This is a genomic window from Dawidia cretensis, assembly GCF_018598175.1.
GTDB lineage: Bacteria > Bacteroidota > Bacteroidia > Cytophagales > Cyclobacteriaceae > Ohtaekwangia > Ohtaekwangia cretensis.
Map to the genome: position 1 here is coordinate 1 of NZ_JAHESE010000038.1, position 57,671 is coordinate 57,671.

At 50.9% G+C, this 57,671-nt stretch carries 50 protein-coding genes and 1 tRNA gene (1 of these 51 running past the window's edge); 24 read left to right on the plus strand and 27 right to left on the minus strand.

Going from position 1 to position 57,671, the window contains the following annotated elements:
- The 4 genes from KK062_RS25535 to KK062_RS25550 all read right to left on the minus strand — a co-directional run.
- Nucleotides 1–655 (minus strand): hypothetical protein (locus KK062_RS25535; RefSeq protein ID WP_254087212.1); only part of this gene is annotated, 655 nt, incomplete at its 3' end.
- A 1-nt stretch (nt 656) separates the two neighbouring features.
- The gene (locus KK062_RS25540; protein WP_254087213.1) at nt 657–2,270 is read right to left on the minus strand and encodes a tetratricopeptide repeat protein; all 1,614 of its coding nucleotides are present in this window, start codon (nt 2,268–2,270) and stop codon (nt 657–659) included.
- Nucleotides 2,271–2,276: 6 nt separating this feature from the next.
- A complete protein-coding gene (locus KK062_RS25545; RefSeq protein WP_254087214.1) occupies nt 2,277–3,203 on the minus strand; it encodes a PorP/SprF family type IX secretion system membrane protein in 927 nt (308 codons plus the stop codon).
- A gap of 1 nt (nt 3,204) precedes the next feature.
- Nucleotides 3,205–4,716: an HYR domain-containing protein gene (locus KK062_RS25550; protein ID WP_254087215.1), complete on the minus strand. Its 1,512-nt coding sequence runs from the start codon at nt 4,714–4,716 to the stop codon at nt 3,205–3,207.
- A 502-nt stretch (nt 4,717–5,218) separates the two neighbouring features.
- On the opposite strand from KK062_RS25550, the gene KK062_RS25555 reads away from it, so the two are divergent.
- Nucleotides 5,219–5,845: a hypothetical protein gene (locus KK062_RS25555; protein WP_254087216.1), complete on the plus strand. Its 627-nt coding sequence runs from the start codon at nt 5,219–5,221 to the stop codon at nt 5,843–5,845.
- A 15-nt stretch (nt 5,846–5,860) separates the two neighbouring features.
- Here KK062_RS25555 and KK062_RS25560 read toward each other — a convergent pair whose 3' ends face one another.
- Entirely contained in the window at nt 5,861–6,697 is an 837-nt protein-coding gene (locus tag KK062_RS25560) for a sigma-70 family RNA polymerase sigma factor (protein WP_254087217.1), read from the minus strand.
- A 56-nt stretch (nt 6,698–6,753) separates the two neighbouring features.
- Nucleotides 6,754–7,656: a helix-turn-helix domain-containing protein gene (locus KK062_RS25565; RefSeq protein ID WP_254087218.1), complete on the minus strand. Its 903-nt coding sequence runs from the start codon at nt 7,654–7,656 to the stop codon at nt 6,754–6,756.
- Nucleotides 7,657–7,830: 174 nt separating this feature from the next.
- On the opposite strand from KK062_RS25565, the gene KK062_RS25570 reads away from it, so the two are divergent.
- Together KK062_RS25570 and KK062_RS25575 are read left to right on the plus strand one after the other, a co-directional pair.
- Entirely contained in the window at nt 7,831–8,559 is a 729-nt protein-coding gene (locus KK062_RS25570) for a 2OG-Fe(II) oxygenase (RefSeq protein ID WP_254087219.1), read from the plus strand.
- Between the two features lie 14 nt (nt 8,560–8,573).
- Nucleotides 8,574–9,182, plus strand: a complete 609-nt coding sequence (locus KK062_RS25575; protein WP_254087220.1) for an alpha-ketoglutarate-dependent dioxygenase AlkB family protein — start codon at nt 8,574–8,576, stop codon at nt 9,180–9,182.
- On the opposite strand, the gene KK062_RS25580 is transcribed toward KK062_RS25575, so the two are convergent.
- From KK062_RS25580 to KK062_RS25600, 5 genes are all read right to left on the minus strand, one after another.
- Nucleotides 9,183–11,597 carry an ABC transporter permease gene (locus KK062_RS25580; RefSeq protein WP_254087221.1) on the minus strand — a complete coding sequence of 805 codons (2,415 nt, stop codon included), beginning with the start codon at nt 11,595–11,597 and terminating at the stop codon, nt 9,183–9,185.
- Nucleotides 11,598–11,738: 141 nt separating this feature from the next.
- Nucleotides 11,739–12,212 (minus strand): hypothetical protein, encoded by a 474-nt coding sequence (locus KK062_RS25585; RefSeq protein WP_254087222.1) that lies wholly within the window; start codon nt 12,210–12,212, stop codon nt 11,739–11,741.
- A gap of 254 nt (nt 12,213–12,466) precedes the next feature.
- On the minus strand, nt 12,467–13,084 hold the full coding sequence (locus tag KK062_RS25590) for a TetR/AcrR family transcriptional regulator (RefSeq protein WP_254087223.1): 618 nt from the start codon (nt 13,082–13,084) through the stop codon (nt 12,467–12,469).
- 114 nt (nt 13,085–13,198) lie between these two features.
- Nucleotides 13,199–13,690 carry a MarR family winged helix-turn-helix transcriptional regulator gene (locus tag KK062_RS25595; RefSeq protein WP_254087224.1) on the minus strand — a complete coding sequence of 164 codons (492 nt, stop codon included), beginning with the start codon at nt 13,688–13,690 and terminating at the stop codon, nt 13,199–13,201.
- Nucleotides 13,687–14,190 carry a GNAT family N-acetyltransferase gene (locus KK062_RS25600; protein ID WP_254087225.1) on the minus strand — a complete coding sequence of 168 codons (504 nt, stop codon included), beginning with the start codon at nt 14,188–14,190 and terminating at the stop codon, nt 13,687–13,689. The genes KK062_RS25595 and KK062_RS25600 overlap by 4 nt, the downstream gene beginning before the upstream one ends.
- 195 nt (nt 14,191–14,385) lie before the next feature.
- Between KK062_RS25600 and KK062_RS25605 the strand changes: the two genes are divergently transcribed.
- The 11 genes from KK062_RS25605 (at nt 14,386) to KK062_RS25655 (ending at nt 31,367) form a co-directional block, all read left to right on the plus strand.
- Nucleotides 14,386–15,171, plus strand: coding sequence for a DUF2589 domain-containing protein (locus KK062_RS25605; RefSeq protein ID WP_254087226.1), 786 nt, complete (start codon nt 14,386–14,388; stop codon nt 15,169–15,171).
- Between the two features lie 50 nt (nt 15,172–15,221).
- Nucleotides 15,222–15,803, plus strand: a complete 582-nt coding sequence (locus KK062_RS25610; protein ID WP_254087227.1) for a DUF2589 domain-containing protein — start codon at nt 15,222–15,224, stop codon at nt 15,801–15,803.
- 79 nt (nt 15,804–15,882) lie between these two features.
- The gene (locus tag KK062_RS25615; RefSeq protein ID WP_254087228.1) at nt 15,883–16,317 is read left to right on the plus strand and encodes a hypothetical protein; all 435 of its coding nucleotides are present in this window, start codon (nt 15,883–15,885) and stop codon (nt 16,315–16,317) included.
- Complete coding sequence (locus tag KK062_RS25620; protein ID WP_254087229.1) at nt 16,314–17,126, plus strand: hypothetical protein; 813 nt, start codon at nt 16,314–16,316, stop codon at nt 17,124–17,126. The genes KK062_RS25615 and KK062_RS25620 overlap by 4 nt, the downstream gene beginning before the upstream one ends.
- Nucleotides 17,127–17,547: 421 nt before the next feature.
- Nucleotides 17,548–21,420: a carbohydrate-binding protein gene (locus KK062_RS25625; protein ID WP_254087230.1), complete on the plus strand. Its 3,873-nt coding sequence runs from the start codon at nt 17,548–17,550 to the stop codon at nt 21,418–21,420.
- A gap of 377 nt (nt 21,421–21,797) precedes the next feature.
- A complete protein-coding gene (locus tag KK062_RS25630; RefSeq protein WP_254087231.1) occupies nt 21,798–22,217 on the plus strand; it encodes a hypothetical protein in 420 nt (139 codons plus the stop codon).
- 1 nt (nt 22,218) lies between these two features.
- Nucleotides 22,219–24,450, plus strand: coding sequence for an SGNH/GDSL hydrolase family protein (locus KK062_RS25635; protein WP_254087232.1), 2,232 nt, complete (start codon nt 22,219–22,221; stop codon nt 24,448–24,450).
- Between the two features lie 208 nt (nt 24,451–24,658).
- Entirely contained in the window at nt 24,659–24,997 is a 339-nt protein-coding gene (locus tag KK062_RS25640; protein ID WP_254087233.1) for a PadR family transcriptional regulator, read from the plus strand.
- Nucleotides 24,994–27,597: an ABC transporter permease gene (locus tag KK062_RS25645; RefSeq protein ID WP_254087234.1), complete on the plus strand. Its 2,604-nt coding sequence runs from the start codon at nt 24,994–24,996 to the stop codon at nt 27,595–27,597. Before KK062_RS25640 ends, KK062_RS25645 begins: the two co-directional genes overlap by 4 nt.
- 156 nt (nt 27,598–27,753) lie before the next feature.
- Nucleotides 27,754–30,150, plus strand: a complete 2,397-nt coding sequence (locus KK062_RS25650) for a TonB-dependent receptor (protein WP_254087235.1) — start codon at nt 27,754–27,756, stop codon at nt 30,148–30,150.
- Nucleotides 30,151–30,359: 209 nt separating this feature from the next.
- On the plus strand, nt 30,360–31,367 hold the full coding sequence (locus tag KK062_RS25655; protein WP_254087236.1) for an SDR family oxidoreductase: 1,008 nt from the start codon (nt 30,360–30,362) through the stop codon (nt 31,365–31,367).
- A gap of 102 nt (nt 31,368–31,469) precedes the next feature.
- On the opposite strand, the gene KK062_RS25660 is transcribed toward KK062_RS25655, so the two are convergent.
- From KK062_RS25660 to KK062_RS25685, 6 genes are all read right to left on the minus strand, one after another.
- Nucleotides 31,470–33,074, minus strand: a complete 1,605-nt coding sequence (locus KK062_RS25660) for a RagB/SusD family nutrient uptake outer membrane protein (RefSeq protein WP_254087237.1) — start codon at nt 33,072–33,074, stop codon at nt 31,470–31,472.
- A gap of 21 nt (nt 33,075–33,095) precedes the next feature.
- Nucleotides 33,096–36,518: a SusC/RagA family TonB-linked outer membrane protein gene (locus KK062_RS25665; protein ID WP_254087238.1), complete on the minus strand. Its 3,423-nt coding sequence runs from the start codon at nt 36,516–36,518 to the stop codon at nt 33,096–33,098.
- A gap of 126 nt (nt 36,519–36,644) precedes the next feature.
- Complete coding sequence (locus KK062_RS25670) at nt 36,645–37,697, minus strand: FecR family protein (protein WP_254087239.1); 1,053 nt, start codon at nt 37,695–37,697, stop codon at nt 36,645–36,647.
- 159 nt (nt 37,698–37,856) lie between these two features.
- Nucleotides 37,857–38,438, minus strand: a complete 582-nt coding sequence (locus tag KK062_RS25675) for an RNA polymerase sigma factor (protein ID WP_254087240.1) — start codon at nt 38,436–38,438, stop codon at nt 37,857–37,859.
- 149 nt (nt 38,439–38,587) lie between these two features.
- Entirely contained in the window at nt 38,588–39,691 is a 1,104-nt protein-coding gene (locus tag KK062_RS25680) for an acyltransferase family protein (RefSeq protein ID WP_254087241.1), read from the minus strand.
- Nucleotides 39,692–40,008: 317 nt separating this feature from the next.
- Nucleotides 40,009–40,581: a GNAT family N-acetyltransferase gene (locus tag KK062_RS25685; RefSeq protein ID WP_254087242.1), complete on the minus strand. Its 573-nt coding sequence runs from the start codon at nt 40,579–40,581 to the stop codon at nt 40,009–40,011.
- A 277-nt stretch (nt 40,582–40,858) separates the two neighbouring features.
- Between KK062_RS25685 and KK062_RS25690 the strand changes: the two genes are divergently transcribed.
- Both KK062_RS25690 and KK062_RS25695 read left to right on the plus strand, forming a co-directional pair.
- Nucleotides 40,859–41,476 (plus strand): DinB family protein, encoded by a 618-nt coding sequence (locus KK062_RS25690; RefSeq protein WP_254087243.1) that lies wholly within the window; start codon nt 40,859–40,861, stop codon nt 41,474–41,476.
- A 112-nt stretch (nt 41,477–41,588) separates the two neighbouring features.
- A complete protein-coding gene (locus KK062_RS25695; protein ID WP_254087244.1) occupies nt 41,589–43,139 on the plus strand; it encodes an MFS transporter in 1,551 nt (516 codons plus the stop codon).
- A gap of 53 nt (nt 43,140–43,192) precedes the next feature.
- Here KK062_RS25695 and KK062_RS25700 read toward each other — a convergent pair whose 3' ends face one another.
- The 3 genes from KK062_RS25700 to KK062_RS25710 all read right to left on the minus strand — a co-directional run bounded on the left by KK062_RS25700 (nt 43,193) and on the right by KK062_RS25710 (nt 45,959).
- Nucleotides 43,193–43,618, minus strand: coding sequence for a hypothetical protein (locus tag KK062_RS25700; RefSeq protein ID WP_254087245.1), 426 nt, complete (start codon nt 43,616–43,618; stop codon nt 43,193–43,195).
- A gap of 223 nt (nt 43,619–43,841) precedes the next feature.
- Nucleotides 43,842–44,321: an NYN domain-containing protein gene (locus KK062_RS25705; RefSeq protein WP_254087246.1), complete on the minus strand. Its 480-nt coding sequence runs from the start codon at nt 44,319–44,321 to the stop codon at nt 43,842–43,844.
- A gap of 207 nt (nt 44,322–44,528) precedes the next feature.
- Complete coding sequence (locus KK062_RS25710) at nt 44,529–45,959, minus strand: hypothetical protein (RefSeq protein ID WP_254087247.1); 1,431 nt, start codon at nt 45,957–45,959, stop codon at nt 44,529–44,531.
- Nucleotides 45,960–46,365: 406 nt separating this feature from the next.
- On the opposite strand from KK062_RS25710, the gene KK062_RS25715 reads away from it, so the two are divergent.
- Together KK062_RS25715 and KK062_RS25720 are read left to right on the plus strand one after the other, a co-directional pair.
- Nucleotides 46,366–46,593 carry an SDR family NAD(P)-dependent oxidoreductase gene (locus KK062_RS25715; RefSeq protein ID WP_254087248.1) on the plus strand — a complete coding sequence of 76 codons (228 nt, stop codon included), beginning with the start codon at nt 46,366–46,368 and terminating at the stop codon, nt 46,591–46,593.
- 190 nt (nt 46,594–46,783) lie between these two features.
- On the plus strand, nt 46,784–47,371 hold the full coding sequence (locus KK062_RS25720) for an AMP-binding protein (protein WP_254087249.1): 588 nt from the start codon (nt 46,784–46,786) through the stop codon (nt 47,369–47,371).
- Nucleotides 47,372–47,752: 381 nt separating this feature from the next.
- On the opposite strand, the gene KK062_RS25725 is transcribed toward KK062_RS25720, so the two are convergent.
- Nucleotides 47,753–47,914: a hypothetical protein gene (locus KK062_RS25725; RefSeq protein ID WP_254087250.1), complete on the minus strand. Its 162-nt coding sequence runs from the start codon at nt 47,912–47,914 to the stop codon at nt 47,753–47,755.
- A 261-nt stretch (nt 47,915–48,175) separates the two neighbouring features.
- Between KK062_RS25725 and KK062_RS25730 the strand changes: the two genes are divergently transcribed.
- Nucleotides 48,176–48,517 carry a HopJ type III effector protein gene (locus KK062_RS25730; protein ID WP_254087251.1) on the plus strand — a complete coding sequence of 114 codons (342 nt, stop codon included), beginning with the start codon at nt 48,176–48,178 and terminating at the stop codon, nt 48,515–48,517.
- A gap of 46 nt (nt 48,518–48,563) precedes the next feature.
- Here the strand turns inward: KK062_RS25730 and KK062_RS25735 are convergent, their stop codons facing one another.
- On the minus strand, nt 48,564–48,800 hold the full coding sequence (locus KK062_RS25735; protein ID WP_254087252.1) for a VF530 family protein: 237 nt from the start codon (nt 48,798–48,800) through the stop codon (nt 48,564–48,566).
- Between the two features lie 278 nt (nt 48,801–49,078).
- Between KK062_RS25735 and KK062_RS25740 the strand changes: the two genes are divergently transcribed.
- Together KK062_RS25740 and KK062_RS25745 are read left to right on the plus strand one after the other, a co-directional pair.
- The gene (locus KK062_RS25740; RefSeq protein WP_254087253.1) at nt 49,079–49,333 is read left to right on the plus strand and encodes a two-component regulator propeller domain-containing protein; all 255 of its coding nucleotides are present in this window, start codon (nt 49,079–49,081) and stop codon (nt 49,331–49,333) included.
- Nucleotides 49,334–49,623: 290 nt separating this feature from the next.
- The gene (locus tag KK062_RS25745; protein WP_254087254.1) at nt 49,624–50,124 is read left to right on the plus strand and encodes a DUF1440 domain-containing protein; all 501 of its coding nucleotides are present in this window, start codon (nt 49,624–49,626) and stop codon (nt 50,122–50,124) included.
- A 173-nt stretch (nt 50,125–50,297) separates the two neighbouring features.
- On the opposite strand, the gene KK062_RS25750 is transcribed toward KK062_RS25745, so the two are convergent.
- Both KK062_RS25750 and KK062_RS25755 read right to left on the minus strand, forming a co-directional pair.
- The gene (locus KK062_RS25750) at nt 50,298–50,636 is read right to left on the minus strand and encodes an ABC transporter permease (protein WP_254087255.1); all 339 of its coding nucleotides are present in this window, start codon (nt 50,634–50,636) and stop codon (nt 50,298–50,300) included.
- Between the two features lie 1,132 nt (nt 50,637–51,768).
- Nucleotides 51,769–52,236 (minus strand): pentapeptide repeat-containing protein, encoded by a 468-nt coding sequence (locus tag KK062_RS25755; protein WP_254087256.1) that lies wholly within the window; start codon nt 52,234–52,236, stop codon nt 51,769–51,771.
- 424 nt (nt 52,237–52,660) lie between these two features.
- Here KK062_RS25755 and KK062_RS25760 point away from each other — a divergent pair, with 424 nt between their 5' ends.
- The gene (locus KK062_RS25760) at nt 52,661–53,158 is read left to right on the plus strand and encodes a hypothetical protein (RefSeq protein WP_254087257.1); all 498 of its coding nucleotides are present in this window, start codon (nt 52,661–52,663) and stop codon (nt 53,156–53,158) included.
- Between the two features lie 341 nt (nt 53,159–53,499).
- On the opposite strand, the gene KK062_RS25765 is transcribed toward KK062_RS25760, so the two are convergent.
- The 3 genes from KK062_RS25765 to KK062_RS25775 all read right to left on the minus strand — a co-directional run bounded on the left by KK062_RS25765 (nt 53,500) and on the right by KK062_RS25775 (nt 55,622).
- Nucleotides 53,500–54,357, minus strand: coding sequence for a hypothetical protein (locus KK062_RS25765; protein WP_254087258.1), 858 nt, complete (start codon nt 54,355–54,357; stop codon nt 53,500–53,502).
- Nucleotides 54,354–55,073 carry a hypothetical protein gene (locus tag KK062_RS25770; RefSeq protein WP_254087259.1) on the minus strand — a complete coding sequence of 240 codons (720 nt, stop codon included), beginning with the start codon at nt 55,071–55,073 and terminating at the stop codon, nt 54,354–54,356. The genes KK062_RS25765 and KK062_RS25770 overlap by 4 nt, the downstream gene beginning before the upstream one ends.
- 475 nt (nt 55,074–55,548) lie before the next feature.
- Nucleotides 55,549–55,622 (minus strand) — tRNA-Pro (locus KK062_RS25775).
- A gap of 253 nt (nt 55,623–55,875) precedes the next feature.
- On the opposite strand from KK062_RS25775, the gene KK062_RS25780 reads away from it, so the two are divergent.
- Complete coding sequence (locus KK062_RS25780; RefSeq protein ID WP_254087260.1) at nt 55,876–57,123, plus strand: sensor histidine kinase; 1,248 nt, start codon at nt 55,876–55,878, stop codon at nt 57,121–57,123.
- A gap of 235 nt (nt 57,124–57,358) precedes the next feature.
- Nucleotides 57,359–57,671 carry part of the coding region annotated (locus tag KK062_RS25785; protein WP_254087261.1) for a hypothetical protein on the plus strand (this coding region is incomplete at its 3' end). Its footprint extends 650 nt past the window's final position, so 313 of the 963 annotated nt are shown.

Below are 57,671 nucleotides of genomic sequence, written 5' to 3' on the forward strand. Positions count from 1 at the left end.
TGGATATATTCTTGAACACCGCATAGAACACGGTCAGCGACTGAATGGAATCCAGACGCGAAAGGTCAAAGTCGATGATCTGGTCGCGTGTCGTTTTTGTAGGGGCCTTGGCACGTTCGGCCACCAACACATTTTCCGACAGGTTGATGCGCAACACTTTCATGTCTTGTACCTGGAACTGATCGGCCGACGTCAGCTTTTCCTGGAAGGGCAGCGGTAGCTCAAATTCACCCGCCTGGTTGGTCGTGACGGTGACGGGTTTGGCGCCTTTGAACAACACCGACGCCTGGGGGATCGGTCGGCCGTTGGGAAGGCGCAGGGCCATGCGTACAACGGTATAGTTACGCTGCCGGACGATGATCTCGATCACGCCTTTGGAGAAATTCCACGAGGCCGCCTCCAGCTTCTCATCTTTAATCCGCACCGATTTCACCGGAAGCTCGTTTGCTCCTATTTCTACAAACGCAGCACCTTTGGCACCCGTCGAGATAAACGCGCCGTCGTTCAGCGACAGTTCTATATTTTTTAAGGGCTTCAGCTTCTCGTCAAATGTCTTGATCTGGATCATTTGCTTTTCCTGCGCCAATACGACATGGCCGGTAGCCACCACCAGGATGACGAGCACGGCACGAATAAAAAATACGGAATGTTTCATGTTACTTCCGGTCGTTGTTCTTCTTAAAAATGTCTTTTACAATCACAATCTCGTGCACACTGGCTTCGCCCTGGTATTTATTCAGCTCGAAGCTCGCTTTGTGCTCCACCCCTTCTTCGTCTGTTACCTGCACATAGTATTTACTGAAATACGGAATCATAATCGAAAAATTTCCGGTGGCGTCGGTTTGGGTCGTAAAAACCGACTTGCCGTTGCCACTGTCCATCAGCGCCACCCGCGCGTTGGGCCAGATCATTACACCCGAGCGGTCGCTCCAGGTATGCTCCTTGTACTTCAACACACAGGCTATGGTAAACGGATACGTCTGAAGGTCCATGTCTACTTCGTATACGTCGTCGTCGTAGCCGCCGTGCCGGCGATTGGAGCTGAGGTATCCATGCGTGCCCAGGGAGTCGAAGGCCAGGCCAAAGTCGTCGTAGGGACTGTTGATGGGGTAACCGATGTTCTCCGGTTCGCCATAGCCGTCGTCTTGCACTTGTGCGCGGAAGATGTCGAGCTGCCCCATGCCCGGGTGACCGTCGGACGAGAAGTATAGCATGTGGTTGTGCAGGTATGGAAAGGCTTCGTTCAAGGGGGTATTGATGGCCTCACCCAGGTTGCGCGGCCTCGTCCACTTTCCGTCGAGCCACTGGCTTGTATAGAGGTCTTTACCACCCGCGCCGCCGTCCATGTCCGATGAGAAATACAGCACTGTGCCGTCTTCATTGATCGAGACGTCGTGGATGGAGTACCGGTCGCTGTTGAACGGGAAAGGCGACACTACCTTCCACTTCTTCCCTTCCGCGACAGCGAAGTATAGTCCCAGTGTGCGACGGCCATTTACGCCGGCCTTTTCGGAAGATGTGACAAATACCATTTGTTTATCGTCCCGATAGAATGCCATTGGCCCCGTATTATACCCTGCACGCAGGGAGGTTGCAAAGACCACGGGCTTATCAACGGTCAGTATATGTGTAGCAGTGTCTTCTTTCCAGCGGGCCCGGTAGAGCTTATAGAACGGCGCGTTTGACTTCCGGTTGAACCGTTCGACGATGCCCGACCCTTTGCGGTTTGAGGTAAAGACAAATCCATCCTGGTAGGGCACGGCGCAAAGCTCGCCCGACGCGGTGTTGACGTTCAGGGGCCGCACGGCATAATGCGCGGAGTCTTCGTACAGGTATTGCAGGTTGGTGAGGCGCCAGATCTTTTTGGCTACCAGCTCATGGTCGGGTTGTTGCGCCAGGCATCGTTTGTAATAGTCCAGGGCGACGGCGCGGCGCCCCAGGGTGGCGTTGGCCTCCGCGTAGTAATATAGATCGTCCCAGGGCAAGGTATTGCCCGTGCCTGACAGGTATTGGTCGTAGGCAGCCACGGCGCCGGAGTAGTCTTTCGCACGGTACCGGGCCTGCGCCAGCTTCCGGCGCGTGGCAACGTCGTTAGGCTTTCGCGCGAGCTCGGTGGTATACAAGGTTGCGGCCTGCGCGTAATGCCCGGCCGCGAAGTGCCGGTCGGCTTCGTGCAGCGGGTCCTGGAACAAGGAAAAGACCGTCGCCTGGCTCACGCCCTGCAGGTAGCCCAAACATCCTATCGCCAGCACAATACACGCTTTTGTCATACAATCTTATCGGGGTGATTCCACGTCCATTTGAATGTTACTGAAACGGTAGCTGACCATCAGCTCATGCGATGCACTGCTCAGTTGCCCGGCAGAACCTACCGGATGGTCGTAGGCATACCCCAGTTGCAACTGAGGCGTGAGCTGGAAGCGCATCAGCAGGTCGATCGACTCGCCCTTGCGGTATGAGAGGCCGCCGGTCAGGGCTTTGCGGTATACAACATTGAGGTTGATATCGGCCGATACCGGCACGCCCGCATAATATTTGAGTAAGATGGCGGGCTCGATGTCAATGGACTCGTTCACCATAAAACTATAGCGTGCATAGCCTAATACGTTCGTCCGGCGCACCCGCACCGTCAGTGTGTCTTGTACCGCCAATGTCTTTGACATCAGCTCGGGTATGGACAGACCGGCACACCAATGCGTAGTGCGATAATAGATACCCGCGCCAAAGCCCAGGAAGGTTTTGTTTACGTTGCTCATCAGCTGCGGGTCGTTGCTGTTTCCCAGCAGCGATGCATAATCGGATTTCAAGGTTGTGACGCCTGCCTGGATCCCCATCGACAATATACCGCGGTTGTGTACCGGCAGATGGTAGGCGTAGTTGGTTCGAATGTTCGTGTTTTTATGGACGCCGATCTGGTCGCGGACGACGGCGAGCCCCAGCCCCACCCGTTGTGACCGCAGCAGGGTATGTGCAGAAAGGCACTGCGTGGACGGTGCACCGTCTACCCCACTCCATTGGCCACGGGTCAGCACGGTGAGGGTTAACGCTTCTTCCGCGCCGGCATAGGCGGGATTCAATACCATGTTGTTGAGCATGAACTGCGTGAACTGCGGAGCTTGCTGCGCAGTAGCACGGCCGGTCACTGCCGTCAGGAAGGCTATTACCAGCAGGCACACCAGAAAGCAATATTGTTTTCTCCGCATGCTAGGGTTGTATTACTTCTATTGAGCCTTTCCGTTTCCAAACGATACCTTGTACCCGGACCTCCACCGTGTAGAAGTAGGTGCCGGTAGGTACTTTCGCACCTTGTTGACTGCGGCCATCCCAACGGACGCGCTCGTTGTCGTAGCCACTCGCCTCGTATATCTTATTGCCCCAGCGGTCAATGACCAGCACAGCGTTGTCTTTGTATTTTTCCAGCGGAACAATCTCCCAGTAGTCGTGGATGCCGTCGCCGTTAGGTGTGACGGCTTTGCCAATATCGATCGTGACGTCGGGCGGCGAGACGATCACGTTGAAGCTACACGTCGCCGTGTGATCGCCCTGACCAAAGGTATATAACACAGCGGTTGTGCCGATGTTGAAGATGCTGCCGGGCGCATGTGACCGCTCGACAGGTACGTCACCGCAGGCGACGGTCGCTTGCGGTTCCGGCCAGGTTACTTCGGCTTCGCCCCGTTCGTCCGCGCGAACGCGGATCGGCTCCGGCGGGCAGCCTGTCACGACGGGGGTAGCTTCGGTGACGACATTTACCAGGAAGCTGCAGACAGCCTTATTGCCTTTCAAGTCTGTCGCGGTATACTCGACGCGAGTCGATCCGATTGGGAACTTCGCACCGGGTTTATGATTTGACGCCACTACCGGGTTGCCACAGACGTCGCTTACGGAGGGCGGTGTCCAGGTTACGATGCTTTCACAGGCGGCATTCTCTTGCACGGTTATGTCGGCAGGGCAGTTTGTGAAAGCAGGCGGTATATCGTCAGTTACACGTATATCGAATGAATGAGGGGACACGTTGCCGCGTGCGTCCCGCGCGGTATAGGTTACCGTATGATTTCCTACGGGAAAGGACGTTCCCGAAGGAACGTTGCTCGTTAACGTGACGGCGGAACAGTCGGTCACGGTGGGCGTTGTCCAGGTGACTACGGCCGCGCAAGATTCCGTGGCAGGCACTATCATCGATCCGGGACCGGTGATCTGGGGCCTGACGTTGTCAATGACTCTGATGCGAAATCTACATTCGGATTTGTTACCAGCCTTGTCCATGGCAGTGTATGTCACCCACGTATCCCCCACCGGAAAATCATCTCCGGGGTGAAAGTTGCTGGTAAAGCTCGCCACGGTGCAATCATCGTCGGCGGTGGGCTCCGTCCAACGAACCGCAACCGTACAGCCGCCGTCACCAGATGACACGTTAACGTTGCGGTCGTCAGGACAATTGCGAATGTCGGGCGCATCGTCGTCGCGATCGGATTCATCACAACAAATGGCGCCACCATCTTTGCTTTCGCCGGCCACCACCGTGAAGCTTCCAAAGCGATCGCCCACTTCTACATCGCTGCCACAGCCTGTGCCGATACTGGCGTTGGGAGAGCCGGCTATGCGGAGCTGAATAGCGGGGCCTTGAAATTTTTCGTTGGGTCTTGAGCCGCTAAAAGAAAATGTATCTCCCGCGCCGACCACGGCATTAAAAATCACACCGCCCTGATCTGACACGGTGATCAGGTACGGAAAAAAACTATTAAATCGAAGGGTGAATTTAGAGTAACCGCCCCGACATGGTGCACACGTACCAGGGGGTGGGCAATCGCAAATCTGTGCAGAGGCACAAAGCGACGTAAACAGGAATATGACAAGAAAGATAGTCTTTCCGTGACGGGCAAGGTAGGTCGGTTGCTCGGAGTTGGGCTTCATTGAAAGAGTCTGGCTGGAAGCGGTCCCGTTTTCAGGCCATACACGAAGTAAAGGTAGCTATTTACCTCACAGTGACGACGTAACTCCGACGGCTGTGTAAGTTTTACGCCCAATCTATCTCATTGTTGGACAGGATGCTATATGGCATAGTTTTTTAAACGGGTATAATCCGCCCCAGTGCCGCAAACGTGACCACCTGGTATGAATTTTTGTGCGGGAAAACCCCTATTAATCCACTGCTAAAAATTTTGGAGCGGTCATGTCACAAAAATTCTCTTTTGGCAGTCCTTGCCATAAATACAGCATGACTACACTTGACAAACGAACTACCTGGAAAACTATACATTACTTTTCTGGCGTCACGCTCGCCATCTTCATCGGCTTCCACCTGTTGAATCATCTCCTATCGTTAGGTGGTCCGGCGCTGCACATCGTGTGGATGGAGCGGTTTCGCCTGGTTTACCGTCACCCGGTTATCGAGACCATGCTCCTGGCCGCCGTAGTCTTCCAATTCATCACAGGCATCCGTTTATTGACACGCCACGAAGCGAAGATTCCCGCGGAAAAGATCCAGGTGTATTCGGGCTTGTACCTCTCCTTTTTTTTAGTCGTTCACATGGGCGGCGTGATGACGGGGCGGCTTGTCGAGCATCTCGACACCAACTTTTATTATGCCGGCGTCGGCATGAACTATTATCCGGCCACGTTTTTTTTCCTCCCCTACTATTTCCTTTCGGTCGCCTCGATATCGCTTCACATCGCTTCGCTTCATTATTTAAAGACACGCTCGACCGGCATTTCGTATGCCATTGCCGGCGTGGGAATTTTGGCTGCCGTGCTGATCACCATCGGTTTTACGCATGGCTTTCAGTGGCGTGACATGCCCGCCGAATACCCGGCGTTTATTTACAAGTATTTTGGAAGGGGCTGATCGATGGACACGAAATCAGGCAGCCGGTGTAAGCTTGTCGGGGTTTCGCATAAAGTAGATGGTGGTGATGGCTTCGTCGTCAAAGACCAGCATCATGACGGTGTCGATGGCACCGGATTGCGTGTTATAGAAAATGAGTCCCGGCTCGCCGTTGATGCGTGTTACGGTAGGTGTCAGTGCAGCGCCCATTTTGTCGTACACGCCCGAAAGGAATGCCAGGCAATGCTCGCGGCCGGTAATGACATTTCGTGCCGCAGTGACTTTACCACCGCCATCGGAATAGATGGCGACATCTTCTTTCAAGCATGCCATCAACTGTTGCAAATCTCCCTGCTCGCTGATTTGCAGAAAGGCGCGGATCAACCGATCGGCTGAAGCCGGTGACGGTATATGCCGGGGTTTACCTTCCGCGAGCTTTTCCTTCGCGCGGTGAAATAATTGGCGGCAGTGGTCTTCTTTGATCGATACTATATCCGCTACCTCGGGATAGCTATACTCCAGTGTTTCTTTTAGCAGGAAGACGGCCCGCTCTAAGGGATTAAGTGTTTGCAGCAGCACGGTCAAGGCATAGGAGACATCTTGCGACTGTACTTGTTGGAACTTCTCGGTAAACAAAGGCTCGGGTAAGTCGATACCGGGATATGTGATGTGTTTATTCTTTTCGAGCAGGGTGAGGCAACGGTTCATGACCGAGCGAACGAGGTAGCCTTCTATGTCTTGAATGGTGTCTAACGGTCGGCTGCCTACTACTATAAACGTGTCTTGTACGATGTCTTCGGCATCGGCCACGCGTTTCGTCATTTTATAGGCGATGGTGAATAATTTGTAGCGATAGGCCTCGAAGTGTTCCATGGAAAGTGGGCGCTAAGGTACGAAAAGCTAACGATCTGGTGCGCCGGCGGCGCGGGTTAGTTGAAGGATTGACGGAACTCCAGGGGCGATACGTTGGTTTTGCGCTTGAATATTTTGCTAAACGACTGGGGGTGCTCGAAGCCTAACTGATAGGCTATTTCGGCGATGGTCAGGTTGCTCGAGCTTAGGATCTGTTTGGCTTTCTCGATCAGTTTGTGATGAATGTGTTGCTGGGTGTTTTGGCCCGTGTGGACGCGCAGCATGTCGCTGAGGTAGCTGGGCGACACGTGCAGGGTATCCGCGAGCTCCTTTACGGTGGGCAGGCCGATGTTGGAAGGGTTGTTGAAGTGCGTGTCCAGAAGGCCGTCGAGCTTTACGAGCAGGTCATTGCTGGCGGGTTTGCGGCTCATGAACTGGCGGTTGTAGAACCGATCGGCGTGGTGTAGCAGTACTTCGATCTGCGAGACCATTACATTTTGGCTAAAGCGATCAAGCGGCGCCTCGTACTCCTGCCGTATGCTTTTGAATAGGGCCTCGACGGTGCGTTCTTCTTTCTTGGAAAGGTACAGGGCCTCGTTGATGGCGTAGGAGAAGAACTCAAATTGTTTGATGCCTTTGTCGAGCGCGTAGCCACGGATCAGGTCGGCATGAAACAGCAGTGATGAACCGGCGGCGGGGCGATCGTTTCGCTCTTCGTAACACACCTGTCCGGGTGCGATGAAGGACATGACGCCCTCGTCAAAATCGTAATAGCTTTGTCCGTATCGAACCTTTCCTTTGAAATCTTTTTTGATGGCGATCATGTAAAAGTCGAGTGAGCAACCTTGCGTGAAGTCGGCGGCGGACTGTTGAATATCGCGGAAGTTTACTACACTGACCAGTGGGTGGTGCGGCCCGGCAATGCCCAGCATGCGGTGCATGTCGCGAATGGAACGGATCCGGATCGAATTTTTGTTCATGACGGAGAAGGCAGCGTGATGCTACAAAGATACACATCAACCCGATACGCTGCGTAGCCAAATTGCGGCACCCTGAAGCCAAAATGAGGATGCCCCGACAACAATAGCAAGTTCCGGGTTTCCGGAAACTCGCCCGGGCGGGATCTTTGGAGCATTAACAACAACCTGGCACCTATGCACGCCTCTGAAACAACGACCTTGCGCACAGCGCTTATTACCGCCGACTGGCCGGGCATTGCCCGGCAGCTGCACGACAACGGGTACGCGCTTTTACCCAATCTCCTCCCGGACGCTTTGTGCGAAACGCTCAAACAAGCTTACGCTGCCCCGCAGGGGTATCGCAAGACGGTGATGATGGAACGCCACCGGTTTGGGTTGGGTGAATACAAATATTTTCAATATCCCTTACCGCCTGCGCTGCAGACTATACGTGAAGAAGTATATCCACACCTGGTGCCCGTGGCAAATGCGTGGATGGAGGCGCTGCATCTACCGGACCGGTTCCCGGCCACGCTGGAGGCGCTGCTGGAACAATGCCGCGCGCACGATCAGCACAAGCCCACGCCGCTCATTCTGAAATATGGGGCGGGCGGATTCAACACGCTGCACCAGGACCTGTATGGCGAGGTATACTTTCCGCTGCAGACCGTCTTCTTTCTCAGCGCCCCTGGCCCTGATTACACGGGAGGTGAGTTTGTGCTTACCCAGCAAACACCGCGGGCGCAATCAAAGGCGATCGTGTTGACGCCGGGTAAAGGCGATATGCTTATCTTCACCACCAATTTCCGGCCGGTGAAAGGCAGCAAAGGATATTACCGCGCCAGCATGCGCCACGGCGTGAGCGAGGTGCACCGCGGCGAACGGTATACCCTGGGTGTGATCTTTCACGACGCCGTCAGCTAACCAGCATACTTACGATGGACTTATTCCATGAACCGGCCACCGGCCCCACGAACCTGCTACCGTACGAAGGCACGGTGCATTACTACGGTCCTGTCTTCACACAAACCGAAGCCGATCGCTACCTGCAAACGTTGCTGGACACAGTTGCCTGGCGGCAGGATGAAGCTGTCATTATGGGCAAACACATCTTCACCAAACGCAAGGTGGCCTGGTATGGCGATCGCGCGTTTTCCTATACGTATTCTAACACCACGCGGCATGCGCTGCCATGGACACCGGCGCTGCAGGCGCTGAAAGCTGTCACCGAGCAACGCACGGGAGAAACCTACAACTCGTGTTTACTAAACCTGTATCATACGGGAGAAGAGGGCATGGCCTGGCACAGCGATGCGGAACGGGATTTAAAACGAAACGGCGCCATTGGCTCGTTAAGCTTTGGCGCCGACCGTAAATTTTCTTTCAAGCATAAGCAACAGGGCCAGACCGTTTCTGTCGTGTTACAACACGGCAGCCTGTTGGTGATGAAGGATACTACCCAAACGTACTGGCTACACCGTCTGCCGCCGACGAAGCTCGTCACGCGGCCGCGGGTCAACCTGACGTTTCGGACGATTGTTACCTGATCACTCCGAGCGCAGCGAGCTTATGGGGCTGATCATCGCGGCGCGAATGGCTTTAAAGCTTACGGTCACCAGGGCGATGATGAGCGCCAGCACGGCGGCCAATGCAAACATCCACCACGACAGGGATACACGGTATGGGAAGGTCTCGAGCCAACGGCTCATAGCCCACCACGACGCGGGGATCGCGATCAGCATAGACACGACGACCAGCTTCAGGAAATCGGACGACAGCATCCCGGCGATGCCCGCCACGGAGGCTCCCAGCACCTTGCGGATGCCGATCTCTTTCACGCGCTGTTCAGTGGCGTATGTGGCCAGGCCAAACAAGCCGAGGCAGGCAATGAAGATGGTCAGCCCGGCAAAGATACCGAAGATGCTTGTGAACTGTACGTCAGCTTTGTATTGCTGGCCAAACGATTGGTCGAGGAATGTATAAAGGAAGGGCCGCTGCGGTGCGACTGTTTTCCAAATTGCCTGCAGCTCGGCAATTGTTTTTTCATAGTTACCGCCTTCGATCTTTACTGTGATGTTGTTTAATGATTCGTTGGGCGCCAAACGCAATGCCAGCGGCTCGACCTTGCGGTGGAGCGATTGATAATGAAAATCTTTTACGACTCCAACGACAACACCTTCGCGTCCCCATTGCGAGAACTTCCTGCCGATGATGTCTGCCGGGTTGGCGTAGCCATAAAGTTTTGCGGCCGCTTCGTTTAGCAGCATCGTCTGCGTGGAGTCTACCTGGAAATTTCGCGAGTACGCGCGGCCCGCGGCCATTTCGATACCGTATGTGGGCACAAAGTCAAAGTCGATCTCGTACAGCGAAGGCCCGCCTGCTTGCATTTCACCCGACGGGTTTTCTACCTCCGTGTGGGCATTGGGAAAGAAGGTGCCCGGTACGGCGCGCGATGCCGACGCTGCTTTCACGGCCGGGTGCCGGCCGAGGGCATCCTTGATGGCTTCGATCTTTTTATTTACGTCGGCATCGCCGCCATAGTCGATTACCAGCATCTGATCCTTTTCAAAGCCCAGGTCACTCGACCGCATATGGTCGAGTTGCGAGAGTACAACCGCCGTACCGGCCATCAACGCAATGGATAGGCTAAACTGCACAACCACTAAGCCTTTGCGCAGTAATACGCCACTGGTTGACGCCTTAAATTTGCCTTTCAGGACGGCCGCCGGCCGGAAGCCGCTCAATACCAGGGCCGGATAGCTGCCGGCCAGCAGGCCGATCACGCTCGCCGCGAACAGTACCCAGGGCAGCACCATTTTTACTGCTGCAGGACCGCCTAATGTTTTGGCCGACAGCTCCTGCACCAACGGCAGCGCGATCAATGCCAGCACAACGGCGACAAAGGCCGAGATGAACGAAAGGATTACCGACTCGGTCAGGAATTGGTATACCAGGCTGCGCCGTAACGCACCGACTGTCTTGCGCACGCCGACTTCTTTGGCACGCTCCATGGACCGTGCGGTGGAGAGGTTCATAAAATTGATGCAGGCGATGAGCAGGATAAAAACAGCAACCGAGGCAAAGATATATACGTTCGACAGGCTACCGGTTACGCCTGGCTGGCGACCGGCCTTCGAATATAGATAAGCATCTGACAGGGGTTCGAAGGTCATGGCATACCAGCCATTTTCACCATCCGGCACGTTGCGTGCCGCGAAGTCGGATGTGCGTGCCTCCATTTTTTTTATGCGAGCGTTCTCCGGCAACCGGAAGTAAGTATAAAAATCTACGTAGCCCCACCATCCAAAGATTTCGGGCCGGAACTTGCGAAAGGTGTTCATTGAAATAAAAGCATCGAACGAGAAGTGCGAATTAGCCGGTATATCTTCCATAACACCGGTAACGATTACCTGGAAGTTATTGTCTACACGCAACATCTGCCCCAAGGCGGCTTCCTCGCCAAAGTATTTACGCGCCAGGCTTTTCGTCAGCACGATGCCATTTAGCTCTTTCAGCGCGAGAGCGGGATTTCCTTCCAGTAGCTTCCAGCTGAAAATATCAAATGTAGCGGAGTCGGCAAATGTGATATTATTTTCCTGAAAGCGCCTGTCACCACGCTCCAGCAACATCGTGTTTGGGCTGGTAAATTGTGTCACGTGCTGTACTTCCGGATAATACTCCCGTAGGGCCGGCCCCACGGGCGCACATCCCCATACCTGATATTCTCCTGGTGCCGGTGCCTGCAGCCTGGCGCCCTTTTCCGGCGAGCGGAATGATTGTAACACCCGGTATATATTGGGTGCGTGCTCGTGGTACTGATCGTATGAAAGCTCTTCGCGTATGTAGAGGGTGATCAGCAGGCAGCAACACAGGCCGACGGCCAGCCCGGTAATGTTGATGACGGTATAGATCTTGTTCCGAAGCAGGCTTCTCCAGGCGATGATGAAATAGTTTTTGAGCATGGGCGATACCGGGTTGGCAATTTTGTTCGCAAGGCGGTATACAATTCGACGGCCAAAAAAAATAGCCCCTCCGGGGCCAATTGCAGGCTTTTTCCCAGCGGGGCTGTTCGGTTACAATACAAACCGTTCGCGTGCGGACGGCTATTTTTTCTCTTCTACGGGTACCTCTTGCGGGGTCTTTTCCTCTTCCGTTGCGCTATCCTTGCCCCAATAGGCCCAGATGGCACCGGCGACCAGTACGAGGATAATGGCTTTTCCGCCGATCTTGTCCCACAAGGAAATGGGGTTAGACGGCAGGTCGAGGTTGTAGGTTGTCGCGTACTCCTGTAGCTCTTCCTCACTGACATCGAAGTATACATCCTGACCTTTTATAGACAGGCAATAGTGCTCATCAAAGTTCCAGATCGGCAGCCATACGATCCAGAATTGTTTGTAGACATAGGCTATATCCGCATATGCCTTATGGTCTTCTGAATAGAACCGGGTGCTATCCGGCAGGTCGGCTACGGGTATGATGTACTGGCACTCGGAGCAATAAGGTATCCGGGCACGGGCCGAAGACTCGGTATACACCACAAAAAGCAAAGCGGTCAGGAGAAGTAGTTTTCCTTTCATGTTGGTTGTGTTTGCGGTAAAGATACGGGAAGGTATAACTATACCCCGGGGCAATCTGTGAAGCTTCATGGGAGCCGTTGCCGGGTATAAAATTACCGGCGAAAGGTAAACTTCCCGCCTATAGAATTGAATGTAACCGTAAAAGTGTCGGCGCCAAAAGCACCCGGGCCGACCGCTGTTTTTTACAACTGCCTGTTTACCGGACCCGCTGCCGGCGCGAATGATCGGCCGGCAACAAGCCCACAGTAATTTTCTTAGAGTGCAGAAGGCTGCAACATGAGGTACTGGCGTATCTCGGCCTTGAGCAGGCCGGTGATAAGTCGCATCTGCTCGTAGCTCTCCTGGATCCGGCCGATCAGCAAGGCGCCTTCCAGCATGGTAAACATTTTGATGGCAAACTCCTCTGCCGGAAATGTATCCCGGAACTCGCCTGCTTCGATGCCCTGCTGGACGATGCCCGAGATCCGTCCCTGGAAAAGCCAGATGACATTGTTCACCTGTTCTTTGATGACGGGGTGTGCCGCATCGGCCTCGACCCCGAAGTTCAGAATGGGGCAACCGCCGGCATCATCCTGCAGGAGGTACTCTTCGTAAAAATCCAGTAAAGCAAAGAGCTTTTGTTTACCTGTACGTTCGCGTGCTACTACTTTGTCGAGCCTGTCAGAGAGGCCCATAGCCAGGTAGTTAAATGACTCGCGGCAAATCTCTGCTTTGCTTTCAAAGTTTCCGTAGACGCCGCCCTTTGCCAGCTTGGTGACTTCCATAATGTCCGTAATGGAAGTGCCGGCAAAGCCTTTCTGGTTGAAGAGGGGGGCGGCCTTTTCAATGATAAACTGGCGCGTCCGCTGCGCCTTCTTCATAGTAGTGACCATACGTGCGTTGTTAGTTAGCTTGGGTATAAAACATCCACAAGGTCAGCACGAAACCAGAGAAAACGATATGTAGTTATTAAGCGGCTCTGCTTAATTATTAAGCGGTCATGGTCGCTACAAAGGCTTTGTTTCAACGGCCGATAAGAGTCTGTCAATAAGGCTCGTTTGTAGTAAAGCGTCTTCCACTTCGTCCAGCGCCCTGAGCAGATTGTTCGGTGTATTGGTCAGCAGCCCAAGAACTTTGGTGAGCACCCGCCAGGCCGGCTGCATCTGCGCGACCAGCGCTTTGCCCTTGTCCGTTAGTTGCAACAGACGCTTACGCTCATCCTGCTTGTCTCGCCGGGATCGAATCAGCTTGTGCTTTTCCAGCTCTTTTAACAAACTGATCGTCGATGGGTGGGTATACCCGATCTCGGTCGCGATTTCGACTACGCTTAGCACGGGTTTTCGATGCAGGGCATAGATCACCGGGAACCACTTGGGTTCGAAGTCGATGCCTTGCGCTTTATACAACAGCGCACAGTCTTTCCGCAATTGCTCGCTGAGGCGTTGCAGGCGGGTCGAGATCGCCAGGATACCGGCTTCGTCTATCAGGGGTGTGCTCATGGTTGCGTGGAAAGGTCAAGGTAATAAAAGACGGTGTCGACGGGCATGACCGGAAATGCCGGAGGCAGGTCTTGCTTTTGAATCGGGCGAAAGCCATTACGTTCATAGAAACGCAGGGCGGCCTGCAGTTTGGGTACCGTGCCGAGGTATAACGCATGTAAGCCGTGTTGCCGGCTATAGGCTATCAGGGTGTCGAGCAATTTCTGCGCTACACTCAATTCCTTGCCGCGATACTCTTTTCGTACAAACATCTTGCGGATTGCGCCGGCGGGGCCGTCGAAGGCAATCAGCCCGATGGTGCCCACAAGTTGACCCTCATACCGTGCACCCCAAAAGCCGCCGCCCGAGCCGTGATAAACCTCATCGAGCTGTAACAAGTCCGGTTGCGCGTCCAGGGTAACGGGAACATTGAATTCCAGCTGCTGAATGGGCAATATAATATCGATTACCTCGCGGCTGCAGGCATTGCCGATCGGGTCGATGGAAAGCGCTGTTGTCATCTTCCATGTATTTATGTACAAAACTACGTAGTTAACTACGTAAATACAAAACAGGAAAAACACCCCTCCCCCGCCGTTTGGTTCTTTTCGATCTTTTGGGTAGGTTTCGTCCATGAGCCCTTCCGTGTTGCTTCCAGTGAAGCCGCGCAGATGGGTTTTTTAATTTATTCGTAATCAAGACACTTCATCTATACTATGTCAAACGGAACTTCTGCCAGTGGAAAAGAGGAAAAAGAAAATGAAGGCCAGGAATTGAGCCTATCGGCCGCATTGCTGGCCCCGCTTAATTCTATTTTTGAGGCTCAGGTACAATCTGCGCGTGCATTTCTGAATTTTATTCTTCAGATCGGCTTCCGGCATAAATATGAGGATGACGAGCGGGCCGAGATTGATAAAAAGATCAATAGCAGCGATACCGATCCGGAGCATAGAAGGGAACTGGAAAGAACACGTAAGGAGATCCAGGATTATGACAAAGCCCGGGCCGATATCAGAGCGCAGTTAGACAAATCCAAAGACCCCAGCCAGCAACTCACCCCCCAGGAACGCGCCGACGTGGAGGATTTCTATCGTCGTTTCGGGGATCTTTACCAACAATGTTTTAGCTATCTCGACAGCAGCGGCAACATGCGTACAATCTATGTGCCCAACCTGGCGTTGCTGCCTGTGCAGCCCCTGGGTATATCAGACGCGAAGTTTAAGTTTTCGATGGAAATATCAGACACATCGGAGAGGTATGACCAGATGGGTACGGTGCAATCGGAGAAAAAAGAGAGCCGCCCGTGGTACCTCATTCAGCCCAAGAGTGTGCGCGGCACTATTTCATCGGGTCAGAAAAAGGAGAACTCACGGGCTATTGAAATTGAGCTGAATGTCAAGGCCGGAGACATGCCGTTTGGGTTACACCAGATGCTCACCGCCATTACCAATGTATCGACCGATACGATGAATAATGAATCGATCCGCCGTCCCGGCGAATAATACATAAACACCTAATCAAAATAGTTAATCAACATTTAACCCCCTATACTATGGCCGATGGAGATATCAACGTTAGCCCCGCGGAGTTTCAGAAAATTCCCCTGGACTTTATTATTGCCACCCCCCTCCTTACCACCATCAATGCACACCGCCAGGCGGCGGAAACCACGCTGGCGTTTATTACCAAGCTGCTGAATAAACCGGCGGATGGAAATGGCCCCGGCGGGGTAGACAACCTGCAGTTTAAGATGAAGGTCAATGAGGTTGACTCGAATGGCAAATCTGTTCAAGCCGAGCGTGAAATTTCGGTGCCGCTGATCACCCTGGTAAAAGTACCCAGCCTGAACTTCGACTCGATGAGCGTGAGTTTCAACTATAACATCTCACAGATCAGTAAAGAAGTAAATACCAATGCGCAGCAGGCCAAACTGGATATTGGCACCACCGGCATTCTCAAGGGTTTTTTCAATGCATCGCTGGTAGGCTCTGTCGAACACAGCCGTACACGCGAAACCACCAGCAACCGCGGTGGTACGCTGGAAGTAAAGGTGAACGTCAGCGAATCGCAATTGCCTGCCGGGTTGCAGAAAATCCTGGACGCGCTTGTTGAAAACATCGAGCTCCCAAAGTAGATGCGGTCATCGCGGCAGAGCAAAGATCAAAATGGCCGCCATGGCTGACCGTGCGTGATTTTAAATGGTTCGATAAAGTATGGAATTCAGTAAACGTCGTCGGTCTGCATCGCCGGTCCCTAAAGGATTTGCTGCCACCTTTCTTCAAGAAGTGGTTCGGGCAGACATGAGCATGCACGACATGCAGCTGGCGGCCTGGCGACACTTCCTGGGAAGCGACCCGGGTGGCCGGGCGGCCGGCGCCACGGAAGGCATGGCCGAACAGCGCTACCTTTTCCTCGAGCACGTGAGCCTGTCGTTCTATATCAAGCCACTGCCAGGCTTACCGTTTTGGCAGCGGGTAAAGCTGTCGTGGAATGTACTGCGTGGCCGAAAAGTTATAGACGGCGTCGGCCCGCAGTGGTATGAAGTGTGCGCGGCCGACGACCCTGAGCGCATCGCCGTGGTCGTGGAAGTACGCCGCTCGGTAGACGGCAAACTGGAGGTTACAACACAACAAAATGCCCTGTCATGAAGTTATCCAATATTACTGCCAATTGGCCAGGCGCGGTGGACTTGTCAAGCGCCGTTGATTCCTTTTTGGTCGCGCCGGGCGAGACTGTTCAGGAGGCTGCGTTGCGACTCGGCCTGTTTAATGTGGGCGAGGTAAAGAGCGCAAATAAAACGATTACGGGACGAGCCGATGTGCCACGCCCCCTTACGGTTTCAGATACACCGGAGGTTGTGCCCCGCGAAGTAAAAGCCGTGATCGAAACAATGGATCGCCTGGGGTATACGGTCTTCCGAAGCGGCAAAAAGAACTACGACTTGAACCTGGTCGGGCTTCGATCTGAAAACAGCACACCCAATGCCTTTGACGACGAGCTGATGGCATTCTGGAAGTGGGAGAATCGTTGGCTGCTAAAACGGTATAAGATCACCACCGATCCGGGCCTGACTTACCTGACAGATCCTGAAAATAAACACGGCACGGCAATCCTGAAAGAGGGCCAATACCGAAGCTCGCACCGCCTGGGAAAACACAAAGGCAAATATGAGGCCCTGGTGCAAGCTAAACCCCTCACCGTTATCCGCGACTTTAACCGCGACAAGCTGCTTGATTTTGCTTCCGGCAAAGAACAAACCGGCATCTTTGGTATTAATATTCACCGCGCCACGGCCAACGGTGAATCAACATTTGTAAACAAATGGTCAGCGGGCTGCCAGGTGTTTGCCCGGTCGGCAGAGTATAATGAGTTTATCAAGCTCTGTAAGTTGGCGATAGCCGAATGGGGTAATTCGTTTACCTATACCCTTCTGCGCCGGAAGGAGGTTGGCCTGTAAAACATATACCATACTTCGGTTATATAGGGGTACATGTACTCCTGATGTTGTGTTTTGATTTCACGGCGTAAGCCTTACCATTCATAATCCTGCCGCTGGAGCGCAAACGATAGCATTTTAGCAAATACTTTAATAAGGCTGCGGCGTGAACTTACCGGATTTTACGAAAGCTTTGTTGTGCTGGTCATAACAGTCAGGTGACTTTCTTTCTCTCTCTTTTCGACCAAACGGTCGGCATTGGTTTTATTCCACTGGGCGGTCAGCCCAAGCGTTAGTCGATTCAGTCGTGGTGTGTGGCGCTCTATAGTGTCAATTTACCGCTGAAACCCCGGCGTGGGGTGTGCATTATTCAAGTATGATTACGCCGGGATTTGGATCAGCGCTTATAGTTCTCTCCTATTATAAATAAATCGACAACCCTATGGAAATTTTCTATCAACATGTTAGACGAGCGGCGGCCGTGTGTTTCCGGCGTCGCTTTCTTTGGCTGGCGGCATGCTGCCTGCTACTCGCCAGTACACGACTCCACGCCCAGTATGTCGTGGAAGATTTAACACCCAGCACCGTTATCCGCGAGGGACTTTCGCTGGCGCAAGCATCTGACGGCCGGATCTTTATCGCCGAACGCGCCGGCGTTGTGAAAGTATACCAGAACGGCACCGTGTCTACTGTGTTTACGGTTACCACGACGACGGACAGCGAGCAAGGGCTTCTCGGCCTAACCCTGCACCCGAACTTTGCGAGCAATGGCTATATCTATATATTTTATACGCGTGCCGACAAGTTTAACCACATCATCGAGCGTGTGCAGATCAACAGCAACAACCAGGAAGTGGGACGCCAGCAAATTCTGACGCTGGACCCGATCCAGGGTGGCTTTCACAACGGTGGCGACCTGCAGTTCTTTAACGGGTTCCTGTTCATTACGACGGGTGACAGCCAGAACAATGCTAACTCGCAGGACCTGACGAACTACCGCGGCAAGATCTTGCGTGTCACGGATGCCGGTCAGCCGGCGCCTGGCAACCCGTTCTTTGGCAGCGGCACGGTGCAACGCCAGAGCATCTGGGCTTATGGTTTCCGGAATCCGTTCCGGCTGGTGCCCAACGCCCGGGCCAATAAACTGTTTGTGTTGGATGTGGGCACGTCGTGGGAGGAGATCAACGACATTACCAACCCCGCACCGCTGTATAACTATGGCTGGGGCCACCCGCAGGGCGGCGACGGCGTGCAAACAGAAACGAATCTGTTTGTAAATCCCATCTTTACGTATGCCACCGGTTCCATCGGCAATGCACTGACCAACGGTTTGTTATATAATCCCACCGTATCACGATACCCGGGTGAGCTGACGAACAAATTCATCATCAAAGACTATGTGCGAAATGAGATGCGGGTGTTTGACCCGACGCAGAGCAATCCCGCCTCTACCATCTTCTATACCTCGCCGCATCGTTCAGCGCTGGGTATGATGCTGGGCAACGATGGATATATCTATTATTGCGATTATGGCACCAACGGCAATCTCATCCGGTTGAAGTATGGCGAAGGCCAGGCACCGCAGGTGATCAACCACCCGGTGTCGCAGACAATCGTGGAAGGAAGCCCGGTGACGTTTGGTGTAGACGTTTCCGGTCAGGAACCGTTTACGTATCAATGGCAGTATAATCAGGTCAATATACCGGGTGCCAACGGCCGCACGTACACGATTCCGGCAGTAACGATGCAACAGGCGGGTAATTATCGCTGTGTAATCCTGAACAGCATCGGCACGATCACCAGTAACAACGGTGTACTGACCGTGCGTGAATTTAACAATCGTCCGACGGTGCAGATCGCCGCTCCCATCGCGTCGCTGACGTGGGATGCAGACGACAATATTTCCTTTGCGGCTACCGCCACCGACGTAGAAGACGGCGTGCTGCCGGCGAGTGCGTTCTCCTGGAGCATCGATCTGTTCCACGAAGATGTACCGGGTGCAGGACACTCCCACCCCGGCGCCAGTCCGCAGGGCGTACGGTCGGGTAACTTTATTGCCGGCAACCAGGGCGAGAAGACACCGAATGTGTGGTATCGCTTCCTGGTAACGGTGACGGACAGTGACGGCCTGACGGACACGGCGTATGTCGATGTTCATCCGAACCTGATCACGGTGACGGCTACGACGGTACCGGCGGGGCTCTCGATCGAGCTCAACCAGAAACCGGGAACGGCTCCACGTGTACAACGCGTTGTTGTCAATGCAGACCTGCAGGTATTGAATGCGCCGACGCAGCAGTTCATCGGCAATACGCGTTACGACTTTGACCACTGGAACCACGGCGGCGCTGCCAACCAGCTCTTCCGCGCGCCCGGCCAGGACGTTACCTATACCGCGCACTACACGGCTACCGACGTAAGCCAACGCCCGTACCTGGGTGTGGTTGGCCAGATTCCGGGCCGTATCGAAGCGGAGCATTATGACGAGGGCACGGGTGCATATTTTGATATCAACATGGGCGGCGACGGTGGCTTCCGCGCCGGCGACGGCGTGGGCACGGAAGGCTCATCTGAAGGTGGCAATAACATCGGCTGGGTAGTAGCCGGCGAATGGCTGGAGTATACTACGAATGTAAACCAGGCCGGTAACTATACCATCGGCTTCCGCATTGCATCGCCCAACGACGCCCGCAAGCTTCACCTGGAAGTAGATGGCGTGAATGTTACGGGCACGATGAACATCCCAAACACGGGTGGTTTCCAGACCTGGCAGACGGCGTCTGTCTCCAACATTCCTCTGACTGCGGGGGCGCATATCATCCGTGTGCACTTTGAGGCCAACGACATCAATTTCAACTACCTCGACTTTACGTACGATGGTGACGCGAACACGGCGCCGATCGCCGACTTCGAGGCCAGCACACAAACCGTTTGCCTCGGTGGTTCTGTGACTTATACGTCTGTTTCGCTTGGACAGATTACGGGCTATGCCTGGAACTTTGGCGTCGGCGCAACGCCGGCCACGGCTACCGGTGTTGGTCCGCATACCGTTACCTATGCCACTACGTCCGCTGCCGGGCCGCGCACGATACAACTGGTTGTAACCAATGCTGCCGGCAACAACACGAAGACTGCGACGATACAGGCCACCAGCTGCACGAGCGTACAGACGCCTTTTGGCGGATCGCCTGCAATTATTCCGGGGCGTGTTGAGGCCGAGGCGTATGATCAGGACGGCGAAGGCATCGCTTACCACGACCTAAGTACCGGTAATGCCGGTGGCGCATTCCGCAGTGACGGCGTCGATATTCAGGGAGCCGCGGGTAGCAACTTCAACATTGGCTGGGTCGAAGCCGGCGAGTGGCTGGAGTATACTGTAAACGTTACCGTGCACGCCGAATATACCATCGCCTTCCGCGTAGCGACGCCCTATGACAACAAGGTGCTGCACCTGGAGCAAAACGGTGTGAACATTACCGGCCCGATCACGGTGCCGAACACCGGTGGTTTCCAGAACTGGCAGACTGTGAGCGTCACCGACCTCCATTTGCATGAGAACATCTCCGAGCTGCGCGTGGTGTTTGAAGGTGCCGACATCAATTTTGACTATATCGACTTTACGCCGGTTACGGGCAGTCATGATCCGGAGCCGGAACCAGAGCCGGAAGTACCAGGTACACCCATCAGCCTGACGCTGCAAGCAGAAGACGCGACGGTGAGTGGCGCGGTGGTGACCGCCAACCAGGCGGGTTATACGGGCGCTGGCTTTGTAGATTACGTAAACGCCAGCGGTGACTATATTGAATGGAACGTCACTGCACCAGCGGCTGCCGCTGTGACGTTGTCGTTCGACTATGCGCTGCTCGGTGGCAACCGCCCGCTGGATGTAGTGGTGAACAACACATCGTTGGGTGCTTCTAACTTCCCGGCCACGGGTGCGTGGTCGACCTGGTCGTCTGTTAACGTGCCGGCTACGCTGCAGGCCGGTAACAATACCATCCGATTGGTAGCCCGTGGCTCCAGCGGCCCGAATGTTGACCGCCTGCGCGTCAATAGCGTGAGCACCGGTAACAGTGACGCCCATGTAACATCGCTCGTCGTGTTGGGTAACGAGTCGACGGTACGGGCATTCCCAAACCCTTCTACCGGCCGTTATACCCTTTCGGCTACGGTGGCGTGGACGGTGGTCAATGCCGTTGGCAACGTGATCGTGTCGGGTCACGGCCAGGAGGTAGACCTGACGCAGCGTCCTGCGGGGGTATATACCATCATCGTCGGCGGTGGAAAGCAGAAAATCAAAGTGGTGAAGCATTAGCATTTCCCCAAACCTTACATATACAAAGAGGCTGTCTCCGTGAGACAGCCTCTTTTATTGAACTCAGGTAAAATAATTTCATCGATCTCGTTGTATGTAAGTGTCTTTTATGTAGATTTGAATATACCTGAAAGCAGATAGATGGTAAGTGATTGTAGTTCGGTTTTTTCCGAAGCGTTATAGCGTAATTTCTGCCCAGGGTCTCTTTTATCAGATACACATATATAGTTTACGACTACCGCAAGGAAATCTTGCGTTATGCGTTCATTCGACTTTACCTGACGGTTTTTGTCGATTGCTCGTAGTGGATTTATTTTATCCTCTTCTGATGAAGGAGGTGTGTAATGTTATTGTGCTCATTCTAACCAATTAAAACCATGATAACCATAACTCAAAAAACCAAAGAGCTTCTCATGAGTGGAAGTATCAATCTTCAGGTTGACACCTTTAAAATAATGGCGTGCAGCCAATTCACACCAAACGCTGCCACGCAAGACTTTATACCTTCTGTGTCGTCGTTTGAAATCACAGCAACGGGATATACCGCCGGTGGCGCTCCCCTCTCGGGCCAATCCATCGATCGGAATAATACGGACCTGCGCATCTACTGGAACTTCAACGACCCCAGCTGGACCATCACCGGCACCATGACGGCTCAAATGTTCGTGATCTACAAGGACACCGGCACGCCCGAGACGTCGCCCATTGTTGCCATCATTGACAAGGGCGCGCCGCAATCCAGAACCGATGCAGACTTCGTACTGCAATTAAATGCAAAGGGTTTAATTGGATTATAGTATGACCATACCAATCGATCTGTACACGATTGACTTCGTGACGCTGGAGCCGGATATCGCCGTTGCAGAGATCCACATCGCCGCCTACGATCCGGGCAACGGTAAAGTAGGGCTGAGCATTGACTATCCTGTCAACATCCTCACGGGCACGCCACGTATTGTTGGCCTGGGCTCTTCCACGATGACTGCAGCCGGCGCCAGCAGCTACGCGAATGGCCTTCCCGGATTACTCACGACATGGGTGAACAACAACTCCGCCGGCGGCATATTCATTGAAATGGCTGAGAACGGCAAGTGGAGTGGCGCATTCATGCCAGACGGAGAGAACGCCGCCAGTGATTGGAACCTGAATATAGAGGCAGCGCTCGCACTCCATCCCACGATCATTATCGTGTCGCTGCCGTCAAACGACCCGTCGTTTAACACCAACGCGCAATTCCTCTCCAATCTGCAGCGTATTTCCGATGTTTGCCGGGAACGAAATATATACTGCTTTGTCACCACTACGCAACCGCGAACAGAATACAACAGCACCCTGCAACAGATGCTGTACGACGCGGCGCAACTCATCCGGAATAGGTTTGAGAACTTTGCGGTAGAGGTATTCGCGCCGCTGGCCGAGCCACACACGGCACAACTTCCGGCTGTTATAAAGCCACAATACCGCCCCGGCGCAGATGCGATACACGTTAACAATGCCGGGCATGCCCTCATACGAGATGCCGTGGTCGCAACCATGCAGGCTTACTTCATAAACAAACACTATGTAAAATACCAGGTGCAGCGAAGCACCAGTCCAACGACCGACTTCTCCCTATACCTGGATAATATAACCACAAACGACATTCAATTTAACCGGCAGGATGGCCAGCGATATTACTACCGCGTACGTGCACAACGCTCCGACTTGAGTTACACCACCTTTTCGAATGTTGTGAGCCTGCGGCAGGAGATTTACGCCGGCGAGGTTATCCAGACTGTGCGGATAAACTTTGCCAACACGGACCGGCCGGGCCCGGTTGCCGGATGGAATACGTTGCTGCCGGCAGGCAACGTGCCGACGGCCGGCCAGGAGTTTAATAACATGCTGGATACCGCTGGCGTAAACAGTAGCATCGGTGTAAAGATTACCGGGGCATTTGCCAGCGTGCGGTCCAATGGCGGCAGCGGCGGCCCGGTCTTCCCGGTAGATGTTATTCGCACCAGTTGGCTCGCCGACGCCACCAACCGTGCCGAGTTACGCTTCTCCGGTTTGGACCCGGCGTTTCTGTATACTTTTAAATTTCTTGCGTCGTATGCTACTTCTCCGGATGCTGCTCCGTGGTACAGCGGCTATGTGGTTGGCAACCGTTCAGCATCTGTGGCCGCAAACAACCCTGTGACGTACGCGAATAACGGCACTACGGCCGACCTACCGGGCCTCCAGCCAAAGCCAGACGGAACCGTTACGGTCAAAATAAAAGCGTTGCCGGCCGTTGCATTTGCATTCGTGAATGCGCTCATTCTTCAGAAGCTCAACCAGAGCAACGCGGTTTCGCTGGACCTGCAAACATTTGACTTTACGAAGCTGGAGCCCGTAGTACGCCTGGGTGGAATAACCGAGGGAACAGTAAATATAAACCTCACCGGACCGCTCGATACCGACGTGCCGACATGGAACAAGGTAAACGCCACCACGTCAGAAACGGTCAACGATCTGACCAGGACTGACGGCGTAAACACCAGCATGGGTATGCGGTTTACCAATATCCAGCAGCCGCGCACCGACAACGGACCAGGTTACCCCGGGTCTGCAGCCTATCCCGCCCCGGTGATGCGGTACAACATTTACCGCGCAGGCAACCCGCCCATGGTCATATACCTGACCAACATCAACCCGGCATTCCGGGTGGATCTGGAAATCATGTGCTCGGCCAACGACACGAATAACGTACAGTCTCTGACAGTAGGCAGCGAGACAAAGCAGGTTAATGTCTACGACAATCTCGATCGCCTCGTCACATTCACTGACGTGCATCCGAACACTAACGGCGAGATTGCTATTACCGTCGCGTGGATCTCGGGTCCGTCTACAGGCTTTACATACGTTACCGCTATGAAGGCGACCCTACAAGCCCCCAACATGCCCGTGACGCTGGATTTGTACACGATTGATTTTGTTCTGGAGATCAACCAACAAAGTATTCCGCTGCCATTATATACGACCGTGGGAAACCAAATAAGAACGCTCTAAGAGCCGTCAGAAGGTACACTATGCCCGTAGGCATTGGCCCCTTAGCATGGAACGCGCGTGACCTGGGCACCTCGACTTTTGGAGTGCCCTTTTTTCTATCCTGTCTGTCAGGATAGGCGATATTTACTGCAATTACGATTAATATCATCCATATTTACTGCAATTACGTATAATACATTATATTTACTTCAATCACGTACAATATCCCATGAAAAAGACCAAACTCGGTGAATTTGAAGAGCTTGTATTGTTAACGGTTGCCGCCCTGCAGGAGGACGCCTACGGTTTAAGGATCAAGCAGGAGCTGGAGGAACGCCTGCGCGAAGACCTCAGCATGGGATCTATACAATCGGCTTTAAAACGCCTGGAAGAGAAGGGATTTCTGAAGTCCGAGTTTGGCGATGCTACCCCACAACGCGGGGGAAAACGAAAACGCATTTATGAAATAACACCCTACGCGCACCGCACCCTGGCCGAATTAAAAGCCATTCGTGCGGACCTTTGGAAGTCAATTCCTAAACTGGCCGGTAGCCTGAAGACCATATGAGTACGTTTCATGAAATCCGCCCGCCGCAGTGGCCCCTTGCCATACTTCGTTTCTTTATCAAGAAGGAGTACCTCGAAGAAATTGAAGGTGACATGGAGGAGCTCTTTTATGACAATATTGCCCGATGGCCCATTAACAAGGCGAGAAAAATATATACCGTGGAAGTGATCAAGCTTCTACGGCCCGTGCTGTTAAAGAAGCTCGGACGTTCATTCACTTTATCCCCCTACCCCATGTACAGAAACTACTTCAAAACTTCGCTGCGGGGCTTGATGCGAAATCCACTGACCTCCTTCATCAATGTCTTTGGATTGTCGGTTGCCATTGGTATTTGCCTGATTGTGTATGCCTTCTTGCTCTACGACCGGAGCATCGACCAGTTCCACGTCAATAAACACGCGCTATACCTTACCACTTTTTCGACTGAGCACGACGGCGAGCGGCAGCAGTATGGCCTTACGCCCCGGCCATTGGGTGACAGACTTCGACAGGACTTTGCGCAGATCAAAAACGTCTGCCGCATCGAAGAAGCCCAAGTTGTGATAAAGCATGAAGACAATGTATTTCACGAGCAGGTACGGTATGTCGACCCTTCATTTCTCGACATGTTTACGTTCCCCCTCAAATGGGGTACTCCTCACACGTTATCTGACATGACCAGCATCATTCTAAGTGAGGATATGTCGGTCAAATATTTTGGAGACACGAATCCCCTGGGGCTTGATGTGCTGGTGATCTTCAACGATACGACAAAAAAAGTTTTTAAGGTATCGGGTGTAGCGGCACCTTTTCCGAAGTCGCACGATATAAGTTTTGACTTCCTGGTTCATTTCGACAACATCAAAGTAGCAGACCCCGCCTATAATACCGACGACTGGCGCGCGCTCTTACCCGCCACCTTCATTCAGGTGGACGATCCGGCCGGACTCCGGGCGATCGAGCAGCAAATGAAACAATACCAAACACTACAGAACGAAGCTCAACCTGAGCGGCCGCTGGCGGCGTTTTCCTTTGAGCCGCTCACGACGCTCCACGAACGGGCCTCAAGTCTTCGGGACGCCATCGTGCATGACTATAACGTCGAGGGTAGAATGGGCATGCCGATCATCGCCATTTTTATGATCGTACTGGCCTGCTTCAACTATATCAACATTGCTATTGTATCGGCCTCCAGGCGGCTGAAAGAAATCGGCGTTCGAAAGGTGATCGGCGCCAACCGGCGGAAAGTGATGATGCAATTCCTCTCTGAAAATGTCGTGGTCACCTCCTTCGCCGCCGGCATTGGAATTATCCTTTGTTACTTCGTTTTCTTGCCGTGGTTCGTACAATTTTCCGGATGGCCGCTCGAGCTTCCATTATTGCACGGAAACCTTTGGGTATTCCTGGCAGCCTTACTGTTGTTTACGGCGATTGTCTCCGGGCTCTACCCGGCACTCTACATCTCTAACTTCGATGCTGTTAAAATATTTCGCGGCTCGCTGCAATTTGGAAAGCACAATCCATTTACGCGTGTATTTCTTTGTGTCCAGCTCGTACTGGCCTGTATTACCATTACCGCGGGCGTTGTCTTCACGCAGAACAATCACTTTCAAAACAATAGAAGCTGGGGATACGATCAGAAGCACGTGGTCTATGCGAATGTTCCCGATGCTCCCGCGTATGATCGTTTACTGGCTGCCATGAAACAGCAGCCCGGTGTCATCCGATCGGCGGGATCGACAGACCACCTCGGAAAGACATTCTCCTCGGTATTGTTACGTCAACCTTCGCATCAACAATACGAGGCGGGGCGACTGGCTGTCGACGCGCACTATTTTGAAACCATGGGACTGCGGTTAGTCGCGGGACGTGGCTTTCAGGAAGATTCTGAAAATGACCGCCGCGCATTAGTCGTAAACGAATTGCTGGTGCACCAGCTGAAGCTGACGCATCCGCTGGGCCAACAGTTTGAAATGGACGGTATACCCTACGAGATCATCGGCGTGGTACAAGACTTTCACCATCGGAATTTCTTTAATCCGATCCAACCCGCAGTCTTTACGTTGGCAGCCCGCAATGACTATCGTTACCTGTCGTTGCGTGTCGAGCACGGCGCAGAAGAGAGAACGTATCAGGCGTTGCTACAGCAATGGGCAAAGCTATATCCAGAGATTCCGTTTCAAGGTGGCCATCAGGCCGATACCTGGGGAACGTACTTTCACAGTGTGAATCGGTCCGAGACGTTTAACAAGGTTATTGCTTCCATCGCTGTATTACTGGCAAGTCTCGGGTTGTATGGCCTGGTGACACTCAATGTATCGGGACGGATCAAAGAATTCAGCATTCGCAAAATACTGGGCGCTGGCGTTAAGAATATAACGACGGGGTTGCTGCGCCAATATGTTGCATTAATCACGGTATCGTTACTGATTGGCGCACCCCTGAGCTATTTCTTCGCGCGGGCCTACCTGGCAATGCTTTTTGCCTACCCGATGCCCATGGACTATTCCGGGACCGGCATTGCCTTGTTCATCTTACTCAGTATTGTATTGTTGGTCATTGCCACTCAGATCAGACAGGTGCTTCGATCAAGCTCGGTGGAAGGGTTAAAAATGGAGTAACCCTAACCACACTTCTCCTCCCCTCTACAACGTAGAAGAGTACCCTATACAGGGTATTGTATAGAATAATTCTAAATAGGTATTGTGATTCCTATACAGGAGTTGCATAATTGCGGCGAGAAACCAACCTCTATACACTATTTATAATTATTTACTATGAAAATTTCAGCGCTTACTCTTTTGATGTTGCTGAGTGGCTCGGTGCTCTTTGCACAGACCACTGGCTCCGTGAGTGGCACGGTGAAAACCTCTGACGGGTCACCGGCAGAGTTTGTAAACGTGACACTCGAAGGCACCTCTAAGGGCACGGTGGCAGATGCCCGCGGCCGCTTCAAAATCGGCAACCTCGCCCCGGGATCTTATACCCTGGTAGTCTCCTTTATTGGTCTGGAGACCCAACAGCGGGTGATTGAAATCACCGCAGGTCAAACCAAGGAGATAGATCTTGTCCTGAAGGAGAACTCGTCAGAGCTGCAGGAAGTAGTAATTTCTGGCACGCGCGATTCGTACAAAGCCGACCGTACCTCTTCGTCGCTGCGTCTGAGTTCTTCCCTGCTCGAGACACCACAGAATATACAGGTGGTGACCGGTGAAGTATTAAAAGACCAGCAGATCATCAGCATGAGCGATGGGTTGATCCGCAACGTGAGCGGTGTGACGCGCGCCGAACACTGGGGTGACATGTATGCCAACCTCAGCGCCCGCGGATCGCAATTGCAGGCGTTCCGCAACGGTTTCAATATCGTAAACTCGTACTGGGGCCCGCTGACGGAAGATATGGCGTTTGTCGATCACGTTGAATTTGTGAAAGGCCCCGCGGGCTTTATGCTGGCGAGCGGCGACCCGGCAGGTCTTTTCAACGTCGTGACGAAGAAGCCTACGGGCCAAACCAAAGGCGAAGCTACCGTGACGATGGGCAGCTGGGGCTTGTTCCGCACAACGCTGGACCTGGACGGCAAGCTCGAGTCCAGCGGCAAACTGCTGTACCGCCTCAACCTGGCCGCACAAAACAAAAACTCTTTCCGCCCCAACGAATACAACGACCGCTATGTAGTGGCGCCGGTAATTTCTTACCAGGTGGACGAGAAGACAAAGTTTACACTCGAGTACGATTACCAGCGCGCCAACATGAGCGACGTGGGCTCGTTCTATCTTTTCGCCAAGAACGAGTTTGCGGAATTTGGCCGCGACGTTACCTCGTTACCGGCAGGCCTCCCCGGTACTGTCATTAACGATCACGCGGTATACCTGAACATGCAGCACGAGCTGAGCGACAACTGGAAGGTCACTGCACAGGTAGCCCGGTTTATCTATAACATGGAAGGCTCCTCTATGTGGCCCACGATTTTTAATGACGACGGCACCTATATCCGTACGGTGGGCATTTGGGATGCCAGCAGCAAGATGTCGCTCGGGCAAATCTTTATAAACGGCGAAGCTACCACCGGCAAAATCCGGCACCGTGTGTTGGGTGGCATCGACATCGGCCGCAAAGCGTATATGGCCGATTGGAGCCAGGGACATGACCTGGACTCATTGACCCATCCATTCGATCCGTACAATCCGGACCTGGGTGTGCCTCGGAATGGCTACCCGCAATTTGACCGCGAAACGCCGCTGGTCGAGCGCGCACAGCAAACCGGCGGTATTTACGACACACATTACACCAGTGCCTACCTGCAAGACGAGCTGGGCTTCCTGGACAACAAGATCAGGCTTACACTGGCCCTGCGCTACACGGATCTCGCGATCGTTTCCTACAACGGCGAGCCTGAGACGGCCGAGCATCTCACACCACGTGTTGGCGTAAGCGTAACCCTCACGCCAACACTTTCCGGTTATGCCTTATATGATCAGGCATTCGTTCCGCAAAACCCGTTAGGTGCTGCCGGCGCAGATGTAAAGCCTATCACAGGTGACAATCGGGAGATCGGTTTTAAGAAAAACTGGAACGGTGGCTGGTCTACGACATTATCGGCATTCAGCATTTTGAAAAACGACGAGTTAACCTCCAATACACAGACGGAGGACCGAAATGATATGATTGCCATCGGTCAGAAACGTGCCCAGGGTATCGAATTCGACCTGCGCGGTTCTATCATGCCGGGCTTGAACGCTATCTTCAACTACTCATACATGAATTCGAAGGTCACAGAGGGTACCGATGGCTTTACCGAAGAAGGTGACATCGTTCCCGGCTTTGCTAAACAAACCTTTAATACATGGTTGACCTACAAAGTGCAAAACGGTGCGCTGAAAGGCTTCGGCGCATCCGCCGGCTATACTTTCCTCATGGACCGCGCCACCTATTATACAGCGACGCCTGATCCGAGTAAAAGCCTCGAAGATTACTTCAAGCTGGATGCCGGTCTATTTTGGGAGAAAGACCGCATTAAATTCACAGTAAACGTATTCAACGTGCTGGATGCCTACCTGTACAGCGGCTCGTATGAAGATTGGGTAACGCGCGCTGATGGAATGGCGTCCCCCGTTTACGGCTATCAGGTGGAAGCTCCGAGAAACGCACGCTTTAGCGTAGCGTACAGCTTCTAAGCTGCGCTTTTAACACATTGCGGCGCACCACACAAAGCTTGCAGACAAAGATCTGCAAGCTTTTTTTATGGCATCGCTCCCCGGTATGTCCGTTGCTTCGCCTCCGGTCCACCTGTCCATTTATTTCGCCATTTGACGCCAACAGGGAGTGTGCGTCATCGGCACACGGGTGGCAGGATTTTTTCGCTGATACCCCCTAAAGAACCAACATGAACAAGAACGAGACCTACAGCACCGGGCGCAGAAAGGCCATCGGCAGCCTGGGTGTGGGGCTGGCGACGCTCGCTGTACCCACTGTTACATCGGCTACCACATCGGCACCCGCGCAGACGCCGGTAAGCATTGACGATCCGCTAACGAAGTATCCGAAGCCACCTTTCAAACATCAGTCACAACCGTGGCCTGGCCTGGCATCCAAAATGGATCCACGACCAGATCATGGTGAGAAAAGCTATAAGGGCTCCGGCCGGTTAAAGGGAATGAAGGCACTTATCACCGGTGGCGACTCGGGCATGGGTCGCGCGGCGGCCATTGCCTATGCGCGCGAGGGTGCCGACGTCGCTATCAACTACTACCCCACCGAAGAGCCTGATGCAAAAGAAGTGATCGAGCTGATCAAAGCCGAGGGGAGAAAGGCAATGGCCATTCCCGGCGACCTTCGCGACGAGAGCTTCTGCAAGCGACTGGTAGATGAGGCGGTGAAGGGCCTGGGTGGCCTTGACATTCTGGTAAACAATGCTGCGCGTCAGCAAACGAAAGCCTCTATTCTGGACATTAGCTCGGAGGATTTCGACGCTACCATGAAAACCAATATATACGCGCCGTTCTGGATTATTAAGGCGGCCCTCCCTCACCTGAAGCCGGGTGCCGTAATCATCGGGACAACATCTGTACAGGCATCCGATCCGTCGGCTGAACTCTATGACTATGCGCAAACGAAAGCCGCTACGACCAATTATGTTAGGTCGCTGGCCAAACAGCTGGGGCCGAAGGGCATTCGCGTTAACGGCGTGGCGCCCGGTCCAATCTGGACACCCCTGCAGGTGAGTGGTGGTGCGACCCAGGAAAAACTGGAAAAGTTTGGGGGAGAAACACCGCTCGGCCGCCCCGGGCAGCCCGTGGAGCTGGCGTCGATCTACGTGCAACTGGCAGACCCGAGTGCCAGCTATGCGAACGGGCAGATATATGGCGCGGCGGGAGGCGGTGGTCAACCCTAACGGGCGTCTAAATAAAAAAAGGAGCATTTTTGATGCTCCTTTTTTATTTATTCAAAAATATACCGCAGCGCGTCGGCCGCGGTATACCTTTTATCATGCTTGTTAATTGTAGCCGGGATTGTTATCGCCCAGTGCCGGATTGCGTTGTCTTTCATTATTGGACAGCGGCAGTAACAGATATGTCGACGTATAGGTCTTACCCCAGGGGTTGGTAGCGCCGACGACGTTGACATAGGTCACTTCCCCAGGATTTGCTTCGTTTGCTTGCGGATAACGCTGCGTGCGGAGAATATCGAACCAGGTTTTGAACTCGAATACAAGCTCGCGGTTACGTTCGGTCCACACCTCCTCCACAAACTCCTGCGTCGCCAGACCTGAGAGGTCGGTTGCGATATCGGCGGGATCCTGCTTCCAGTATGCTCTTGCCCGTACCTGCGTTAAGTAATCGGCGGCCTCTTCTGTTACGCCTTCCGATTGTGCGATGGCCTCGGCGGCAATCAGCAGCACGTCGGAGTAGGTATAAATGGCAACGTCTTTACCAGAGTTACCGGTTTGAAAGAGCGCTGCCTCGTCATACCAGATATAAGGCGTCTCCCGAAAAGTGACCGTGTTACCGTCCGCGCCGATCATGGAAGTATGAAAATATTGTTTCTCCTGTATTCTCAAATCTTCCTCCGGATCATACATCGCTAGAAACTCCTCCTCCGGCTGATATGCTCCGTTCACCACCGAGTATTTCACGACCTTATCTTCGAAGCCTTCAAAGGCAGGAACTGTCCAGCGCGGATAGTCGCTTGCGGTGATCGCCGCGTCATACTCGCGGTAGAAGATATATTCGTTTGCAGTTTTGTCTGCGCGGCGGATCTGATTGTACGCGCTATTCGGCAGGTCTACGTTGCCGCCGTTCATTTGGTGCGGAGCCAGGCTATAGCTGCCAAACTCGCCGTTGATCACGCGTCGCGCCATCGCGGCAGCGTCGGCATAATGATCGTCCTCCAGCGGGTAGCCGCTCATGGTGAGGTATACTTCCGCCAGCAACGTGGCCGCAGCGCCTTTCGTCACGCGGCCGCTATTGGTGGCCATGGTTACAGCAGCCATATCGCTCTCGTCTACGGCCCACAGCAGATCTGTAACAATCTGGTCGTATACCGTCGCGATGGGAGCTCTGCCCACATAAACTTCATCTGCCAGCGATACCACCGGCTCGGTAATAAGCGGTACCTCGCCAAACAATCTCACCAGGAAATAGTAAGCATACGCACGGAAAAATCTTGCTTCGCCCTCCAGCTGACCGATCTCCGCTTCGGTAAGGCCCGGGGTCGTTGCAATATTCTTAATTGCAAAGTTAGCCCGTGCAACACCGTTATACAGCTCGGCCCACCGGTCGTCCAGGTATCCGGAAATGTTTGTGCCATTGAGTGTTAGTTGCTGCGCGTGGCTGGCGTGCACTTCCTGTCCTTTGTATTGGTTATCAAAGAAGCCCGACATGTCCTGAAAGAAAATGGAGGGTGTACCTGCGTACGCCGAACCGTCAAACATCTGCGGTGCACCGTTTCGGTAGAGTGTATTTACGGCGTTAAAGGCATGGTCGCGGTCAGAAAAGAACTGATCGCTCGCCATTTCGTCTTTTGGTTCCTCCTCCAGAAAGTCTGAACAAGAAAAGGCGCTTAGCCCAGCCAGGAGTATGATTAATTGTATTTTTTTCATAATCTGTTCAAGTTAAAGTGATCAGAACTGCAGGTTTACACCAAGCGTATAGGTGGTAGGCTTCGGATACTGGAAGAAGAAAATGTTTTGGCCCCACTGTGCATCCGTTCCTGTCCACGAGGTCGCTTCCGGATCATACCCTTTAAAGTCTTTCGAGTCGATCACAAAGGCGTTTTGTACGTTGGCATAAACACGCAGGTTGCGCAGCTTAAGACGCTCCAGCATGTCGCTGTTGAGGGTATACCCCAGCGAGAACAAATTGCCGCGCAGGTAGGAGCCGTCGGCTACCCAGTGGCTATCGACCTCGCTGTTCTGGCCACCACGGCCCTGGTGACGGATCTCCTGCACCATCGTGTTCTGGCGCTCGGGCGTCCAGCTGTCGGTCAGAATCGTCCGTAAGCCGTTGGCAATACCCGAACGGTCTTCGGTCGAGTGGAAGAATTGCTGGAGAATGTCTACGCCGTATACAAATTGCAGATCGACGGTCAAATCCCAGTTTTTATACCGGAAGGTGTTGATAAAGCTTCCGGTCCAGTCAGGCAAGCCTTTGCCGATGATCTTCTTTTCAGTAGAGCGTTTCGCTTCTCCTGGTTTATAGCCGCGTTCTGCGGCCTCTTCGGCTTCGTCAGTACTCCAGGTTCCCAGGCGCTCGTACCCCCAGAAGGAGCTTAATGACTCCCCTACGCGCAAGATGGTTTGGCTACCCGATACCCAGTTCGGGCCAGGAAAAATGTCCTCGTCATTCTCGCCAAGCTTTTCAATTTTATTTTCGTTTCGATTGAAGTTAAGGGAGGTGGTCCAACGGAAGTCATTCGTCTCCGCATTCACCGATGTGATCATACCTTCTATACCGCGGTTCGACACCGAGCCAATATTTGCTGTTACGGTCTTGAAGCCGGACGAATACGGCACTGGTCTATCCAGCAGCAGGTCGGTGGTCAGCCTGTGGTAGTAGTCAAACTCGAACGACAGGCGGTTGTTGAACCAGCCCATGTTGAACCCGACGTCGAACTGACGTGTCTTTTCCCACTTCAGATCAGGATTTGCGATACCTCTTAAATGAGCTTCTGTACCACGTGTTCCGTTGATCAGCGTGTTACCCGACTCGACGGTAGACAATGACCGGTAGAAACCAATTTCAGTGTTGCCGGTATATCCAAAGCTAGTGCGCACTTTAAACTCCGACAGGTTTGTGATATCCTGCATAAAGGGTTCGCTGGACACCATCCAGCCCAAACCGGCCGAAGGGAAAAAGGCATATTTATTGTTCTTTCCGAATCGAGAAGATCCATCGACACGTCCCGTCAACGTCAGCATATACTTATCGCGGTACGTATAACCACCCCGGAGAAAGTAGGAGTTCATTGCCCATTTTTCATATTCTGACTCGGGTGCTTTCGGGATGCTACCGGCTTGCAGACGATTATACCGGAAGAAGTTATCAGCAAATCCTTCTACTTCCACAAAATTCCGGTCATACATGCGTTCCTGCCAGCTCAAGCCGAGCACCCCATTGATGCGGTGGTCGGTGCCCAACTCTTTGTTATAGGACAGGTAGGTCTCTTCCTGCCAGTAGTTTATGCGTTGTGATTCTACGCGGGCGCGGCCGTTGGGCGACGAGATGTTTACCAGGTCGGTCGGTGAATATTCCTGGAAGTCGCGTTCGTTTTGGTCGAAGCCAAATTGCGTGCGCAGGTCGAGGCCCGGCAGCAGGTGAAACGTCATGTATACGTTGCCAAACAACTGCGTTCTTTTGCGCAGGCGATCTTGTGTCTCCAGCACGTGCACGGGGTTGGCCATCGCCTCGAGGCTGTAAGAGTCTGTCACCATGTTGCTGGCCGCCCAGGTACCATCGGGGAACTTTACCGGGAAGATCGGGGGCATCTCAATCATCGTACGGCGCGGCATCTGGTGGCCTCCGGTCTCTTCTACTTCATTTTCTTTTATTACGTTCGCCAACAGGTTCACTCCAATCGTAAGCCACTTCGTGGGATTGGCGTCATAGGCGATTTTGCCACTGATGCGGTTCATCCAGCTGTTAAGCATGATGCCTTCCATGCGCGAGTAGTTCAGGAACGCACCCATAGACGATTTTTCGCTTTTCTGTTGTATGGACAGCTGGTGGTTGTACGATATCGCAGTACGGGTAGACTCTTTCTGCCAGTCTGTGTCGTAGAGCGGGTTGCCGTTGGCATCGAACAAACGGGGATCATCCGCTGTGAAAACCGGTGACGCGCTTGGATTATACTTCGGAGAGTTTTCAATACCGGTCTGTACTACATCCAGCCACTCCCTGGCGTTGAGCAGGTCCATCTCCTTGCGCATGTGACCGGCGCTGACGAAGCCATCGTACCCGATAATCATACCTTCTGTCGCCGCGCCACGCCGGGTCGATACCAGGATAACACCGTTGGCACCTCGGGAACCGTAGATAGCAGTAGAAGAAGCATCTTTCAGTACTTCCATACTTTCGATATCGTTGGGGTTCAGGTATTTGATATCTTCCATGACCACACCGTCCACCACGAATAACGGGCCCGAGTTGGCATTGATCGTTCCCACACCGCGGATGATTACGCGGGGGCTCGCAGTAGGTGATCCTGAGTTGAGGAATACATTCACACCTGCTACTTTACCTTTGAGGCCCTGAAGGGCGTTGTTCACGGGTGCCGTCAGCAGGTCGCTTCCTTTTACCACGCCCACGGAGCCGGTCACGTCTGATTTTCGCTGGGTACCGTACCCAACCACAACAACTTCATTCAGTGTCTTGGTATCCGCTGCCAGCGTAACATCGACGACACTACGGCCACCGACGGTGACTTCCTGCGTGGTATAGCCAATGAACGAAAACACGAGAACGGCTGTCGTGGGATCTGCGGCTAATGAAAACTTACCGTTAGCATCGGTCGTGGTACCGTTAGAAGTACCTTTCACCAACACGTTTACACCTGGTAGGCCTTGGGCGTCACTGTCGAACACAGTACCCGTGATGGTCGCCTGCATTTCACCCAGATCTTCGGGTTGTTGAAAAAGGTTGGCGTTGAGCGTACCCAGGTTTGTCAACGACGTAGACGCCGTGTCTTTACGTTTGTTCAACACGATGCGGTCTTTCACGACACCATACTGAATTTGGAATGGTGTGAGTAAGCGGTTCAATACACTCGAGAGTTTTTCCTGTTGTGCACTGATCGTCACTTCTTCTTTGAGCGAGATGAAATTTTTGCTGTAGATGAACTTAACATCTGCACTTCTTTCAATTTCGTCAAGTGCCCTCGCAAGCTTAATATTTTCAAAACTAACGGTAACATCTCGCTCCAACGGATTTTCGTCTTTACTATTCGCGGCAAAAGAAATTACTGTCAGCATCAACATGACAGCGATCTGCCTGCATGTGATGTGGATCACCTTGCCCAGGCAGGCATTTGTTTGTAGAAACTGTTTCATTTTGATTCCTTGTTTTTTGGGGTTGCTTAATGCAAGCGCGACGCATTCACATCGCCTTGTTCTCTTCTTCCTTGTTGCGATTGTTGGGTCGTTAGGTTTGTCGTTTTCTTTGCATGTAGTGGTGATTTAGGGGTTGGGTAATAGTGAGCATCCCTGTCCGCGTAAGCGAATGGTATTGCCCTCAAGTTCATAGGTTGCGTCAACCGACAAGCTTAACATCTCGAGAATGTCAGGCAAGTTCAGGTTGCTTAAATCCGCCCGTAGGAGGCAGTTCATCAGGGCCTTGTTCTCGGCCTCGATGCGGACACTAAATTTCTCATTCAAGAGGGGAAGCACGTTACGCAACGGTTCGTTGTCAAAGATGAACGTTGTAGACTTCCAGATATCAAGCTCCGGCAAGTCCTGCCCTTCTTGTTTCTCCAGCCGGTGTTGCGCTTTTACGTAGCGGGCACGTTGTTGCGCGACAAGTGATACTGACGAGGCATCGACAGGGGTTGTATTTATAGAGTCCTGAATGTTTACCGATACCTTTCCGGTCATTACAGATACTTCGATCGAGGGAGCATTATCGTATGCTCTTATATTAAAACTCGTGCCTAGCACCCGCGTGACTACATTTCCGGAAGTGATGAAAAAAGGTTTGGAAGGATCACGTGCAATGGAGAAGAATGCCTCTCCCTTTAATTGGAGTGTACGCCCGGTCGTGGAGAAAGCCGCGGGATAATTTATCTCGCTACCCGGCTGAAGCCACACCACCGATCCATCGGGCAAGGATTGACGCAGAATCGTTTTGGAGGTGTTAACCACATACCGTGTTTCCGCGGCATTGCTCACTTGCCCCTGCCCGGGATTGAGCGCCACGCGTTCTGTTAACCAGTAAGCACCTATGGCCAGCGCAAGGATCGCGATAGACGCCGCAACGCGATAAAATAGAGAATAGGACTGCGTGCGTTGCGGTAGCATAAACGGTATGGGCTCTTGTTCGCCCAGCGTCTGCTTAATCCGCCGCAACATGCTGCGCTCCAAAATATCCTGTTGTGCAGGTGTGAGCGGCAGCTCCTGAACCTCCCGGTCATTCAGTGCCGCATACCAGGCATTCACACACACTTCTTCTTCCGGTGTGCATTCGTGCTGCAGATACCGCTGCAAAAGCTCGGGGGTGACATCCTTGCTATTCATCCACTATATCGGTTTAGCAAGTAAGTCCCGTCAACAAACGTTTTCCCCTACGCCCCAGGGCACTTTTTTTAAAATATCTGAAATATGGAATGCCGTGTACCGTGTCTTAGCACACCATGCTGAGATAAACATTCAGAAAAGCGCCAAGCCCGAATTTGCCTACGGCAAGAAAAAGAGTACAATAACCGACAACGTATAATGTCTGAGAGATGTCCGCAAGACCTTCAACGCTTTTAGCAATTGGTTCTCTACGGTCTTTTCCGAAACCCCCATCTGTGCAGCTACCTGCTTGATGGAGAGGTTCTCCTCGCGGCTCAATCGAAACACCTCCTGGCAACGCGCTGGCAGCTTGCTCACTTCGCGATCTAAGGCATCGTGTAAATCATTGAGAAGCACTGTGTGCTCCGTTGTATCGTCGCGATCTTGTGTAATAGCGATTTGTTTCTCCAGGTAAGTCTTTCGCGTAAGCTGGCGCTCGTAATACGATATGACTTTATACTTCGTCGCCGTAAACAAATACCCGGATAGATTTTGTACCTGCAGGGTAGTCCGGTTCACCCACACGCTGATAAAGATCTCTTGCACCAGCTCTTCGGCCACCATCTTCGAATGCACGCGGTTATACGCCATGGCGTACAACCTCTTCCAATATCGATAATAGATCTCATCAAACGCGGCCATATCCTGCTGCCGCATAAGCTCTACCAGTTTATCATCAGAATATACTTTGAATACGCGCATGGGGGTTGCCGTCAAGGTTATTCGTCTATTCGAGGATAATATTAGAAATTTTCCGTCACAAAATCGCATTTAAAACGATTGAATAACATAAAACAACGATTTCTGCCCTGCTCTCATCCCACAGCCATGCTCGGGCAACCGTTGGGTAATCAACCCGATACGGTCGACGATGAACCCGCCAGTTTATTTTTTAAGAACATACGTACCGGCATGTCCATAAACACCAACACCAGGTATGACAGCCCGATCAGCAACAACGTACCGACGACGGTAATAATGCTCATCAGCAACAACGTAGGTTTATGTGTTTCAACATAGCTCATAAAGATCCAGATAAAGGGATAGTGGATCATATATAGCGGATATGATATGTTGCCAGAGAGCTCACACAGGCGTTGCGCACGCGGCCCCGGAGCCGCGCCCGCGCCAATAGCTATCAGCAACGGAAAACACACAATAACAATGGTCGGTTCAATAATCCAGTTATAGGTGGTCGAGAAGGGCACCACAAGGGTTAACAACAGCAAGCCGGAGGTAATCAGGAAACCCAGCTTGTTGCGAATGATATACCCTGATCGATATACCAGTATACCCGCCAGGAAAGAGAAGAAGACACGAATGCCTCCACCCCAGAAATTATCGCCGCTCCACCCTACGCCCAGATTCGTAGCATGATGTGCTTCATACACCAGCGCCATTGCGCCAACGGCCACCAGTGCCCACAACGCTTTCTTGCCCACACGTATCAACACCACTGCGTATACAATGCTCGCAACGTATTCCCAGAACAAGGACCACGACGGTGGATTGAGGTGGAAAATATTAAAGTATCGCTCAGGCACCAACGGATAGGGAATCATCAGGCACGAAGCCGCAAATGCAATTCCCAACTTGTCGGCATACTTCACCCACAGATTGCTGAAGGGATCAACGATAAAAGCTATCAAGCCCCAGATCGAACAGATGATCACCAGCGGCTGCAAGCGGATCAGCCGTTGTTTAAAAAACTTCGCGAAGCCAATGTTCGCCAACTTCTTGTCATACGCATAGGCAATAACAAAGCCCGACAAACAAAAGAAGAAGTCGACGGCGAGGTACGCGTGTGCAATAAAGTTGTCGTTGTAATCGGGAATGGCTATTTCCATGAAGTGGAAAATCACTACAGCGATCGCCGCCACTCCCCTCAATCCATCCAATATCTCGTAATGCTGCTTTGTATTCAATAAGCTTGCAGCCTGCGTGTGATCGTTCATTCTTCAAACTTAAAAAAATAATCAAATAGTCGATCACCGCTTATCCGATTGATGCCGCTTAATCCGGGCAATAGCGCTCCCACACGATCCATCCTCCGATCCTGCACACCATACGCGGGCTCATGCACTATATACGTGGCTTTGCCCTGGCTGAATGGCGAGGATGCTATTCGTTATTGCAGAGAAAGAAGTAGACCATCAACACATGGGCGTCTGTTTTTCCAATGTTACTCAGCGTATGCGCGAGCCGGCCATCAAAGAATAACGAATTGCCTTCGTAGAGCTCATGGTCTTTTCCGTCGATTGAGCCTGTTCGATCAACCCGTTCTTCTAAAAAGAAACAACGTATATGAAAATTCTAACGTCTCAAATGCTTCAAAGCCAAAGCTCTTGTACCAGGCGACATTCTTCAAGACAGAAGTTTCAAGATAGACCGGTCGTTGGGCCATTTTGGAGCGGCCAATAACATTTAACAACAATGTTGAACCAATTCCTTGATGTTGATATTTCGGATCAACCCCAATGAACCATAGATAGGTAATATCCCCTTTAGGATGATGATTCTTTATCGCCTGCTCACGCTTAGCGATAGACGCTACCCTTAATAACCCAATAGCAAAGATAGCCACCTTTATATCCAGCAATACCGAACGAAGAGTCTGCTTCCTCTCTCGTGGATGAAGCATCAGTGCACACCCCGTATTACCATCGCTAATCCAAATTTCACCAAACGAAAGACAAAGATCAAACGAATATTCCATGAGGCCCTTCATACGTTTCGCCTTGTGCCGGTCTTGCTTTACAACATGATTTACACTCTTGTTATCGTGGAACGATTTTACCAGGATATCGACGACCAATGCGCGATCAGCCTTTTCAGCTCTTCTCATAACGGAATTCTTAAGCATTTCTTTGAAAAGAAATTTACAATACTGACTTTAGAAAACAAACAAGCACGCATAACCGCAGCGTATGACCATGCTGCGCCTGCACTGGGCCCGAACTTTAGTAAGTCCCGCTGCCAGGCTTTGTGGCTTTATACGACCAAACACCCAAACGAACATAAAAAGACGCCCGCTGTCCCAATCACCCTGCCGAAATGTCTAATTCGCACCCCCTACATGGGTATAAAGACATTACCTTTATGAAACAAAACCACCCCCAATTATGAAAACACTCAAATTCGTTCTTGTCGCCGTAGCCGCGATCGCCATGAGCTTTGACCGCCCCGCCGCCACCCTCACCGAGTCCGAACGGAAGTATGCACTGGACCTGCTGCAGGGTACAAAAGACGACCTTTTGAAGAAGGTAAAAGGACTGACGGCCGAACAGCTGAGCTTTAAAGCCGACGCTGCCCATTGGTCAATCGCCGAATGCGTCGAGCACATTACGTTAGCTGAAACGCAACTTTTTGAATACGCCCAATCCGGACTGAAAGAGCCAGCCGATCCTTCTAAACGAAGCGAGGTAAAAACAAAAGACGACGAGCTGGTAAAGATGGTCGCCGACCGCAGCCAAAAACGTGAAGCGCAGGAAACCCTCAAACCCACCGGCAAGTTTGGATCCTTTGAGTCCACGCTTGCCGACTTCAAGGCCCAACGCGATAAACATATACTGTATATCAAAAAAACGCCCGATGATCTGCGAAATCACTACAACGATTTCCCGTTTGGAAAGCTTGACACCTATCAAACGATCTTGTTAATGGCCGCGCACAGCAGACGACATACAGCCCAGATTCAAGAGATTCTGGACGATCCTAACTTCCCGAAAAATGGTAAGTAGCACTCTATAGATCTGCGGCGAATGCAGAGATGCCTCACCGCAGATCATTCACCTTCCATAATCCAATCCTTCCATCCCTGGTCATGGATCAAACGCCGAATCGAAAACCACGATGGCAACGGTAAAACTGAGCAGCGCCAAAGGCATATGGGTAATGTTAGCGGCCATCATAGCATCGGCGATGGCGTTTATTGATGCCACAGCGTTAAACGTGGTGCTGCCTGCTTTACAAGATGGCCTGCAGGCCACCAGTGGCGAGCTGTTTTGGATACTGAATGCTTACCTGCTGATGTTGGCCTCCCTCATACTCGTAGGGGGTTCCCTGAGCGACAAGCTGGGACGCAAGAAAATATTCATGGTCGGCATTGTCATCTTCGTAGTGGGTTCAGGATTGTGCGGAACTGCGAGCACCGTTTTTCTGCTGATTGTATATCGCCTCGTGCAAGGCATCGGCGGTGCCTTCATGATTCCCGGAAGCCTGGCGCTGATCTCCTCTGCGATCAATGAGACCGAACGCGGCAAAGCCATTGGCACGTGGTCGTCTGCTACGACCATCGTGACCGTGGGCGGTCCCATTTTAGGTGGCGCCTTAGCCGACGCCGGCCTATGGCGTTACATTTTTTTTATCAACGTGCCCATCGGTATCGCAGCATTCTTTATCCTTTGGACAAAGGTCGATGAGACCAAAAACGAGAACAGTAATCCTTCCATTGATATCCTCGGCGCCATCGTGATTGCATTGGGCCTTGCCGCCCTTACTTTCGGCTGCCTGAGCATGCCGGAAAAAGGCATTCACCATTGGCATGTCTACTTGCCTTTGATCGTCGGCACTATTTTGCTGATCGCGTTTATCGCCATCGAGAAGGTCAGCCAATATCCTATGATGCCGCTAAACTTGTTCAACAACGGCACCTTTAGCGGCGCCAACCTCCTCACGTTCTTTCTCTACGCCGGCCTTGGCGCGGGTATGCTTTTTCTTTCGCTAAACCTGGTACAGGTACAAGGCTATACGCAATTGCAGTCGGGTCTCACCTTCTTACCCTTTACACTGTTGATGATCATCCTGGCGAAGCTATCCGGCAAGCTCGCCGACAAATACGGACCCAGATTGTTTCTGATCATCGGCCCCGCAACGGCGGGCATAGGCCTGCTGTTGCTCGCCTTTGTTGGCCAGACCCGTGGTGTTGCCGACTATTGGGTCACCTATTTTCCGGGGATACTTGTTTTCGGACTGGGAATGTCGATTACCGTCGCGCCCCTGACGTCGACCGTGATGGGCTCTGTCAATCAGCAATATTCGGGGACAGCGTCGGGCATTAATAATGCCATCACCCGCATTTCAAATGTCCTGGCCAATGCCATTTTCGGAGCCCTGGCTGTACTGCTCTTTTCCATGGCGCTGCAGGCGCGTCTGAACGACACAGATCTACCGGGCACAGTACGGCAAGCCGTAATGGCCCAAACGGTGAATCTAGGGAATGCCGCTGTGCCGAAAGAAGTTGACAATACAGCAAAAGAAAAAATAGAACGGTATTATCACGAAAGCTTCATTGAAGCCTATAAGAAGATCATGCTGATCTCGGCGGGACTTGCTTTCACAGGAGCATGCATGTCACTCCTGTTCATTCAGAACAAAACCGCGCATCAGTTCGACAAACCTTAGAGCTTCATCGCTCAATTATCTCCAACGTGTCATTGTCAGCATCGCTGTAGGTACTATCGTACCACAGACAGTACTCCTGGGTGCCAATCTGCAGACGGCGCGAAGCCGCCAATGCCGAGCTCCAATTGCGCCGAACGAAGCACGCCGAGTATGATTTTGTGAATATCCTGCGTAAAATTCAAATAATGAGTGTAACCCGGACCGCGCTTTCGGGCCTCAGCAAAAACCGTCTTACAGAACCGGGGTGGCAAATTCGATTCTTTGAACGCCACCAGTTGAACCTGTATCTGCCCCAGTTGCTGAGCCGAAACATCCATTGACAACTGCTGGGCAACATATCCCCGCACATCGTTTAAAACGCCGTCGACGGCCATCCTGCGGTGTTCTTTCAAGGATGCCGCCACCCGGATCATTTCTTCCAGGGCCGCCTGAACGTCGGTTCCAGCGAGCCCGGATGCTATTTTTATTGCTGCTCCCATTTTCTTGATCTTTCTTCAAATCTAATAAAACTAAATAAATTAGTAATAAAAACTAATAATTTTTGTTTCGATTACAGGATTAGCCGGCTCCCCTATTGACCGTCACAGTTTGATTTTCAGCATCGGTGTTGATTTTGTGCTTATTTCCGCAAAAATTGTGTTGAAGGTTCCCCACCCCGAAGCACCTGCCCGTCAGGAAGCTATCCCGCCACAAACGAATTGCTCATCTCAATAGCTCTGGAAAGCTCTCGAAGAATAAGCGCTCATGCGCCAGATTTATCAGATCGCCATGCACTCCAAAATCATATGTCATCAATGTGACAGTTCCACCCTGATTGATGGCAAGCTGAATTGCCGGTACAAAGTCTCTGTCGCCTGTCGACAAGACAACTAAGTTTCCCTTCATCGCATGATAGACTATGTGGCTGGCAATCGCGACATCAACCTGTTTCTGCGCTCCGCCTTCCATCTCATAGAGCTTAACAACAACGCCTGATTGTTCCATGGTATGATAGAATTGCTTCAATCCATGGTCAATGCCATAGTGCTTATCTACTCCGTTAAAAATTATGGCTTCGCAATGGCTACTGAATCGTTTCTCAAGAAATGCCCGCACTTTTAAGTAGTCAATCCTGCCGCGTCCACGACTAGCCCGGGTAATGTAGCCGACATCCACGAGCCAAATAATTTCAGTTTGTGCCATTATATAAAAGGTATTCCACCAGCTGAAACATTGTTCGAACTATTTGCGTACTCGAGATCCCAACATTCATCTTTCAGGTCGACAACAAGGTAGGGTAAAAAAAGATTCTTTCAGCAAGCTGCGTTAAATAAAAATGCTTCAGGAAACAAAAACTCCCGGCCTGCGCATACCAGGACCGGGAGATTATATATATACTTAAACTTTTTATCAGAACGGATCCGGAACAATTGTCCAGCCATACTCGTCATGCAGTTGTCGCAGCTGATCCATGGCCGTTGCCGACAGTGGGCCGATCATTGTCTCGCTGCCATCGGGGGCGTCCAGCTCCAGCCAGCCTTCGCCCGTGTGACGCGCCACGGCGTGGTGATAGACATCGCCGATGATCTCGTTCAGCACGGCCGGCGGGAAGTCTACATTATCAGAAAGTTCGATATACGTTAACCGGGGATTGTTGCGCACGTTAAAATATCGAATACCGGTGCTGTTCAGCCCCAGAGACTCCAGCTTGGTGTTTTGTGAAATATCCAGCGAGTCGCCCACCCCGGCCCAGGCAAGCGACAAGCTAATCAGCTCGGGCAAGGCACGCACCACGACATCATCGTTCACGCCCCAGGGGAAGACGATTCCCAACCGGCCGACCGACGCCAGATCGCCGGACACACTGACATGATAACGACCCACTGCGGAATATCTATGCCCGAACTGCAAGTAGCTCGGATCATAAAATTGTTCTACAGTGCCATCTCCCCAATCGATCGTGAATGGTGTCTGGGGCACACCGGCCTCCATCGAGATCCAGAAGTCGTATGGCTCTGTAATGTCCGGTCCTGTTGCGTACGGCAACGCGGTAAAAGTGAGGGCCTCCACAAGCGTCACCTGCAGCGGCTCGCCGTTGAGTTCTGCCAGCAGTTCCTGTAACACAAACGTTCTGCGGTACGTGGCATGCCCGGGCACGTTCAGCACGAGTGTATACGTCCCTTCGGGGTTTCCCGAAAACGCAACATCGTTCGTCCGGGCCGGCAATGAGCGGCTGTAAAGTGTATCGCCGCTTTCAACCACGTATGCGTGCACCGCCGAGAAGGCCAGTCCGGCGCTGTCGGGTCGAAAGACCGAAAGTTTAAAGAACGGGTACGGCACGACGTTGACGCGGAACGACACGTAGCCGAACTGCTCGGGCATGTGAAAGCCCACGGGCACGACTTCTACATCTACCTGCGCAAGGCCATCGTCGCTCACGGCAAAAGCCACCGGCAACGGGTCGTCTACCCATGAAGCCATGTCGGATCCCTCCTTCGGCGTGGCATACACCACGTCGCCTGTCGCGTTGCTCACCAGGAAGTCGGTAAGCTCGTAGTTTCCCCCCGGCAGGGCCAACGGCTCGCTGATGTAAGCATCGCCCATTTTAAGCAGCGTGACCTGCTGCAAAGTATATACCTCATCACCGCTCACCCGGCGAATGCTGACGTATACCGAAGCGCCCTCGCGCAGGGAAGCCAGCGTACGCCCGGCCGGATCGGCCACTGCACCGGCGCTGAGCGTAAAACGTATTTCTCCGGGAACCGCCGGTTCATTTTCCCGGCAGCCTACCATCGTGACTGCCAGCGAGGCAACATAAAAAAGCCAACTAAGTTTTTTCATAAGGGTATTTTTAAGGGTTTAGCAATACAATACCGCAGAAGTACCGTCGGCACTTCCGGAAAAGGGTCATCGCCCCGGGAACACCGTTATAATGACCTATGGCACACAGGCGTGACACAGCGCGCCACCCCTGGCGGCAAAGAAAAAGGCGAACAGATTTTTTCCATAGACAGTGTTGTTAGTTTACTTACATCGCAAATGAAAGATTCCTTGCCGGGATCAAAAGAAAACAGACACACGCCCGCGAAACACACGATATCAGCCAAGTCCACAGGGAGTATATAAATATAGAAACATAATATTGTATTCATAATCGTGTCGATTGAATAAATCTTCAACACGCAGCCCGTTAACATATTGAACAGATCAGGCAAAAAAAACCTATCTTGTAAAATAGTTAAGTAATATGTCAGTTCGGGCCCGCCTCCTTTTTCCTGCAATAGCATATAATAAACGAAAAGCATCCAGGCAGCTTACTGGAAAGATCATTCTCATTACGGGTGCTACTTTCGGTATCGGCGAGGCACTGGCACGGCACTTGTTGCGATACAATGTACACCTGATTCTGATTGGTCGTACCCAGGAACGGCTACTCGCGCTGGAGAATAAGTCCCAGGCGATGCCCGCCCGGTGACGACGTATCGCTGCGATTTTTACAGCGAGGACGAGATCGCCGGCCTCCGAACGACGTTGTCCATTTTTACAAGCGGCTCCACCGGTATTGCTAAAGCGAAGCGAAATAATACACTGTGGCAATATTTGAAAGCCATCTCAGACATCGTCAAGACCGTTAGATTACAGGATTATAAATCGGTCATACTCCCGTGCCTATCTATCACAGTTACGGGTTATCAGTGTTGTTTTTGGGTCTGATGCTGAACAAGACGCTTTTCCTTATTAACAAGTTCGATCCTACAGTCGTCGCTAAAGAAATAGAATTGAATAGGATTGAAGTCGCAATTCTGATCCCGCAGATGATTAACAAATTGTTGGATTTCAAAATGGAGTCGCTCCGATGCGTCGTCAGTTGTGCAGATATTCTGCCCCCATCGATTTTGCAGGCTGCCACAGGCAAGTTCGGCGATATCGTTTTTAATTTTTACGGCACCTCCGAGACGGGGCTCGCAACGATCGCTACGCCGGCGATGCTGGCTATACGACCCGATACGATCGGGAGGCCAATTCGGGACGAAGAAGGGAGCTTCGTTCTCTACGTGCGATCCAGGTTTGCCATGCGCGCGGGGTATATCCGTACGGGCGATATTGCCGCGGTCGATGAACGCGGCTGGTACTATTTGCACGGCCGGGCCGATCATTTGGTCGTCGTGAACGGTGTTAATGTATACCCGTACACCCGTACGAGTTATTGCAGATGGTGTACAAACACGAGGCAGTGCAGCATGCCGATATAAAGACCTTCGCTGGTCAACAGGGATTTAAGAAGATCAGGCTAATTCTTTACACGAAGCCCGGTAATGACCTCAGCGAAAAACAATTCAAGGACTGGGGGGTGAACCGATACGGCACAAAGTTCCTCCCGGCGGCGGTCAAGCTAAATCCCGAGGGCGGAAGCATCAAGCTGATGCAAAACTAACTCATTCGCATGTTTTCATAACCGCAATTTAAGTTTTGCTGTCGAACCCGTGGAAGTTTTAAAATTCACATAAAACCGGGTTCGTTACGAATGCCCCAGATCCAGTTTACCACACTGTGGAGTGTCAACTATCACGTGTAACAGATGGAATACGTAGCGCAGCTGGGGTGATTATTCCACACGCATCAGAAATATTGTGTCATTTCCGGCTGCGCAAAACGAAGATCAGGATTGCCCCGATCACAAAAACCACCACGAAAGCCCCGATATAAAACCCCGCAGAGAAAATATCTCCTATGACCTCGCAACTGGTCATCAATGCTAAAAGAAGTGCGATGCTGAGAATGCTTAAGTTTTTCATGTTGTTAGTATTGCCGTATTGATTAAAAGTTCGGGCCAGGTCTACATTGGACATTCATTTTTCTGGCACACAGCTAAGTTCGAATGGACAAAGCAAGCGGGTTGCCACGTTACCGAAGAGGCTGCAAAAATCATTCGCGCAGATAACGTAGTGGTTTGTCTGCTAATCCAGCCGGAGATCGTACACATTCAGAAAGCTTTTTATAACAGGCGGCAGCAATATTTTAAAATAGGTTATTTAATTTTGGATAAAATATTCCGAATGAAAGAGCAGCTGCCAACTTTATTAAACAAGTTAAAAGACAACGCACTTGCGTTTAAAGAGGTGATTGAGTTTATAGAAACTTATTATCAACATCAGCCAACAGCCTTTAAAAATGGAGCGCTACAGAATGAAGCAACTCAAAATCAAGGGAGCGCAAAAGTTTTTACTTTTGCTCAACTAAATAAGCTGAACAAAGAAGATACCCTTTATTTATTTGCCGAGCATTATCAATCGGTTTTAAAGAATCCGGAGAGTACGGATCACCAGAATATCCGGCAATTTATGGCTCATGGCTGGCAAGGGATAGTTTTTGAGGGACTGGCCCTGGTTGCAAAGTAATAGCATTATAAGCGGTGGCGTTTTGTGAGCCCATTACTTGACAAGGCTATTTAAGTTTGTTTTTACGAAGTGAATACTTATAAAAGTCTTCAACCTTTGTGCGGGCCCAGGGTGTTTTTCGAAGGAACTTGAGACTGGATTTTACTGAAGGCTCGTGCATAAAGCAATTGATCTGAATCTCTTCGCCCAACGTTTCCCACCCATAGCTTTCTACAAGGTGGGTTACCATTTTTTCCAACGTCAATCCATGAAGCGGATCATTCGACTTACTTTCTGGGGGCATATAATATTCCTCGAGACAAAGATACGTTAATTCGTATTTTCCGCAGAACTCAATCTGGCTTATTCGCTTTCGCGGCTGTTACCATTTCCTGGTCGACTTAAAATGGCTTACCCGCATACCCTGTTGAGAATCAAGTATTTCGACGCTCGTGTGTTCGGCGTGGGAGTACGGCATTCCCCGATCTTTCTTTCGGTACGTGCTGATACTGGGATAGGCAAATGGCGCCAGGGATTTTATAAAATCTGTTTTCCAGGTATTTCGAGCTTATATCCCTTCCCATGAGCGTTTTCACCCATAACGGCAAACCTTTTAGCAATATTCGCACGATAACGAAAGATAAAAAAGGCAACATCTGGCTTGGTGGACCCGATGGCTTTTGGTGCTATGACGGCAGCACGTTTACCGATTTCACGCAGAAGTTTGTTGGTTATATAATGGAAGATATAAAAGGCAATATTTGGACTAGTTCAGAAAGTGATAATGGCCGGGGTTGGGCACTTTCCCGTTATGATGCAAAGTCCCTTGTCCAATAAAAGACAACTGTAACTGAAATCGCAAATAAACCAATGATTTTTCTGGATCATAGAAGATGATAAGGGAAATATTTGGTTTGGCGCTGATGGCGTGTATCGTTATGATGGAAATACCATTACTGACTTTAAAAGTAAAGAGAGTCAGGAATAGAACCACTCAATCGCTACCTGGGCTGACACGTCTATCAACTAAAACTGCAAAAAAATGCTAAGGAGTTATAAAAATCACACCAGGCAATTAGGTGAGTAGCCGTATTTCGACCTACTTTTGAATACCTAATTCCTGACTTATGTCATCATCACGTACAGATGTCTCCCGAAGCAGTCTGGTAAAAACTATTTTGATTACAGGCCTCATTGCCGGCACGTTAGATATAATGGCTGCATGCGTCAATGTATACATTTCTTCCGGCACTGATGCAGTGACTGTTCTTCAATACATCGCCAGTGTATTTCTGGGCAAAGAATCCTATGCGATGGGTTTCGTTTCAGCATTGCTAGGCTTGATCGTGCATTATGCAATTTCGTATGGCTGGACGATTTTACTCTTTCTGCTTTACCCCAAGTTGAAATTTCTTTCTGGTAATAAAGTGTTGGTTGGATTGTTGTATGGAGTATTTGTCTGGCTGGTGATGAATCTTGTTATTCTCAAGCTTATCGGATTGGGCAAGGGATCTTTTAATTTGCTACAGGCTACAATTGGTTGTGGTATATTAATGCTCTGCATTGGCTTACCCATAGTATGGGGTGCGAATACGTATTACCAGCGCCGAAAGAATGTATTTGACTAACCCTTATCACATCCTCAATGAAGCCCGCATTTCAAATATCCGCCATGCCGTGGGCTTTAACGACGGGCAACATGCTCAATGAAGCACTTCTTTCTTATCGCGACTGCGACTAACAAGGCTCCAAACCATCTGCATCAATGCTGATAGGGATTCACTCCGATGACTCGCTCCATTTAATTCCTAAGCGTGGTTGCGGCATCGGTGACCGACGCCTTAAAAGACTGGAAAGCTATAGTCAAGCCGGCAATGGTTAAGATCAGCAGCGCCGCATAGACAAAAGTCCACAGGCTTATATCAACACGGTAGGCAAAGTCCTCAAGCCACGTTTTCATAAAGTACCAACCAAGCGGTGCGGAAAGAAGCAAGGCGATGATGATGAGGTATACAAAGCCTTTTGCAATGAGAATCACAATGTCGCCGACCGTGGCGCCGAGCGCCTTGCGTATGTCGATCTCCTTGGTGCGTTGATTGGCCGAGAATGCAGCGAGGCCAAATAAACCGAGCGAGGGCAATGAGAATAGACACGATCGTCAAGAAACCGAACATCTCGCCGAGCTTACGCTCGGTGCTGTACAGTTCATTAAAATGATCGTCCAGAAATTGGTAGTCGAAAGGATAAGGGGAATATTTCATCAAAGTCGATTCCATGAGCCCGATGACTTCGGCACTTTTTCCGGGTTGGATCTTCACCGCAATGTAGTTAGACCACGTGGGATCGAACCGTAAAAGCAGGGGTTGAATGGTCAGGTTAAAGAGTGCATGTGAAAATCCTTAACAACCACCACCACGGTTTTTAGCCCGCTGTGTATAAACTGTTTTCCTATCGCCTCTTGAGCGCTCCACCCCAGCACCTATGCCGCAGTTTCATTAAAGAGCACCGCTTGCTCAGCATCGGTCTCTATGTCTTTCGAGAATGTTCTGCCTGCTATGAGCGGTATTCCGAATAAGCCCAGAAAATTATCATTTACATTACATTCATAGATAACAAGGTCGTCTTCCGCTCCGATACCATCTTCGTCGTTAATTACGGTCTACCGGCATTGTTGGTAAAGGTTACAGATGCTCTTAACGCATTTCCAACCTCCTACCTGGTTCGAATTCACGCAACTACCAACAAAAAAAGCCTGCGATTCTGAATGAATCTGCAGGCTTTTTAATGAGTCGCCCTGAGTGTACAATTTTCGAACTATTTTATTTTCGATTTAAAGCGCCTAGGTGGCCTGATGGCCTGATTTTTAGGCCATTGATGTTGTTTCAAGCAGTAAAATTCTGTTGGCGACGGACCCGTAATTTTCCCAGAGACGAGTTTATACGCGGTGACGACTCTGATCTGTTTCTGACAGTAAATAGGGTTAATCTCATTGAAGATGTTACTCTGAAGGGGCCGATGAGGCAATTTGATTTTGTTATGCCGTATTTAAAGTTTGTTGAAATAATTAACAAAGCAGATGTTAATGCACTTTGTATTGATTCCTGATCCGGCTCAATGTCTCACGGGAAACACCAATGTCACAGAAACGTTTGCTTAGATGACTAACGCATCTGTACGATCACTACGGGTAGCTCTGGTGTGACGTAGATGGCCGGGGGCTTACGATTGTGGCACAGGTAAATGTATTCGCTATTCAGTTCCTTGCCAAAGGCTTATTTCCGATTGTCAATTAAATTGAGCAGATTCTCAACTGTAATTCCATTAATGGTCATTCCTTTGATATTGCAGTTTGTCAGCTCGATACCACTAAGATCGCAATTCCTTATAGAAACATTGCTCAAATTGCAATGGTTAAACTGGCTGCCATGCAGTTCACAATCCTCAAAACGGACAGGGCGCATAGTACTATCCTGAACGTGCATAGGGTGATCTTTGGGTGGCATCCCGATATTGTGGATATAGGCTCCGCCCAATTGAGCGCCTTCTATTTGCAGGTCACTTAGGTCGGCATTGGTAATTTTCATATTGCTGGCATTAACATTGAGTATGGTAGTACCTGCCATCATCATATTTTCCAGATGGCTGTTACTCATGCAACCATTAATGAACCGTGAATTTTCCAGGTTAAAATCGTCGGCGTCAATCTTTTTGGTAGCGTTGTGTATGGTAAGAACGTCCATAATATTAGTTTATGATAAAAAATTCATTAGACACAGCAATAAGCCGTTGATATATGTCGGTTATGCTACCAATATTCTTTTTTTATAACGTGGATTACTTAGATTTAAATAGTATTCTAATAATTGTCACACAAAAATAGCCATCGGCCACAAACTAAATAGGGGCCAATAACGACAATGCCAGGGGGCTATTGCGCCATGACATGGCGACTTCACTCTTATACACTGAAAAATAAGATGATTGCAGAAGAGCGTTGGGGAACCGGACATTGACATGTTTATAAGAATGAGATAATTTTACCGGACGAAATATGGATATTACTACTTATGGAAATGGCTCATCGGTCAATTGGATAATGAAGTACATAATAATAGGGTTTGGACTGGTATTACTCTGGTCCTGTGTTCCAAAAAAGCCGGGGCCATGTCTACTAGTGACGAGCCACCTACATCTACCGCCTGCATACCATTCAGTATTGATACGGCTACCATTCTCGAAAATAGAAACCTGGATGCGCTGATTGCAAGCCTGGATGCAGCGAATTTCACCAGTCACACAAAATTCGAATCGATGCCCGGCGTTATCAAAACTTTTTTGGGCAGCCTGGATGAAAATAAGTTCTTAATAGCAAATCCGGGAGAGGACTGGCAGGCAACGGACGTGGTGTTAGGTAAGCGCCTTCCGAACAGGCGGCTTCTATATCTGGGCGTGGGGCAAGACATAGCGCTGTTAGCTTATTACAAGGGCGGGATCGGTAAATCTGAAAGGATATTGATTTTTAGATTCACGGAGCGTTGCGTAATCGATTTTTGGTGCGGTGGTGTCTTGACCAACTTAAAGACAAAAGAGCAGATAGTGGAGTACCTGAAAGGAAACAAGAATAAACATTGGGGCCTTAATACTAACGTGATTTACATCTAACGATAGGCTCATTCACGGCGAAAGGAAGTTCGAAACCATCCGGCTATCAGTAAAAAAGCTTGCGATTCTTCATGAATCTGCAAGCTTTTTAATGAGTCGCCCTGAGTGTACAATTTTCGAACTATTTTATTTTCGATTTAAAGCGCCTAGCTGGTCTAATAATCTAATTTTTAGATAATTAATACTATTTCAGCACTGTGATTCAGTTGATAATGCCCGATGTGGCCCGCCACGCACTATTTACCCAACAGTACAAACTGCCCATAAAAAGGGCAAAGAAGTCGGGATGACCGGACGAAGTTCGAACCAGCTCCTTGAAGATTTGAAACGATTAAGCAGAATTATTTGCGATGTATTTCATAATTCAATCGAAGAACACGCTGATGCCATAAGGTTAGCGTTTGCTCTCCGAAAATAGTTTCTTCATCCCAGTAGATAGTTAAATGATCACGAAATGATCTTATGTATTGAGACCAAAAGCCGCCTTTTGAATCGCTGAGTAAGAAATAGAAGCCAGGATCACCAAACTTCGCTCCGGAGGAGTCAAGACGAAGTTCGCCCTTTGGGCCCACACTTGGTAACATGATGACTGTAGCATTTCCTTTTGGCAAAGGGAATACCGCTTTAATACAAATTTTTCCGCATGGCAGCGTGCATGTAGAGTACACTCCGGAATAAAGCACTTGCCCCGTCGAAATGAAGGTTCTATACCAAATCGTATACTTCACGTCATTTGACTTAGGTTCCTTAAGCGTGATTATCTCGCTATTTAATAGATTTGACTTTTCTGTGTTGTTCGTTGGGATATTCAGCTGTTTAATCCGGTTACTGAATAGGCTCATCACCAAATTCCCGAAGATTTTAAATAGGGGGTTCCATTGTACGGAAAGCGTCAACTTGTAACGCGAGGTATTTTCATAAAATTCTATAATATTTTGTGAAAGACGGATGAATTCTGCGTCTGATAATTTCAGGTCTTTAATGGAAGGGATAAGTCCATGTGAGGCTGCGTTTCTTTCTATAATCAAATCTTCTGCCTCTGCCAGCTGAGTAACAAAATCATCGCCTATTGCGCCCAATTTTCCAAAAGGCCCCATGAGCCAGGGAACGGCATCGGGTTCGATTCGCTTACCCCAAAGAATTACCCACTGCTGAGTAAACCAATCCTGTAACTTTTGAACGGGATAAGCCAATCTCATGGTAACTGCTTGCTGGTAAGAGCTGGTATATAATTACTGCGGCCATTCCATTCACCGTATTCAGCTATCGGTTTGAAGCGCAGCGTTGTAAACTGAATATGAAAGTCTTTTCGCTCCCGTTCTCGCATCGCTTCCGAATGGCGTTTAGGATGAGGAACAGGACTATGTCCATGAACCATATTGAGCATTTCCCGTTGGGACTTCCAGATTGAAAATGTGGAGACCGTTCGTGGAAGCCTGGTAGCTGCCAAAGCCAGAGAAACACCAGGATGATCCCGGACTAATTTTTCAACCGGTCTACCCCAATGAATGAATCTTGGAACTTGAAGAAGTTTCATGCGGGCAAGCGTGACGGCAACTACGGGCGCATCCGGGTTATCTGCTTCGATGCTTGGGTTGGGAAGTACAAATTCGTCAATGTTTCCCCACTGTCGCAAATGGGTCAGACGGATATGCCATCCTTTTGCCAGCGTTTTCCCGAAGACATCGTTTTTCAAAAAGTTGTCAATCGCCAACTCATTTTCCCATTGTGCGAACACTACCAGTTGCCGGATGAGTACTCGTGAAGGTGAGAAAATTAGTGAGCCTAACGTCATGGATGTCATGCATTCAGCATGTATCAATCCAGGAATATTACCAGCTGTGGGAGGGATCCAGAGAGCCTTGAGAGCAGATTTGATACTTGTTTTTGTAAGATGAAAAGTAAATACGCTCATACTTTCAAAGTGCCTTGGTTAGTATCTTTTGAAATCGTCTTGCTATAAACGAACACCTCGCCGCTATTTGAAAATAGATGAAATTGGGCAAATGGCTTATTAACTTTGTTAAGATGCGTTTTCATCTGCTGCTAGATAAACTCAAATTCTGTAATAACCAGTGAACTACTTACAAAAAGTACCTTGGATAGAATAGATAAGTTTTTCTAAACATTCCACCTTTTCCGCAAATTCCTGACGGAACTAGAGGAAATCTTGACCGCTGGTTATGCACTTACAGACATGATTTGAATAGAACGACTAAAACCTGATTGGCCAAGCATAAATTAAGAGGGAAAACATAGTTTTTCCCCGGTGTCGACTTGAGTGAATTTGAACTAGAAAAGTCGCTATGCATAGAAAAGCGATGAACGGGTAGTAGCGCCAAACAAAAAAGCCTTCAAAATCGCAGATTTTGAAGGCTTTCACTTTTAAGTCGGGGTGGCCAGATTCGAACTGACGACCTCTTGGTCCCAAACCAAGCGCGATACCGGGCTACGCTACACCCCGAAAACTTTGGCAATCACCGGTGTTGTCCGCCAAAGGGATGCAAATATAACCTTTTATTATGCAAAACCAAATTCACAATGGATATCAATTTTAATTGTGGTGCATTCGTGGAGGGGTTGCCAATACATAACGGCCTCTTACCGCTTTACTGCACTGTATGGCCGATTCCCAACGTTGGGCTTATGCCCTGGCCTACGTTCTTTGTTCGTTCGAATAGTGATATATTACAAATAATTTAAAATACGGCTGAACCATGCCAGACATTGAGATCGATTCACTGCTTAATGACATCAACAATGTACAGCAGATAGAGATTATTCCCTCACTGCTCGAAGTCGTTTGCCGCACGACCGGTATGGGGTTTGCCGCCGTCGCCAGAGTTACCACCGATCGCTGGATTGCGTGCAGCGTACGGGATGAAATCGATTTTGGGCTAAAGCCCGGTGGCGAACTCCGGATTGAAACAACCATCTGTAACGAGATCCGCCAATCCGGAAACGTGGTCATTATCGACCACGTGGCCAATGATGAAATGTATCGCAACCATCATACACCGAGAATCTATGGTTTCCAAAGTTACATATCGGTACCCATCGTCCTCAAAGACGGCGAATTCTTCGGTACATTGTGTGCCATTGATCCGGCGCCTGCCCGTTTGAGTAATTCGCACACCATTGCCTTGTTTACGATGTTTGCTGACTTAATCAGCTTCCATTTAGAGAGCATTGAGGTCTTGCATGCCAGTAAGCGAACCATCAATAGACTGAATACCCAGGCAACCGATGCAATGGAAGAGAATCGACAATATCAATTCGTGTCGGACCACAACTTAGCAGAACCCCTGCGGAAGCTCTGTGTATTTTCCAATATGCTCATTGACGCAACCGAAAACGAAGGCACCCCAAAGATCCGCCATTTAGCCCAAAAAATAAACTCATCGGCTGAGCAATTTAGCATGATGATGAAGGACATGTCAAAATATACTGGCTTAAGTGACAAAGGGCTAACGCACGAAAGGATTGATTTAAGCAACGTTATCGCCGGCATTCGTACACAACTGACGGATTTGATTGTCCATAAAAATGCAACAGTAAAAAGTGAGCGCCTACATGAAATACGCGGCGTTCGGTTCCACATTGAGCAGTTATTTTTTAACCTTATCGTGAACGCCCTGACATTCAATCGGCCCAACGTGCCGCCAGAGGTTATCATATCCTCCCATCACATATTAGGAAACGAACTAAACGAAATGCTTGGTGTTGACCCGACTATAAAGTACCTGCAAATCGACGTTCAGGATAACGGACGCGGAATAGAAGCGCCTGAATTGGAAAAGATCTTCTACATCTTTTCGAAGGTATCGCATACCGAGTCTGCCGAGGGATATGGTATCGGCCTCGCCTATTGTCGTAAAATAGCCAAGCTTCATGGCGGGTTCATATCCGTCAGTTCACAGCCGGGCCTTGGCAGCATATTCAGTGTTACGTTGCCGTTGGCATGACAGTTTGATCAGGTAGTTTTCTGACTAGCAAACCTGTTACGCTGGATTTTGTTTCCCAAAAGTCTTTAAGCCGGTCGCGTACTCACATCGACAACTTCATAATACGCAACGTCGTGGGCGGGCACAGATACCAGTCGTGTAAGAAATACCAGGATCATTGTCCGCCAGCGAACGATGGCCGTGTTCGAATAAACCGCGTTTCATAAATTTAGCGCATGTCCATAACGCCTGAAACGTGAAGTATAACCTCAGTTTAGCCCTGATAGCCTTTTTGCTGCTTTTATCGTGTTCGTCTGATGACAGTACGGAAACCGTCGTCCCCGAATATCATGCTCCCACGTTCGATCTGACCGGCGCGAAAGCAGTGGTATACTTCGGAACAGTTAACGCTACGGCTAATGGGCGGACAAGCGAGAGTAGCCCCGGCAATCTTTTTAAACTGACTGCTGAGGGTGAAAGAAGCCCGGTAACGTGGGGTGCCTCCTTTGCCGCAATCAGACCCTTGCGCAAGGGACTTTTTGTGACCCACTACAACAACGTATCTAAAA

What these genes read in the sequence shown, in the direction of transcription:
- KK062_RS25560 (WP_254087217.1), bottom strand. Translation starts at nt 6,697, where the DNA reads ATGGAACACTTCGAGGCCTATCGCTACAAATTATTCACCATCGCCTAT.
- KK062_RS25635 (WP_254087232.1), top strand. Translation starts at nt 22,219, where the DNA reads ATGACCATACCAATCGATCTGTACACGATTGACTTCGTGACGCTGGAG.
- KK062_RS25630 (WP_254087231.1), top strand. Translation starts at nt 21,798, where the DNA reads ATGATAACCATAACTCAAAAAACCAAAGAGCTTCTCATGAGTGGAAGT.
- KK062_RS25645 (WP_254087234.1), top strand. Translation starts at nt 24,994, where the DNA reads ATGAGTACGTTTCATGAAATCCGCCCGCCGCAGTGGCCCCTTGCCATA.
- KK062_RS25695 (WP_254087244.1), top strand. Translation starts at nt 41,589, where the DNA reads ATGGCAACGGTAAAACTGAGCAGCGCCAAAGGCATATGGGTAATGTTA.
- KK062_RS25755 (WP_254087256.1), bottom strand. Translation starts at nt 52,236, where the DNA reads ATGGACGTTCTTACCATACACAACGCTACCAAAAAGATTGACGCCGAC.
- KK062_RS25585 (WP_254087222.1), bottom strand. Translation starts at nt 12,212, where the DNA reads ATGAAAGGAAAACTACTTCTCCTGACCGCTTTGCTTTTTGTGGTGTAT.
- KK062_RS25725 (WP_254087250.1), bottom strand. Translation starts at nt 47,914, where the DNA reads ATGAAAAACTTAAGCATTCTCAGCATCGCACTTCTTTTAGCATTGATG.
- KK062_RS25680 (WP_254087241.1), bottom strand. Translation starts at nt 39,691, where the DNA reads ATGAACGATCACACGCAGGCTGCAAGCTTATTGAATACAAAGCAGCAT.
- KK062_RS25580 (WP_254087221.1), bottom strand. Translation starts at nt 11,597, where the DNA reads ATGCTCAAAAACTATTTCATCATCGCCTGGAGAAGCCTGCTTCGGAAC.
- KK062_RS25650 (WP_254087235.1), top strand. Translation starts at nt 27,754, where the DNA reads ATGAAAATTTCAGCGCTTACTCTTTTGATGTTGCTGAGTGGCTCGGTG.
- KK062_RS25715 (WP_254087248.1), top strand. Translation starts at nt 46,366, where the DNA reads ATGTCAGTTCGGGCCCGCCTCCTTTTTCCTGCAATAGCATATAATAAA.
- KK062_RS25620 (WP_254087229.1), top strand. Translation starts at nt 16,314, where the DNA reads ATGAAGTTATCCAATATTACTGCCAATTGGCCAGGCGCGGTGGACTTG.
- KK062_RS25740 (WP_254087253.1), top strand. Translation starts at nt 49,079, where the DNA reads ATGAGCGTTTTCACCCATAACGGCAAACCTTTTAGCAATATTCGCACG.
- KK062_RS25615 (WP_254087228.1), top strand. Translation starts at nt 15,883, where the DNA reads ATGGAATTCAGTAAACGTCGTCGGTCTGCATCGCCGGTCCCTAAAGGA.
- KK062_RS25685 (WP_254087242.1), bottom strand. Translation starts at nt 40,581, where the DNA reads ATGAGAAGAGCTGAAAAGGCTGATCGCGCATTGGTCGTCGATATCCTG.
- KK062_RS25765 (WP_254087258.1), bottom strand. Translation starts at nt 54,357, where the DNA reads ATGAGATTGGCTTATCCCGTTCAAAAGTTACAGGATTGGTTTACTCAG.
- KK062_RS25690 (WP_254087243.1), top strand. Translation starts at nt 40,859, where the DNA reads ATGAAAACACTCAAATTCGTTCTTGTCGCCGTAGCCGCGATCGCCATG.
- KK062_RS25675 (WP_254087240.1), bottom strand. Translation starts at nt 38,438, where the DNA reads ATGCGCGTATTCAAAGTATATTCTGATGATAAACTGGTAGAGCTTATG.
- KK062_RS25600 (WP_254087225.1), bottom strand. Translation starts at nt 14,190, where the DNA reads ATGACAACAGCGCTTTCCATCGACCCGATCGGCAATGCCTGCAGCCGC.
- KK062_RS25780 (WP_254087260.1), top strand. Translation starts at nt 55,876, where the DNA reads ATGCCAGACATTGAGATCGATTCACTGCTTAATGACATCAACAATGTA.
- KK062_RS25625 (WP_254087230.1), top strand. Translation starts at nt 17,548, where the DNA reads ATGGAAATTTTCTATCAACATGTTAGACGAGCGGCGGCCGTGTGTTTC.
- KK062_RS25660 (WP_254087237.1), bottom strand. Translation starts at nt 33,074, where the DNA reads ATGAAAAAAATACAATTAATCATACTCCTGGCTGGGCTAAGCGCCTTT.
- KK062_RS25730 (WP_254087251.1), top strand. Translation starts at nt 48,176, where the DNA reads ATGAAAGAGCAGCTGCCAACTTTATTAAACAAGTTAAAAGACAACGCA.
- KK062_RS25735 (WP_254087252.1), bottom strand. Translation starts at nt 48,800, where the DNA reads ATGCCCCCAGAAAGTAAGTCGAATGATCCGCTTCATGGATTGACGTTG.
- KK062_RS25570 (WP_254087219.1), top strand. Translation starts at nt 7,831, where the DNA reads ATGCACGCCTCTGAAACAACGACCTTGCGCACAGCGCTTATTACCGCC.
- KK062_RS25540 (WP_254087213.1), bottom strand. Translation starts at nt 2,270, where the DNA reads ATGACAAAAGCGTGTATTGTGCTGGCGATAGGATGTTTGGGCTACCTG.
- KK062_RS25605 (WP_254087226.1), top strand. Translation starts at nt 14,386, where the DNA reads ATGTCAAACGGAACTTCTGCCAGTGGAAAAGAGGAAAAAGAAAATGAA.
- KK062_RS25565 (WP_254087218.1), bottom strand. Translation starts at nt 7,656, where the DNA reads ATGAACAAAAATTCGATCCGGATCCGTTCCATTCGCGACATGCACCGC.
- KK062_RS25655 (WP_254087236.1), top strand. Translation starts at nt 30,360, where the DNA reads ATGAACAAGAACGAGACCTACAGCACCGGGCGCAGAAAGGCCATCGGC.
- KK062_RS25710 (WP_254087247.1), bottom strand. Translation starts at nt 45,959, where the DNA reads ATGAAAAAACTTAGTTGGCTTTTTTATGTTGCCTCGCTGGCAGTCACG.
- KK062_RS25590 (WP_254087223.1), bottom strand. Translation starts at nt 13,084, where the DNA reads ATGGTCACTACTATGAAGAAGGCGCAGCGGACGCGCCAGTTTATCATT.
- KK062_RS25545 (WP_254087214.1), bottom strand. Translation starts at nt 3,203, where the DNA reads ATGCGGAGAAAACAATATTGCTTTCTGGTGTGCCTGCTGGTAATAGCC.
- KK062_RS25640 (WP_254087233.1), top strand. Translation starts at nt 24,659, where the DNA reads ATGAAAAAGACCAAACTCGGTGAATTTGAAGAGCTTGTATTGTTAACG.
- KK062_RS25665 (WP_254087238.1), bottom strand. Translation starts at nt 36,518, where the DNA reads ATGAAACAGTTTCTACAAACAAATGCCTGCCTGGGCAAGGTGATCCAC.
- KK062_RS25770 (WP_254087259.1), bottom strand. Translation starts at nt 55,073, where the DNA reads ATGAGCGTATTTACTTTTCATCTTACAAAAACAAGTATCAAATCTGCT.
- KK062_RS25575 (WP_254087220.1), top strand. Translation starts at nt 8,574, where the DNA reads ATGGACTTATTCCATGAACCGGCCACCGGCCCCACGAACCTGCTACCG.
- KK062_RS25670 (WP_254087239.1), bottom strand. Translation starts at nt 37,697, where the DNA reads ATGAATAGCAAGGATGTCACCCCCGAGCTTTTGCAGCGGTATCTGCAG.
- KK062_RS25610 (WP_254087227.1), top strand. Translation starts at nt 15,222, where the DNA reads ATGGCCGATGGAGATATCAACGTTAGCCCCGCGGAGTTTCAGAAAATT.
- KK062_RS25700 (WP_254087245.1), bottom strand. Translation starts at nt 43,618, where the DNA reads ATGGGAGCAGCAATAAAAATAGCATCCGGGCTCGCTGGAACCGACGTT.
- KK062_RS25595 (WP_254087224.1), bottom strand. Translation starts at nt 13,690, where the DNA reads ATGAGCACACCCCTGATAGACGAAGCCGGTATCCTGGCGATCTCGACC.
- KK062_RS25555 (WP_254087216.1), top strand. Translation starts at nt 5,219, where the DNA reads ATGACTACACTTGACAAACGAACTACCTGGAAAACTATACATTACTTT.
- KK062_RS25760 (WP_254087257.1), top strand. Translation starts at nt 52,661, where the DNA reads ATGTCTACTAGTGACGAGCCACCTACATCTACCGCCTGCATACCATTC.
- KK062_RS25705 (WP_254087246.1), bottom strand. Translation starts at nt 44,321, where the DNA reads ATGGCACAAACTGAAATTATTTGGCTCGTGGATGTCGGCTACATTACC.
- KK062_RS25745 (WP_254087254.1), top strand. Translation starts at nt 49,624, where the DNA reads ATGTCATCATCACGTACAGATGTCTCCCGAAGCAGTCTGGTAAAAACT.